The sequence below is a fragment of the Secundilactobacillus sp. MJ173 genome, from assembly GCF_059704265.1.
This window is the reverse complement of record NZ_BAAKGN010000012.1, coordinates 1-56,872: the sequence shown is the minus strand read 5'-3', so window position 1 is coordinate 56,872 and position 56,872 is coordinate 1. Positions and strand designations below refer to the sequence as shown.

The 56,872-nt window shown below is 43.3% G+C and carries 60 protein-coding genes and 1 other annotated feature (1 of these 61 cut by a window edge); of the genes, 34 read left to right on the top strand and 26 right to left on the bottom strand.

Annotation, left to right across the window (positions count from 1 at the left end):
• A protein-coding gene (locus AC6H04_RS01785; protein ID WP_497570067.1) for a carbon-nitrogen family hydrolase crosses the window boundary here: on the top strand, window positions 1-54 show its end. It extends 732 nt beyond the left edge of the window; the window shows 54 of its 786 coding nt (coding positions 733-786); its start codon lies off the left edge, out of view; it ends in the stop codon at window positions 52-54.
• 63 nt (window positions 55-117) lie between these two features.
• Window positions 118-591, top strand: a complete 474-nt coding sequence (locus AC6H04_RS01780) for an S-ribosylhomocysteine lyase (protein ID WP_098823680.1) — start codon at window positions 118-120, stop codon at window positions 589-591.
• Window positions 592-827: 236 nt separating this feature from the next.
• On the opposite strand, the gene AC6H04_RS01775 is transcribed toward AC6H04_RS01780, so the two are convergent.
• The 7 genes from AC6H04_RS01775 to AC6H04_RS01745 all read right to left on the bottom strand — a co-directional run bounded on the left by AC6H04_RS01775 (window position 828) and on the right by AC6H04_RS01745 (window position 6,442).
• The gene (locus tag AC6H04_RS01775) at window positions 828-1,028 is read right to left on the bottom strand and encodes a cold-shock protein (protein WP_089108851.1); all 201 of its coding nucleotides are present in this window, start codon (window positions 1,026-1,028) and stop codon (window positions 828-830) included.
• A gap of 301 nt (window positions 1,029-1,329) precedes the next feature.
• On the bottom strand, window positions 1,330-2,007 hold the full coding sequence (gene phoU / locus AC6H04_RS01770; RefSeq protein WP_497570066.1) for a phosphate signaling complex protein PhoU: 678 nt from the start codon (window positions 2,005-2,007) through the stop codon (window positions 1,330-1,332).
• Between the two features lie 13 nt (window positions 2,008-2,020).
• Complete coding sequence (gene pstB, locus AC6H04_RS01765) at window positions 2,021-2,776, bottom strand: phosphate ABC transporter ATP-binding protein PstB (RefSeq protein WP_497570065.1); 756 nt, start codon at window positions 2,774-2,776, stop codon at window positions 2,021-2,023.
• Between the two features lie 13 nt (window positions 2,777-2,789).
• Window positions 2,790-3,590 (bottom strand): phosphate ABC transporter ATP-binding protein PstB, encoded by an 801-nt coding sequence (pstB, locus tag AC6H04_RS01760; RefSeq protein WP_497570064.1) that lies wholly within the window; start codon window positions 3,588-3,590, stop codon window positions 2,790-2,792.
• 6 nt (window positions 3,591-3,596) lie between these two features.
• Window positions 3,597-4,484 carry a phosphate ABC transporter permease PstA gene (gene pstA / locus AC6H04_RS01755; RefSeq protein WP_497570063.1) on the bottom strand — a complete coding sequence of 296 codons (888 nt, stop codon included), beginning with the start codon at window positions 4,482-4,484 and terminating at the stop codon, window positions 3,597-3,599.
• The gene (pstC, locus tag AC6H04_RS01750) at window positions 4,481-5,404 is read right to left on the bottom strand and encodes a phosphate ABC transporter permease subunit PstC (protein WP_497570062.1); all 924 of its coding nucleotides are present in this window, start codon (window positions 5,402-5,404) and stop codon (window positions 4,481-4,483) included. The genes pstA and pstC overlap by 4 nt, the downstream gene beginning before the upstream one ends.
• A 141-nt stretch (window positions 5,405-5,545) precedes the next feature.
• Window positions 5,546-6,442, bottom strand: coding sequence for a phosphate ABC transporter substrate-binding protein PstS family protein (locus AC6H04_RS01745; RefSeq protein WP_497570061.1), 897 nt, complete (start codon window positions 6,440-6,442; stop codon window positions 5,546-5,548).
• 181 nt (window positions 6,443-6,623) lie between these two features.
• On the opposite strand from AC6H04_RS01745, the gene AC6H04_RS01740 reads away from it, so the two are divergent.
• From AC6H04_RS01740 to AC6H04_RS01730, 3 genes are read left to right on the top strand one after another with little or no spacing between them, the layout of a single operon-like run.
• A complete protein-coding gene (locus AC6H04_RS01740) occupies window positions 6,624-7,364 on the top strand; it encodes a winged helix-turn-helix domain-containing protein (protein ID WP_497570060.1) in 741 nt (246 codons plus the stop codon).
• A 17-nt stretch (window positions 7,365-7,381) separates the two neighbouring features.
• Window positions 7,382-7,849: an NUDIX hydrolase gene (locus tag AC6H04_RS01735; protein WP_497570059.1), complete on the top strand. Its 468-nt coding sequence runs from the start codon at window positions 7,382-7,384 to the stop codon at window positions 7,847-7,849.
• The gene (locus tag AC6H04_RS01730; protein WP_497570058.1) at window positions 7,834-8,634 is read left to right on the top strand and encodes a C39 family peptidase; all 801 of its coding nucleotides are present in this window, start codon (window positions 7,834-7,836) and stop codon (window positions 8,632-8,634) included. The genes AC6H04_RS01735 and AC6H04_RS01730 overlap by 16 nt, the downstream gene beginning before the upstream one ends.
• On the opposite strand, the gene AC6H04_RS01725 is transcribed toward AC6H04_RS01730, so the two are convergent.
• Window positions 8,631-9,725, bottom strand: coding sequence for a DmpA family aminopeptidase (locus tag AC6H04_RS01725; protein ID WP_497570057.1), 1,095 nt, complete (start codon window positions 9,723-9,725; stop codon window positions 8,631-8,633). The genes AC6H04_RS01730 and AC6H04_RS01725 overlap by 4 nt on opposite strands.
• Window positions 9,726-9,950: 225 nt before the next feature.
• On the opposite strand from AC6H04_RS01725, the gene hisJ reads away from it, so the two are divergent.
• From hisJ to AC6H04_RS01660, 13 genes are all read left to right on the top strand, one after another.
• Window positions 9,951-10,787 carry a histidinol-phosphatase HisJ gene (gene hisJ, locus AC6H04_RS01720; RefSeq protein ID WP_497570056.1) on the top strand — a complete coding sequence of 279 codons (837 nt, stop codon included), beginning with the start codon at window positions 9,951-9,953 and terminating at the stop codon, window positions 10,785-10,787.
• 133 nt (window positions 10,788-10,920) lie between these two features.
• Window positions 10,921-11,179: a binding site (T-box leader), on the top strand.
• 54 nt (window positions 11,180-11,233) lie between these two features.
• Window positions 11,234-12,379, top strand: a complete 1,146-nt coding sequence (locus AC6H04_RS01715) for an ATP phosphoribosyltransferase regulatory subunit (protein ID WP_497570055.1) — start codon at window positions 11,234-11,236, stop codon at window positions 12,377-12,379.
• Window positions 12,380-13,018 (top strand): ATP phosphoribosyltransferase, encoded by a 639-nt coding sequence (hisG, locus tag AC6H04_RS01710; RefSeq protein ID WP_497570054.1) that lies wholly within the window; start codon window positions 12,380-12,382, stop codon window positions 13,016-13,018.
• A complete protein-coding gene (gene hisD, locus AC6H04_RS01705) occupies window positions 13,018-14,298 on the top strand; it encodes a histidinol dehydrogenase (RefSeq protein ID WP_497570053.1) in 1,281 nt (426 codons plus the stop codon). The genes hisG and hisD overlap by 1 nt, the downstream gene beginning before the upstream one ends.
• 11 nt (window positions 14,299-14,309) lie before the next feature.
• Window positions 14,310-14,894 (top strand): imidazoleglycerol-phosphate dehydratase HisB, encoded by a 585-nt coding sequence (hisB, locus tag AC6H04_RS01700; RefSeq protein WP_497570052.1) that lies wholly within the window; start codon window positions 14,310-14,312, stop codon window positions 14,892-14,894.
• Complete coding sequence (gene hisH, locus AC6H04_RS01695) at window positions 14,894-15,520, top strand: imidazole glycerol phosphate synthase subunit HisH (RefSeq protein ID WP_497570051.1); 627 nt, start codon at window positions 14,894-14,896, stop codon at window positions 15,518-15,520. Before hisB ends, hisH begins: the two co-directional genes overlap by 1 nt.
• Window positions 15,498-16,226: a 1-(5-phosphoribosyl)-5-[(5-phosphoribosylamino)methylideneamino]imidazole-4-carboxamide isomerase gene (hisA, locus tag AC6H04_RS01690; protein WP_497570050.1), complete on the top strand. Its 729-nt coding sequence runs from the start codon at window positions 15,498-15,500 to the stop codon at window positions 16,224-16,226. Before hisH ends, hisA begins: the two co-directional genes overlap by 23 nt.
• Entirely contained in the window at window positions 16,216-16,974 is a 759-nt protein-coding gene (gene hisF / locus AC6H04_RS01685) for an imidazole glycerol phosphate synthase subunit HisF (protein WP_497570049.1), read from the top strand. The genes hisA and hisF overlap by 11 nt, the downstream gene beginning before the upstream one ends.
• A complete protein-coding gene (gene hisI, locus AC6H04_RS01680; RefSeq protein WP_497570048.1) occupies window positions 16,971-17,312 on the top strand; it encodes a phosphoribosyl-AMP cyclohydrolase in 342 nt (113 codons plus the stop codon). Before hisF ends, hisI begins: the two co-directional genes overlap by 4 nt.
• 1 nt (window position 17,313) lies before the next feature.
• Window positions 17,314-17,634 (top strand): phosphoribosyl-ATP diphosphatase, encoded by a 321-nt coding sequence (gene hisE / locus AC6H04_RS01675; protein WP_497570047.1) that lies wholly within the window; start codon window positions 17,314-17,316, stop codon window positions 17,632-17,634.
• Window positions 17,635-17,645: 11 nt separating this feature from the next.
• Window positions 17,646-18,725: a histidinol-phosphate transaminase gene (gene hisC, locus AC6H04_RS01670; protein WP_497570046.1), complete on the top strand. Its 1,080-nt coding sequence runs from the start codon at window positions 17,646-17,648 to the stop codon at window positions 18,723-18,725.
• A gap of 167 nt (window positions 18,726-18,892) precedes the next feature.
• Complete coding sequence (locus AC6H04_RS01665; protein ID WP_497570045.1) at window positions 18,893-19,762, top strand: helix-turn-helix domain-containing protein; 870 nt, start codon at window positions 18,893-18,895, stop codon at window positions 19,760-19,762.
• A 261-nt stretch (window positions 19,763-20,023) separates the two neighbouring features.
• A complete protein-coding gene (locus tag AC6H04_RS01660; protein WP_497570044.1) occupies window positions 20,024-21,118 on the top strand; it encodes a PTS sugar transporter subunit IIC in 1,095 nt (364 codons plus the stop codon).
• Window positions 21,119-21,349: 231 nt separating this feature from the next.
• On the opposite strand, the gene AC6H04_RS01655 is transcribed toward AC6H04_RS01660, so the two are convergent.
• The 3 genes from AC6H04_RS01655 to AC6H04_RS01645 form a co-directional block, all read right to left on the bottom strand.
• Entirely contained in the window at window positions 21,350-21,967 is a 618-nt protein-coding gene (locus tag AC6H04_RS01655; protein ID WP_497570043.1) for a DedA family protein, read from the bottom strand.
• Between the two features lie 106 nt (window positions 21,968-22,073).
• Window positions 22,074-22,265, bottom strand: a complete 192-nt coding sequence (locus AC6H04_RS01650; RefSeq protein ID WP_497570042.1) for a hypothetical protein — start codon at window positions 22,263-22,265, stop codon at window positions 22,074-22,076.
• Between the two features lie 138 nt (window positions 22,266-22,403).
• Window positions 22,404-23,237, bottom strand: a complete 834-nt coding sequence (locus AC6H04_RS01645) for an NAD(P)-dependent oxidoreductase (protein ID WP_497570041.1) — start codon at window positions 23,235-23,237, stop codon at window positions 22,404-22,406.
• A 66-nt stretch (window positions 23,238-23,303) separates the two neighbouring features.
• Between AC6H04_RS01645 and AC6H04_RS01640 the strand changes: the two genes are divergently transcribed.
• The 5 genes from AC6H04_RS01640 to AC6H04_RS01620 all read left to right on the top strand — a co-directional run bounded on the left by AC6H04_RS01640 (window position 23,304) and on the right by AC6H04_RS01620 (window position 27,417).
• Window positions 23,304-23,927 carry a DapH/DapD/GlmU-related protein gene (locus AC6H04_RS01640; RefSeq protein ID WP_497570040.1) on the top strand — a complete coding sequence of 208 codons (624 nt, stop codon included), beginning with the start codon at window positions 23,304-23,306 and terminating at the stop codon, window positions 23,925-23,927.
• Window positions 23,928-24,059: 132 nt separating this feature from the next.
• On the top strand, window positions 24,060-24,380 hold the full coding sequence (locus tag AC6H04_RS01635) for a PTS lactose/cellobiose transporter subunit IIA (RefSeq protein WP_497570039.1): 321 nt from the start codon (window positions 24,060-24,062) through the stop codon (window positions 24,378-24,380).
• Window positions 24,381-24,500: 120 nt separating this feature from the next.
• Window positions 24,501-25,799: a nucleobase:cation symporter-2 family protein gene (locus tag AC6H04_RS01630; RefSeq protein ID WP_497570038.1), complete on the top strand. Its 1,299-nt coding sequence runs from the start codon at window positions 24,501-24,503 to the stop codon at window positions 25,797-25,799.
• A gap of 282 nt (window positions 25,800-26,081) precedes the next feature.
• Window positions 26,082-26,870, top strand: coding sequence for a hypothetical protein (locus AC6H04_RS01625; protein WP_497570037.1), 789 nt, complete (start codon window positions 26,082-26,084; stop codon window positions 26,868-26,870).
• 73 nt (window positions 26,871-26,943) lie between these two features.
• Complete coding sequence (locus AC6H04_RS01620) at window positions 26,944-27,417, top strand: nucleoside 2-deoxyribosyltransferase (protein ID WP_497570036.1); 474 nt, start codon at window positions 26,944-26,946, stop codon at window positions 27,415-27,417.
• Window positions 27,418-27,646: 229 nt separating this feature from the next.
• Here AC6H04_RS01620 and AC6H04_RS01615 read toward each other — a convergent pair whose 3' ends face one another.
• A complete protein-coding gene (locus AC6H04_RS01615; RefSeq protein ID WP_497570035.1) occupies window positions 27,647-28,525 on the bottom strand; it encodes a matrixin family metalloprotease in 879 nt (292 codons plus the stop codon).
• 190 nt (window positions 28,526-28,715) lie between these two features.
• Here AC6H04_RS01615 and AC6H04_RS01610 point away from each other — a divergent pair, with 190 nt between their 5' ends.
• A complete protein-coding gene (locus AC6H04_RS01610; RefSeq protein WP_497570034.1) occupies window positions 28,716-29,909 on the top strand; it encodes an acetate/propionate family kinase in 1,194 nt (397 codons plus the stop codon).
• An 85-nt stretch (window positions 29,910-29,994) separates the two neighbouring features.
• Here AC6H04_RS01610 and AC6H04_RS01605 read toward each other — a convergent pair whose 3' ends face one another.
• The gene (locus tag AC6H04_RS01605) at window positions 29,995-30,606 is read right to left on the bottom strand and encodes an alpha/beta hydrolase (RefSeq protein ID WP_497570033.1); all 612 of its coding nucleotides are present in this window, start codon (window positions 30,604-30,606) and stop codon (window positions 29,995-29,997) included.
• Between the two features lie 4 nt (window positions 30,607-30,610).
• The gene (locus AC6H04_RS01600; protein ID WP_497570032.1) at window positions 30,611-31,573 is read right to left on the bottom strand and encodes a ring-cleaving dioxygenase; all 963 of its coding nucleotides are present in this window, start codon (window positions 31,571-31,573) and stop codon (window positions 30,611-30,613) included.
• 309 nt (window positions 31,574-31,882) lie between these two features.
• Between AC6H04_RS01600 and AC6H04_RS01595 the strand changes: the two genes are divergently transcribed.
• From AC6H04_RS01595 to AC6H04_RS01570, 6 genes are all read left to right on the top strand, one after another.
• Window positions 31,883-32,791, top strand: coding sequence for a GH25 family lysozyme (locus AC6H04_RS01595; RefSeq protein ID WP_497570031.1), 909 nt, complete (start codon window positions 31,883-31,885; stop codon window positions 32,789-32,791).
• Window positions 32,792-33,567: 776 nt separating this feature from the next.
• Window positions 33,568-34,737, top strand: a complete 1,170-nt coding sequence (locus AC6H04_RS01590; protein ID WP_497570030.1) for an aminotransferase class I/II-fold pyridoxal phosphate-dependent enzyme — start codon at window positions 33,568-33,570, stop codon at window positions 34,735-34,737.
• A 31-nt stretch (window positions 34,738-34,768) separates the two neighbouring features.
• Window positions 34,769-35,764 carry a D-2-hydroxyacid dehydrogenase gene (locus AC6H04_RS01585; RefSeq protein WP_497570029.1) on the top strand — a complete coding sequence of 332 codons (996 nt, stop codon included), beginning with the start codon at window positions 34,769-34,771 and terminating at the stop codon, window positions 35,762-35,764.
• A 101-nt stretch (window positions 35,765-35,865) separates the two neighbouring features.
• Entirely contained in the window at window positions 35,866-36,621 is a 756-nt protein-coding gene (locus AC6H04_RS01580) for an alpha/beta hydrolase (RefSeq protein ID WP_497570069.1), read from the top strand.
• A 236-nt stretch (window positions 36,622-36,857) separates the two neighbouring features.
• Window positions 36,858-37,151, top strand: coding sequence for a hypothetical protein (locus AC6H04_RS01575; protein ID WP_497570028.1), 294 nt, complete (start codon window positions 36,858-36,860; stop codon window positions 37,149-37,151).
• A 14-nt stretch (window positions 37,152-37,165) separates the two neighbouring features.
• A complete protein-coding gene (locus tag AC6H04_RS01570) occupies window positions 37,166-37,654 on the top strand; it encodes an alcohol dehydrogenase (RefSeq protein WP_497570027.1) in 489 nt (162 codons plus the stop codon).
• A 270-nt stretch (window positions 37,655-37,924) separates the two neighbouring features.
• Here the strand turns inward: AC6H04_RS01570 and AC6H04_RS01565 are convergent, their stop codons facing one another.
• The 4 genes from AC6H04_RS01565 to serC all read right to left on the bottom strand — a co-directional run bounded on the left by AC6H04_RS01565 (window position 37,925) and on the right by serC (window position 44,067).
• The gene (locus AC6H04_RS01565) at window positions 37,925-39,661 is read right to left on the bottom strand and encodes a hypothetical protein (protein WP_497570026.1); all 1,737 of its coding nucleotides are present in this window, start codon (window positions 39,659-39,661) and stop codon (window positions 37,925-37,927) included.
• A gap of 16 nt (window positions 39,662-39,677) precedes the next feature.
• Window positions 39,678-41,165: a BglG family transcription antiterminator gene (locus AC6H04_RS01560; RefSeq protein WP_497570025.1), complete on the bottom strand. Its 1,488-nt coding sequence runs from the start codon at window positions 41,163-41,165 to the stop codon at window positions 39,678-39,680.
• 650 nt (window positions 41,166-41,815) lie between these two features.
• Window positions 41,816-42,979 (bottom strand): phosphoglycerate dehydrogenase, encoded by a 1,164-nt coding sequence (locus tag AC6H04_RS01555; protein WP_497570024.1) that lies wholly within the window; start codon window positions 42,977-42,979, stop codon window positions 41,816-41,818.
• 11 nt (window positions 42,980-42,990) lie between these two features.
• On the bottom strand, window positions 42,991-44,067 hold the full coding sequence (gene serC, locus AC6H04_RS01550) for a 3-phosphoserine/phosphohydroxythreonine transaminase (protein ID WP_497570023.1): 1,077 nt from the start codon (window positions 44,065-44,067) through the stop codon (window positions 42,991-42,993).
• A 447-nt stretch (window positions 44,068-44,514) separates the two neighbouring features.
• On the opposite strand from serC, the gene AC6H04_RS01545 reads away from it, so the two are divergent.
• Window positions 44,515-45,126: a histidine phosphatase family protein gene (locus tag AC6H04_RS01545; protein ID WP_497570022.1), complete on the top strand. Its 612-nt coding sequence runs from the start codon at window positions 44,515-44,517 to the stop codon at window positions 45,124-45,126.
• Between the two features lie 15 nt (window positions 45,127-45,141).
• Here AC6H04_RS01545 and AC6H04_RS01540 read toward each other — a convergent pair whose 3' ends face one another.
• The 5 genes from AC6H04_RS01540 to AC6H04_RS01520 form a co-directional block, all read right to left on the bottom strand.
• Window positions 45,142-45,627, bottom strand: coding sequence for a GNAT family N-acetyltransferase (locus tag AC6H04_RS01540; protein ID WP_497570021.1), 486 nt, complete (start codon window positions 45,625-45,627; stop codon window positions 45,142-45,144).
• Between the two features lie 273 nt (window positions 45,628-45,900).
• Entirely contained in the window at window positions 45,901-46,530 is a 630-nt protein-coding gene (locus tag AC6H04_RS01535; protein ID WP_497570020.1) for a hypothetical protein, read from the bottom strand.
• A gap of 340 nt (window positions 46,531-46,870) precedes the next feature.
• Window positions 46,871-49,951, bottom strand: a complete 3,081-nt coding sequence (carB, locus tag AC6H04_RS01530) for a carbamoyl-phosphate synthase large subunit (RefSeq protein WP_497570019.1) — start codon at window positions 49,949-49,951, stop codon at window positions 46,871-46,873.
• Window positions 49,944-51,014, bottom strand: coding sequence for a carbamoyl phosphate synthase small subunit (locus tag AC6H04_RS01525; protein WP_497570018.1), 1,071 nt, complete (start codon window positions 51,012-51,014; stop codon window positions 49,944-49,946). The genes carB and AC6H04_RS01525 overlap by 8 nt, the downstream gene beginning before the upstream one ends.
• Window positions 51,015-51,566: 552 nt before the next feature.
• Window positions 51,567-51,797, bottom strand: a complete 231-nt coding sequence (locus AC6H04_RS01520) for a P8 family protein (RefSeq protein ID WP_497570017.1) — start codon at window positions 51,795-51,797, stop codon at window positions 51,567-51,569.
• 230 nt (window positions 51,798-52,027) lie between these two features.
• Between AC6H04_RS01520 and AC6H04_RS01515 the strand changes: the two genes are divergently transcribed.
• On the top strand, window positions 52,028-52,174 hold the full coding sequence (locus tag AC6H04_RS01515; protein ID WP_089088279.1) for a hypothetical protein: 147 nt from the start codon (window positions 52,028-52,030) through the stop codon (window positions 52,172-52,174).
• Window positions 52,175-52,262: 88 nt separating this feature from the next.
• On the opposite strand, the gene AC6H04_RS01510 is transcribed toward AC6H04_RS01515, so the two are convergent.
• Window positions 52,263-52,634 carry a glycine cleavage system H family protein gene (locus AC6H04_RS01510; protein WP_497570016.1) on the bottom strand — a complete coding sequence of 124 codons (372 nt, stop codon included), beginning with the start codon at window positions 52,632-52,634 and terminating at the stop codon, window positions 52,263-52,265.
• Window positions 52,635-52,780: 146 nt separating this feature from the next.
• Here AC6H04_RS01510 and lplA point away from each other — a divergent pair, with 146 nt between their 5' ends.
• Complete coding sequence (gene lplA, locus AC6H04_RS01505) at window positions 52,781-53,821, top strand: lipoate--protein ligase (RefSeq protein WP_497570015.1); 1,041 nt, start codon at window positions 52,781-52,783, stop codon at window positions 53,819-53,821.
• A gap of 7 nt (window positions 53,822-53,828) precedes the next feature.
• Window positions 53,829-54,137 carry a DUF7671 family protein gene (locus AC6H04_RS01500; protein ID WP_497570014.1) on the top strand — a complete coding sequence of 103 codons (309 nt, stop codon included), beginning with the start codon at window positions 53,829-53,831 and terminating at the stop codon, window positions 54,135-54,137.
• A gap of 68 nt (window positions 54,138-54,205) precedes the next feature.
• On the opposite strand, the gene dapF is transcribed toward AC6H04_RS01500, so the two are convergent.
• Window positions 54,206-55,216 carry a diaminopimelate epimerase gene (gene dapF, locus AC6H04_RS01495; RefSeq protein WP_497570013.1) on the bottom strand — a complete coding sequence of 337 codons (1,011 nt, stop codon included), beginning with the start codon at window positions 55,214-55,216 and terminating at the stop codon, window positions 54,206-54,208.
• A 77-nt stretch (window positions 55,217-55,293) separates the two neighbouring features.
• Window positions 55,294-56,664 carry an aspartate kinase gene (locus AC6H04_RS01490; protein ID WP_497570012.1) on the bottom strand — a complete coding sequence of 457 codons (1,371 nt, stop codon included), beginning with the start codon at window positions 56,662-56,664 and terminating at the stop codon, window positions 55,294-55,296.
• Window positions 56,665-56,872: the final 208 nt, after the last annotated feature.

Here is a 56,872-nt window from a genome sequence, read left to right as displayed (position 1 = left end):
GTTCGTGGTTTTATGCCGGTATTTGCTGATCGTCGGCCAGAGCTATACGAATGACACCTGAATCCAATCAGCGGTATAATAGTATCCGTACAGATATTAATTTCAAGGAGGATTTTCATGGCAAAAGTAGAAAGTTTTCAATTAGACCATACTAAGGTTAAAGCACCCTATGTTCGTTTGATTACGGTGGAAAAGGGACCAAAAGGTGACGCGATTACTAACTTTGACTTACGACTGGTCCAGCCTAACGAAAATGCAATTCCAACTGCTGGTCTTCACACGATTGAACATTTATTAGCTGGTTTATTGCGTGACCGGATGGATGGTGTTATTGACTGTTCTCCATTTGGCTGCCGTACCGGGTTCCATCTCATTATGTGGGGTGAGCCAACAACCACTGAAGTTGCGAAGGCATTGAAGAGTTCCTTGGAGCAGATTGCTAACGATATTAAGTGGGAAGACGTTCCCGGAACTGATATTACAAGTTGCGGTAACTACCGTGATCACTCGTTATTCTCTGCTAAGCAGTGGTCTCGCGATATCCTTGAAAAGGGTATTAGTGATGATCCGTTTGAGAGAAATGTTATTTAGAGAGAGTGTAAAACAACTCGTTTAGATTCCAGAATATAGTGTCATAAAAAACGGGTATCCGCTGTTCTTGGGCGGGTACCCGTTTTTTATGACACTATATGGCCGGAATCTGAGTTGTTTTACACGTTTAGGCGAAGTAGGGGGACGAGCAGCCGGAATCTGAGTTTTATCACAGCTTAAACAAAAAAGAACCCACCGATATAATCGATGGGTTCTTTTATTATGATTTAAACGAATTAAGCAACAGTAACGTTGGCTGCTTGTGGGCCGCGGTCGCCTTGTTCTACGTCTAAGGTTACATGTTGACCTTCTTCAAGAGTCTTGTAACCATCAGCATTGATAGCTGAGAAGTGAACGAAAACGTCTGAGCCGTTTTCCAAAGTAATAAAGCCAAAACCTTTGTCGCCGTTAAACCATTTTACAGTACCTTGTTCCATAAGAGTGAAACCTCCGAGCGCATAGCGCAATATATTTGTGTATCTGAAACTTTAGAAATCGGGGAAGTCATTCTTACGAACGTCGTACCAAAATTTCGAAGTATTAAATACATTAGTTGTAAGCTTACCAGCTATTGGCAGTAATAGCAAGTGCTAAAACCTCAATTATTTGAAATTGTCTAGTATTTAGTCGAAATTTGGACGCCTAATCGTTACTCCCCCGTCAGTTATAGCAATAAAGAAATTAATTAAATTCTTTTTTATTAATTACAGAAACTCCTTAATTTGCTGTTTTCTTAAGTTAATCGTTTGGGTGTAAACGTCCCTGATTAAGTTCAACAATTTCTCCAGTTTGGTTATAAACCATTTCTTCAGCTAAGTTCACGATTCGATCACCAATCCGCTCCAATAGTTTAGTTACCATGAGATAACTTGCGCCAGCTTCAGCCACAGCTGGATCGGCATGAATAGCATCGGTAATATTATTTCTGATCTCATCGAATTTGGCATCCACATCTTGATCTTGATTAGCGACAACTTGTGCTTGTTTAATGTCGATGTCTTGGAAGGCGGTTAGAGCTTCCTTGAGCATCTCCCGAATCATGGTAGTTAGGGATGCAATGTTAGTTTCCACCTCTTTGTTGCGGTGAGAGCCTTTGACACGAATGGTTTCTAGGGCAATGCCGGTTGCGTGATCACCAATCCGTTCCAAATCTGAACTGGCTTTTAAAATCGTGATGACATTACGAAAATCATCGGCCACGGGCTGTTGTAACGTCATCAATGTGAGTGCCTGTTTTTCGAGGTCCACTTCATTGCCATTGATAGAATTATCTTGTTGAACGAGACTTTGAGCGGCAACCTTATCGTGATTGATATAGGATTCGGTGGCTTGTTCGATTTGTTCGCTGACCGCGTCACCCATCTGAGTAAAAACTGAGTATAATTTTTTAAGTTCAAGTGAAAAAATGTTATTCATTATAATATCACTCCTAACCAAATTTACCATTGAGATAATCACTGGTATCTTGCATTGCGGGTTTGGTGAACATTTTACTGGTAAGATCATATTCAATCAGGTTGCCGTTTAACATGAAGGCTGTCCGGTCAGCGATGCGCGAGGCCTGCTGTAGATTATGGGTAACGATAATGATGCAGTATTCGTTTTTGAGTGCCATTAAAGTGGTTTCAATCTGGGCACTAGAAATCGGGTCTAATGCACTGGTTGGTTCGTCCAACAAGATAATATCAGGTTGGACGGCAAGCAATCTGGCAATGCAGATTCGTTGCTGCTGTCCACCTGAAAATGACATGGCGTTCTTATTGAGATTATCTTTAACTTCATCCCAAACGGCTGCTTGTTTAAGCGCACGTTCGACTTGTTCATCCAAAAATTTTCGGTCTCTGTGGCCGGTTAACTTCAGACCATAAGTAACGTTTTCATAGACGGAAAATGGGAAAGGGTTCGGTTGTTGAAAGACCATGCCGATTTGTTTGCGCAGCTCAACTAAATTAGTAGTGGGGGCATAGATATCCTGACCGTGAAATTGAAAACTACCAGTAATGGTTGTTTTTGGAATTAAGTCGTTCATGCGATTTAAGCAACGTAAAAAGGTAGATTTACCGCAACCGGATGGACCAATGAGTGCGGTGATACTGTGATCTGTAAAATCTAAGTTGATACCGTGGAGTGCTTCTTTTTTACCATATGCAAGGTGAACATCTTTTGTTGATAACAATGCAGTCATAGGAAGTCCTTTCTCAACCAAAATGGCCGGTGACATAATCGTGCGTGGCTTGCATTTCTGGTGTTTGGAAGATTTTTTCAGTCTGATCATATTCGATCACGTGTCCCAAATGGAAAAAAGCAGTGTAAGCACTAATGCGTGAAGCCTGTTGCATATTATGAGTCACAATAATGATCGTATAGTTCTTGGTTAATTCCTTAAGGGTCATTTCTAACTTAGTAGTAGAAATAGGATCTAGGGCACTGGCAGGCTCATCCAGCAATAAAATATCTGGCCTCATGGCGATTGCGCGGGCAATGCACAATCGTTGCTGCTGACCACCAGATAGAGCGAGTGCGCTCTTATCAAGATCATCTTTGACTTCATCCCACAGAGCGGCTTCCTTTAGACTGGTTTCAATCCGTTCATTTAACGCCTGTCGGTTTGTGATTCCCGCGGCTTTAAGCGCGAAGGTAATGTTTTCGGAGATTGATTTTGCGAAGGGGTTAGGTTTTTGAAACACCATGCCGATATGTTTACGAACCTCGTAGACGTTCACTTTGGGACTATTGATATTGGTGTTGCGATACTTAATTTCGCCTTCAACGCGGGCAATCCGGTCATTCATTCGGTTGAGTGAACGTAGATAAGTTGATTTACCCGAACCGGAAGCGCCAATCAAAGCAGTGATCTGAAAGCGGGGGAAACTTAGACTGGCATCGGTCATGGAAGCACGAGAACCATTCCCGTAATAGACTTGTAACTGATTGGTGGATAAAGCAATTTCTTCGGTTGGAACGACAATGTGATTTTGACTCAAATCATAGGTTTCCATGGTGTCTTACTTCCCTCCAGTCATTTTTTTGTACAGGTGGTTGCCGATTGCACGGGCGCCAAAGTTAAACAGTAGAATGACGATGATCAGTACGGCTGACGCACCAGCTGAGATGCTGACAGCATCGGGGGTAACTCCTTCAGTGTTGACCTTCCAGATGTGAACGGCCAACGTTTCAGCTGGACGCATTGGATTAAGAAAACTGTTGCTGTCAGTGGGATTCCAATTTGAATAATTTAAAATTGGTGCACTTTGTCCAGCTGTGTAAATTAAGGCGGCAGCTTCGCCAAATACCCGACCGGCGCTAAGAATGATACCCGTCAAAATTCCAGGTAGCGCTGCTGGCAAGATGATCCCACGAATCGTTCGCCAGTTGGAAAGGCCCAGGGAAATACCGGCTTCACGCTGACTATCTGGGACTGCGTGTAATGAGCCTTCAATGCTGCGGACTAACAGTGGCAGGTTGAAAAACGTCAGTGCAATCGCACCAGATAGAATTGAGAAACCCATGTGAAATTCAATGACGAATAGCAGGTAACCAAACAAGCCAACAACGACTGAAGGCAGTGAACTAAGCACTTCTATCGCCGTTCGAATCAGCCCAGTACGCCAATTATTACCAGCGTACTCCGATAAATAGATGGCCGATCCAAGGGCCAACGGAAACGAAATGATGAGTGTTAACATTAACAGGTAAAGGGAGTTAAACAGTTGGTCCCGAATGCCGCCGCCAGCACTAAATGAACTAGATGGGGAAGTTAAAAAGTGCCAACTAATATGTGGAAAGCCACTCAGAATGATATCGCCTAATAAGAAAAATAAAATGAGAACGACGATCAAAACCAGGAAGTTAATGATTTGGGTGGCTATTCGATCCGTTTGGTTCGGTGTCATGATTTTATTTCGCCTCGCTTTCCGATGTAACGGATGAGTAAGTTGAACACTAGAGACATTAGTAGCAGGATTAAGGCTAATGACCACAGTGCGTTGTTTGGTAATGTTCCCATAATGGTATTACCGATGTTAGTCGTTAACTGACTGGTCAACGTTGAAGTTGGTGTTACTAGATTACGAGGCATTAAAGCGGCGTTCCCAATGACCATCTGAACGGCCAGTGCTTCACCGAATGCGCGAGCCATGCCGAAAATGACTGCGGTGAGTAAGCGGGGCATGGCCGCACGTAAAAGAACTTTATAGATGGTTTGAAAACGGGTTGCACCTAGTGCCAATGAAGCAGAACGAAAGTAGGTGGGAACTGCTCGTAGTGCGTCAACAGCCAGCGAAGTAATCGTTGGCAGTACCATCACAAACAGCACGATGGTACCGGCCAAAATACCGGAGCCAGTTCCGCCAAAAAGATGACGAATAGACGGGACAACCACCGTTAAACCGATAAAGCCGTAAACAACGGATGGAATCCCCACCAACAGTTCAATTACCGGTTGCAGAAATTTGGCACCATTCTTTGGTGCGATATCAGTCATAAAGAGTGCTACTGCAATCGCAAATGGTGTGGCAACTAAGGCGGCTAAGATCGTTACACTAAACGAAGTAACAATCATCGGTAGTGCGCCGACTTGGGGCTGACCGTTGGCATTCAAGGTGCCGGGATTCCATTCTTTTCCAAACAAAAATTGCCAGAGATTGACGTGATTAGCTGTAAACGTAGCAACTCCCCGGGAAGTAATGAAGTAGAGAATACTGATCACAAGGATGATGATTGCAGCGATGCAAGTGTAGCTGATGGTTCGACCCATAACATCTTCATGTGATGCTTTAGAAGGTGCGGTTAATTTGTGTTGAATATCATCCATATAAAAGCCTCCAATATCACAATGTATTTGTTTCAATGCCAGCAGGAACGATGAAATTCGTGCTGGTATGCCATAGATAAGCGGAAAATCAGGACGGTTGGTAATTGCCTGATTTTCCGCTTATTGGTTGTTTAAGTTCGATTATTTGGTGACAACGTTTTTAGCGTTTTTGGTCACTTTCATGTCGTGAATACTGATGTAGCCAAGCTTGTTGACTAGACTATCTTGGACTTTACCAGAATTCATGTACTTCAAGAAACCTGCAGTTGCTTTAGCTGGTTGTCCCTTGGTATACATATGTTCGTATGACCAAATGGTCCATTTGTTAGTAGTGACGTTCTTGTCAGTTGGTTTAACGTTATCAATGGAGAGGGCTTTAACTTTGTCGTTTACATAGGAGAAAGCAAGGTAACTGATGGCACCGGGTGTTGATGAAACCAGTTTTTGCACCGTACCGTTAGAATCCTGTTCCTGTGACGTTACGGCCTTTTTGCCTTCCAGAACAGCCCCTTCAAAGGTTGCTCGAGTACCAGAGCCTTGCGCACGGTTGATCACTGAGATTTTTTGATCTTTACCACCAACTTGTTTCCAGTTAGTGATCTTACCAGTGAAGATGTCACGTAATTGTGCCATTGAGACGTTAGTAACACCAACTTCAGGATTGATTACTGGGGTCATACCCACAACGGCAACTTTGTGGTCAACCAGCTTATCCGCTTTAATTCCCGATGACTGTTCCGCAAAAATATCGGAGTTACCGATTTGAACTGCACCTTGTTGAACTTGGCTTAGACCGGTTCCCGAACCACCACCTTGAACGGTGAGGTTCACGTTTTTGTTTGAAGCCTGGTAATCCTGTGCAGCTTGTTCAACTAATGGTTGAAGTGCAGTTGAACCAACGGCTGTGATCTTAGTGACCTTTGCAGCCTTGGTGTTGTCGGCAGAAGATTTGTGGCTCGACTTCGAACTGCAACCTCCTAATAGCAGGCCGGCGAGACTAAAAGCAACTAACGTGGAAAGCAATGTTTTTTTATGCATGAACATATTCCCCTTTAAAAGTATTGTGTTGTAGAATGGCAATTCCTAAGCACAAGGTTAGTATAAAAGGTCTGCGTAAAGTTAATGTATAGGTCATGTAAAGATTATGTAAAACGGGTTTTGTTGGACAATGAAACGTGGGATAACTATGGTATCAACTGAAATGAAAAGAGGAAGCCCAATGGATAGAAGTATTTTGCTGATTAGCGACAATGACAATCTGTTGAAACGACTCAAACAGATTATGACTGATTGGCAAATCATTAGCAGTCCCACTTATTTACCCGACTTCTTGTTGAACCGTGACAATCAAACTGTCATTATTTTGGATTTAGATCACTTCTTTGCTTTAACTCAGCGAATCGATACATTGGTGTTGATGCGTCAGCAGTTTCACGGGCCATTATTAGCGATTCATCGACAAAAGTTAGCTGTCACGAAAGTCTGCGACATTTTTGATCGATTTCACTTTGATGATTTACTGTCGTTAGAGATGGCTAACTGTGAACTGCGGGCGAGAATTCAACAGAAGATTTGGCGGTATTATCAACCACAGGAAGAAAGTCGTGAATTTTTAAATACGGGCCAACTGAAAGTGGATTTTCAGCACTATATGATTACCGTGAATGGTCGTAAGCTCACAATGGGTCCCGTGGATTTTCGGTTATTAGTTTACTTTATGCAGCACGAAAACGTTGTCCTGACCCGCGCCCAGCTTGCTGAAGGAGTTTGGCGCAACAACCGGGATGCAACGTTACGTTCGATTGATTCGCATATCAGCAAGTTACGCAAATTGATCGAAGTTGACGCCAAGAATCCACAATGCTTAAAGACGGTGCGGGGGTTTGGCTACATTTTCAAAAGCGTTACGGAGAAGGATACAGCTGACAAGGTAACTGCTATAATAAAACCGAATACCTAAATTGAAAGGGTGGTTTTATGGCAGACTATATTCACGAGATGAGGGCACTGGTAGGACATCGACCAATGATTTTGAATACCGCGGCTGGTGCCTTACTAGATGATAACAACCGTTTATTATTACAGGAACGCGCGGATACTGGTGACTGGAGTTTCCCTGGCGGTTACATGGAATTTGGTGCTAGTTTTGTCGAAACCTGTCAGCGAGAATACCTGGAAGATGCGGGGATTGAAGTGGAACCAGTGAAGTTACTTCAATTATTTGACAAGGATTTTTACACCTATCCTAATGGTGATCAGACACAACTCATTACGGCACTGTATTTAGTTCGGCAAACGGGTGGTCAACCATTGAACCACGTTACCAACGAGACTAAACAGGTGAAATATTTTGATTTAAACCATTTGCCGACTTTGTTTAATGAACAATCAAAGAAAATGGCTCAAGCAGTCATTGATGAGGTGAACTCATGGCAGGTCGGTTAGTATTAGCAGCACATCAACCCGAAAAGACCAGTGGGTGCGTGACGGCGAATGGTACAGCAGTCATCGATAGTAGGGGGAAAAAGGTTGACCAAATGAGTGCTTTGACAGCTGTTACTGTGAGCCAAGAAGTGACGGATGATCATGGTGAACACTTCTATCAAATACAGGATGACCGGTATCTTTTAAAAAATGCCGTTACGCTGAATCCTGATTTGTGGCAGGCAGCCCTTAAAGAAGGGCGACAGCCATTTAACCTTAAAGCAGAAAACATCAATCAGATTTGGTGGGGGATGCAGAGTGGCTGTGAACCGGCTGCTTTGTTGGAAGGCCTCCATGCAAAGGGGTATGCCACTGAATTAGATTATTTAACCTTCTTAAAGGAAATGCCTAGGGCAGCTGACTTTAATCCAAACCATGGTTTTGGCGGTAAGCCTGATCAAGATATGCCGGGGCATTTTGAAGCGATCTATCCAGATCCGTTAGTCACTTGGGCGAAGAAGTATGCACCGGTCACTGACGTCAGTGGGTTAACTGCTGAAAAGATGCCGACTTTATTGCAACAAAAAAAGCCCATCGTCGCATACGTGACGGTGAACTTCGGAATCCCTGAATGGGGAGAATATTCATTTGGACGGGCGATGGGCAATAACCATGCAGTATTAGTTGATGGTTATTTTGGCGAGTTGTTGCACGTTTCGGACCCGATCGACGGTCGTTATTGGCTGAGTATAGCACGATTTAAAAGGGCTTATGATGCACGGCAATGGGCTGTTAAGATTGGTTAAATTCCTAGCTGATCTTGCAAGCGTGAAATCTCGGGATCTTGGTGTTCGCCCTGATAAGCCGTTAATGCATCATGGAGACTTAGACGAGGATTGTTTTTGCGGTCGGTAACCGTTGTCGCGTGAGTCAATACGCTTAGAATGGCCTCTTCGACTACTGAAACGGTCATACGGAAGTAACGGTCGAATTTATCATCCGTGATGGCAGTTTGTGAGGACAGTTCAGTTTTAGGATAGTGGGCAATCCGATTGGCGGTTGAAAAAGCTAAGACGATTTCACCACTGCCGTTACCGATGAAGGCCCCAGTTCGGGTGATGCCAACGCTGGCACGCTTAGCAATCCGGGTTAACTGACGAGAATTAAAGGGAATATCAGTTGCTAGAACAGTGACGATACTGCCTTTTTCTTTTTGCTTTTTTTCAGCTTTGAAGGCAGCCAATTTTTCGCCAACGGGGACGTTGTAGATGTTCAAATCACGCAAAAAGCCGTAGTTTGATAGCACCAAAGCTCCCATTGTAAAGGACTTACCATCGATTTTAATCACCCGACTGGCGGAACCGATGCCGCCCTTTAAATCATAGCAGCTCATACCGACACCGGCACCCACCGTTCCTTCGTCAAATGACGCACCGGTATGATGCAAAGTGTTTAGAACGTCATCCTTAGTAATGAAAACGTCGCGAATGTCGTTAATATCACCGTCGTTACATTCCATAACGACAGGATTCACTGTGCTGGTAGTGTTGCCAATGTCTGGATTTTCAGCCATCATGTCTTCGGCCAGTGCGGTTTCAGCGGTTCCTACCGCAAAGGTATTCGTTAGCACAATGGGGGTTTCTAGCGTACCTAGTTCATTGATCTGAACTAAGCCGGTACTTTTACCAAAGCCATTAATAACGTGGGCAGCTGCCGGTAGTTTATTGAGAAAGACATTGTCAGCAGTTGGTTTGATCACCGTGATGCCCGTATGGTGGGTACCACTATTGAAGGTGGTTTGACCAACTGATACACCAGGCACATCAGTGATCAGATTTAACGGACCACGAACTGAATCCGTGCTAATTGCGTCTAAAAAAGGTTTTGAGAGTCCCAAAATAGTTCCTCCTCTTAATGAGTGACAAGTGGATACTTTAAATAATGATAAAACGGTGAGATAATTTAATTCATTATAGCAATTATTCTTTGAAGATGTCACTAGTTGCTAATTTTATGAGTAAGTAGCAGGATCTAGCTTATTTTCTGTAAAATTGCCAACAAATCGCAACATCTACTTCAGTATATGATACAACTATAGCAATTCAAGGTTAGGGGGATCTTTATGTTAAAACAAGATGGCCATTCACACACGGAATTTTGTCCGCATGGTAGCGGTGATGACGTGGAGTTGATGATTCAAAAGGCAATTCGGCTTGGCTTTGAAAGCTACAGTATTACGGAGCATGCGCCACTACCACCAGCATTTGCTACGGAATATGCGGGGCTAGAAACCGGTTATACCGAGGCCTCGATGACTATGAGCGACTTACCTGCTTATTTCAAAAAGGTGCGGCGGATGCAGGATAAATATGGCACACAAATTCAAATCAACGTTGGGTTTGAAGTGGACTTTCTACCCAATCAGGTACAGTGGACACGGGACTTTCTAAATGAATATGGGCCGCAAACGACTGATAATGTTTTATCCGTTCACTTCATGCAGGGGACGGATGATCATTTTTGGTGCGTCGACGATACCCTTGATGATTTTGAAAAGGGACTGCTCAAGCACGCAAGTAATGGACAATCATTGTATCATCAGTATTTTAAAGCGGTGACCGAAGCGGTAAATGCAGATCTTGGTGCCTACGCACCTAAACGCATTGGACATATCACGCTGATCAAAAAGTTTCAGGATTACTTTGGCTTGCCGCGGGCTTATGATGCTGAGACGAAACAAGTCATCACAACCTTATTACAAGAAGTTAAACAGCATGGTGATGAACTTGATTATAATGCCGCCGGACTTTATAAGGAATTCTGTAACGAAACTTATCCGGATGCTGACATTTTAAAACAGGCTCAGCAGATGCAGATCCCGTTAGTTTACGGTAGCGACGCACACAGCGTTAAAGAAGTAGGCCACGGGTATCATACGTTGATGGCTATGGTAAAATGAAATTAATTTTAATAATTGGGAATGCCGTTACACCATGTAATAAAGCGCTAACACTAGCTGATATTATTAAAAGATACATTGACAAATTAGAATTTGGTGTTAAATTAGATACAACCATTAAAACTGAATGACAAAATAAGTTGTGATTAGAAAAAGTAGTTGAACGCCGATGCGCAGAGAGCTTGGAATGCTGGAAACCGAGTGATTGGGACAACGAAACACCTCTATGAACTGATCAGCTGAATGAAGTAAGCTGCTCCGCATGTTTAGCGTTATCAGGGTTACCTTAACTGTTCTTGAAGTGTTTTCAATGACTAGTTATTGGCAACGTAAGGCCGTCATCGTGAGGTGGCGACAAATTGAGGTGGAACCGCGATTAAATCGTCCTCGTAAACTAACTTGTTTAGTTTGCGAGGATTTTTTGTTTATCAGAAAGGAGAGCAAGCATGATCAAAAATCGAAATTTACCTAGTGGAACGCGAGATGAATTTGGCCCGCGAGCCGCAGTTAAAGAAACCATTTCAGCACAGCTTTTTGCCATTTTTAAACAGCGCGGTTTTACCAAGTTAACCACGCCGATTCTCGAATACGCGGATGTTTTTAAACCTTTAAACCTTGATAATTACCGGCCATATCAACTCCTTGATGAACAGGGGGAAGCATTGGTCCTTCGACCGGATCTGACGTTACCAGTTGCTCGGATGATGAGTACTACAGGGGTTGAGTTACCAGCCAAATGGTATTACGGCGGTGACGTTTTCCGGGTAAAGAAACAGCTGTCAGGCAGTTATAACCAAGTTACTCAAGCCGGCGTTGAATTAGTCGGGTCAAGTAGCATTAAAGGCGAACTAGAGTGTCTAACAATTGCTTTAGCAGGATGTTTCGCAACTGGTGTTAAGAAAATGACCTTGGAATTAAGTGATGCGCGTTTTGTGGAAGGTGTCCTTGAGGCGTTACCGGTACCGGAGCCAACCAAAGTAGCCCTGAAGCAGGCCTTGTTCACCAAGGACCTCACCAGTTATAACCAGATTTCAGAGTTACTTAATGAAACTGAATTTGGTGATTTTCTAAGCGAGTGGCCTTGGCTGTTTGGCGATTTTGATACCGTCATGAAGGTGGTTAAACGCCTGCCAAAGATTCCTAAAGTTCAGACAGTGATTGAGAACCTGAATGCTGTCAATCAGTTTATCAAGCGACTGGCACCAGATCAGCAAGTTGTCCTCGACCTCAGTATTCCCTCACCGCAGACTTATTACACCGGGATGGCTTTCCGGGGTTACACCCAAAACGCTTCAGATTACTTGTTCAGCGGTGGTCGTTACGATGACTTGTTAACTAGCTTTCAGCAGATCAAAGAACCAGCTGTTGGCTTAGCGTTTGACGTTGACGCATTGGCTGATCGGGTACCGTTACCAGAAGCACCGCAGCAGACCCTGATTTATTTTAACCCCGATCAGTGGCAGCAAGCTGAACAGGTGTTGAAAGAGACACCTAACAGTACCTTGTGTCTGGCAGACAGTCGCGAAGAAGCCCAACGAATTGCTGTCAGCAATAATCAGCAGCTGTTAGATTTAACGAAGGAAGGTGAGTAAATGCCAATCAAAATTGCTTTAACCAAAGGCCGTGTAGAACAGCAAGTGGTGCCGTTGCTTGAAGCCAGTGGGATTGATTGCAGCGGTATCCGCAACAAGGGCCGGCGATTGATTTTTGACGAAGATCCGGTTTACGAAACCATCTTGGTTAAGGGACCCGATGTTCTCACTTACCTCAACAGCGGTTCGGTTCATCTGGGAATTGTCGGTAGCGACATCTTAGCTGAGCAGAATAATACTCAATACGCCATGCTAGATCTAGGGGTGGGCCGTTGCCGATTCGTTCTTGCTTCGACGAGTGATTTTAATCCACAGCAGGTTCGGCGGAAAATCATTGCTACCAAGTATCCGAATATTACGAAGCGCTATTTTCAAAGTATTGGTGAAGATGTTGAGATTATTCGAATTGAAGGCTCAGTGGAACTAGCCCCATTGATTGGCTTAGCTGATGCCATCGTTGATATTACGGAAACGGGGACCACGTTAAAAGAAAACAATCTCCATGTTTACGCTGAATTGCAGCCAGTCAGCACAAAACTAGTCGTCAACCGTCTAGCTTTGAAACAGTATCATTCAGAAATTAGAACCTTAGTTGATAACCTACAGCAAGCCAAAAATAATTTAGGAGTGAATGCATAATGAAAATTTTAAAAAATCAAACTTTAGACCAATTACTCGAACAAGTCGACCGTCAAACGGACCAACAGGCTAACCAACCAGAAGTTGAAGCAACTGTTGCAGAAATTATTGCTAACGTGATTAAGAACGGTGATCAGGCTTTAAAGGAATACAGTCAAAAGTTCGACAAGGTTGAATTAGATGACCTTCGAGTGCCACAAGCTGATATTGATGCTGCCTATAAAAACGCGGATCAAGATTTAATCGATGCTTTGAACTTAGCGAAGAACAACATTATTAGCTATCACCAAAAAGAGATTCAAAACGGTTTCGTGGACGCTGAACAAAAAGGTGTTGTCCGTGGCGAAAAAATCACTCCGTTAGCTGCTGTTGGTCTGTACGTTCCCGGTGGTACTGCTGCGTATCCATCATCTATTTTGATGAATGTCATTCCCGCTAAATTAGCTGGTGTTGGCAAAATTGTGATGGTAACACCTCCACAAAAAGATGGTATTGGCCAAGCCGTTTTAGCTGCTGCTAAGATTGCTGGTATTGATGAAATTTATCAAATTGGTGGTGCCCAAGCTATTGCTGCTTTAGCATACGGGACTGAAAGTGTTCCCCGTGTCGATAAGATTACCGGTCCTGGTAACATCTTTGTTGCCGTTGCTAAGAAACAAGTTTTTGGCCAAGTTGATATCGATATGATTGCGGGCCCATCAGAAATTGGTGTGATTGCGGATGACTCAGCTAACCCTAAAGAAGTTGCTGCTGATTTGCTGTCACAAGCAGAACACGATAAGATGGCCCGCCCAATGATGGTAACGCCTAGTGAAAAATTTGCTGAAGCTGTTAGCGATGAAATTGATTGTCAAGTTCAAACTTTACCACGGCAAGAAATCGCCAGTGCTTCCGTTGCCAACAAGGGCTTTATTGCCGTAGTTGATGACCTTGATGAAGCCTTTACCGTGATGAACGCTATTGCCCCAGAACACTTGGAAATCGAATTGGAAGATGCGATGCAGTACCTCAACCAAATTAAGAATGCCGGTTCCGTCTTCTTAGGCTTTAACGCCTCAGAACCAGTGGGTGATTACGTTGCTGGTCCTAATCACATTTTGCCTACTGGCGGGACAGCTCGCTTCTTCTCACCACTTGGTGTGTCAGACTTTGTTAAACGGATCCAATTTGTCACTTATTCACGGGATGCGCTGAAGAACGAAGAAAAGGCGATTACCACCTTAGCACGTGTTGAAGGCCTTGAAGCCCACGCTCGCGCTGTTGAATCACGGTTTAACTAAGGAGACTTATCATGAGAGAAGCAACGGTTAAACGCAATACGAACGAAACTCAAATTGAATTGAGTTTGAATTTAGATAATTACGATACGATTAAAATTGATACTGGTATCGGCTTTCTAGACCACATGTTAGACGCTTTTGCCCGACACGGCCGGTTTGGTCTCGTTGTTAAAGCCAATGGGGACTTAAACGTTGATCCTCACCACACCACCGAAGACGTGGGAATTGCTTTAGGAATGGCGCTCAAACAGGCGCTGGGTGACAAAGTTGGTATCGAACGGTTCGGATCAGCGTTGATTCCGCTGGATGAAACGTTAAGTCGAGTGGTCATCGATCTATCTGGACGGAGTTACCTGGTATTCAACGCCGAATTGACCAATCCAAAATTAGGCGATTACGATACCGAAGTTACGGAAGATTTTTTCCAGGCTTTTGCTTTTAATGCAGAATTAAACTTGCACGCAGAAGTGCTGTATGGCAGAAATACGCACCACAAAGTTGAAACGTTGTTCAAGGCACTGGGTCGCGCGCTACGTGCGGCAGTGACCATCAATCCTGAAATCAAAGGGGTGCCATCGACTAAAGGAGTGATTTAATGATTGCGATTATTGATTACGACACGGGTAACACCAGAAACGTCAAAAAGGCGATGGACTTTCTCGCAATTCCTAATACGCTGTCAGCTGATTCAGAGGTTATTTCGAAGGCTGATGGGCTGATTCTTCCGGGAGTCGGTGCGTTTGGCAAGGCAGTGGAAGCACTGAAGGAGCGCGAACTGATTCCGGTGATTAAGCAAGCAGCCGAAAAAGGGACGCCGATTCTAGGAATTTGTCTTGGAATGCAATTATTATTTGACCGCAGTTTTGAATTCGGTGAAACGGATGGGCTTGGTTTGATTCCAGGCGAAGTTGTGGCTATTCCGGAGAATTTAGGCGTTAAGGTACCGCACATGGGCTGGGACCAGAATCAAGTCACACAGCCAGATCCCATTGCCAGCGGTTTTGACCAGCAATCCACGTATTTCGTGCATTCATACTACGTCAAAACCCAACCGCAATATATTTTAGCTGAAAGTGATTATGGCGTTAAGATTCCTAGCATCGTACGTAATCAAAACGTGATTGGCATGCAATTTCACCCAGAAAAGAGTGGTCGGATCGGTTTAAATGGTTTGGCCGCGTTTAAGGAGTTGGTATCTAATGGAAATTATTCCCGCAATTGATTTAAGAAATCAGCAGTCCGTTCGCTTGTACCAAGGTGACTTTGATCAAACCACACTGATTGCTCAAGACCCGCTGAAGCAGGCTAAGCAAATTGAAGCGGCTGGGTTAAAACGACTTCACTTAGTTGATTTAGACGGTGCTAAAAGTGGCCGGCCGGTGAACCGTGAACTGATCAAACAGATTTGTGCTGAAACCAGCTTAAAAGTTGAAGTTGGTGGTGGCATTCGTACCTTAGCTCAGATCAATGGCTATCTCACCAGTGGCGTCTCACGCGTCATCTTAGGTTCCGCGGCACTTACTGATCCAAAACTTGTTCAGGAAGCTGTTAACCAGTTTGGTAACGATCAAGTCGTTGTGGGTATTGATGGCAAAGATGGCAAGGTTGCTATTTCCGGCTGGCTAGAAGAAAGCGATGTGTCCATGAACACTTTGATGACCTCGATGGTAGCAGTGGGTGTCGTCAATTTTGTGGTGACCGATATCACGAAGGATGGCACACTAAGCGGGCCAAACGTGGATCTGTTGGGAAAGTTGCAAAAAGACTTTCCAACTACCGAGGTGATTGCCTCTGGTGGTGTCACTACGGTTGCTGATTTAGAGAACTTGGCTGCAGCGGGCATTAAGTCAGCCATTGTTGGCCGAGCGATGGCAACTGGTGATCTTCCCTTGAGAACTTTAGCGGAGGTGTCCAGCAATGCTAGCTAAGCGAATTATTCCTTGCCTGGACGTGGATCATGGCCGGGTCAAGAAGGGCGTTAATTTTGTTCATTTAACCGACGTTGGTGATCCGGTAGCCATTGCTGCTGCTTACGAAAAGCAGGGTGCTGACGAATTGGTCTTTTTGGACATTACGGCAACTAACGAAAAGCGGCCAGCAATTGTGGATACCATCGAAAAGGTGGCTGGACAGGTATTCATGCCCCTGACAGTTGGCGGTGGGATTCACAGTGTTGACGATATGCAGCGATTGTTAAAAGCTGGGGCGGATAAAGTCGCAGTGAACTCAGCGGCGGTTCGTGATCCCTCATTGATATCAGAAGGTGCCGAAAAGTTTGGTGCCCAGTGTATTGTTTTGGCAATCGATAGTAAATGGGATTCTGAAAAACAGCGTTACACTGTTTACGTCAATGGTGGTCGTGAAGCCACTGATTTAGACGTTATCGAGTGGGCAAAGCAGGGTGTTGCTGCTGGTGCTGGCGAACTCATGGTGACCAGTATGGATAAGGATGGCACTAAGAGCGGCTTTGACATTCCGCTATACCAAGCGCTGACAGCGGCGGTGAGAGTGCCCATCATTGCTTCCGGTGGTTGCGGTGAGATCAGTGATTTTAACGATGTTTTCAAGCAAACGGATGTTGATGCGGCTTTGGCTGCGTCAGTCTTTCACTTCGGTGAGTTCACGATTCCGGATGTTAAGGCAGCATTGAAGCAGGATGGAGTGACAGTACGATGACGTTAAAGCCAGATTTCGATAAGTATCCGGATGGCCTTGTACCGACCATCGTTGTGGATGATCAGACAAACCAAGTCTTGATGATGGCCTATATGAACGCCAAAAGTTATCAGCTTAGTTTAGAAAGCAAGCAGACCTGGTTTTGGTCCCGCAGTCGGCAAGAACTTTGGCACAAGGGTGAGACTAGTGGAAACACCCAAGACATTGTTGCAATCCAGATCGATTGTGACGAGGACACGCTACTGGTCCGTGTTAATCCAGCCGGACCAGCGTGCCATACGGGGCATACCAGTTGCTTTTACCGCGATATTGAACTTAATTCAGCAGGAGGAAAATAATATGCAGGACTTAGATGCACTTTACCAATTAATTTTAGACCGTAAAAACAATCCTAAAGAGGGGTCTTATACGGATTATCTCTTTACTAAGGGTTTGGATAAAATTTTGAAGAAAGTCGGCGAAGAATCTACGGAAGTAATCGTTGCAGCTAAAAATGATAGCGATGACGAATTCGTTTATGAAGTTGCCGATTTGGCCTACCATGTGCTGGTTCTCATGGCAGATCGCGGCATCAGTGTTGATCAAGTTAAAAAGGAATTGGCTGAACGTGAAGGCTTGATGAGTAAGACCAAGGAACGCCGGGATATTAAAGATTTGTAGGAGGAACGCCGATGGTCAAAGAAGCGATTAAAAAACTAAAGCCGTATATCCCAGAAAAAACGATTGCTGAAATTAAGCAGGAACAAGGCTTAACCAAATTGATTCGTTTGTCTGCCAATGAAAATGCTTGGGGAACTTCGCCCAAAGTGGCGCAAGCGATTCTGGACTGGGGCGTTAAAGACGCTAACCGTTACCCGGATAGTGAAATGACGGCTTTGCGGCAAACCATTGCCAGTGGCTTAAACGTTTCACCAGATACGCTGGTCTTTGGTGACGGGCTTGATGAAATCATTCAGCTATTGTCTCGGACGTTGCTTTCTCCCGACGATGAGGTGATTCTAACCCAGCCAACATTTTCGGAATATGCCCTTCACGCTGAAATTGAGGGCGCTAAGATAGTCGATGTCCCCGTGGACAGTAACGGGACTACCGATTTAGCCGGCATGCTGGCGGCAATTACACCAGCAACAAGCATGGTGTGGCTCTGCAACCCGAATAATCCAACCGGGACATACGTTACTCACCAGGCGATTGCTGAGTTTATGAGCAAAGTACCGCAAACAGTGACAGTCATCGTTGATGAAGCTTACATAGACTTTGTCACGGCTGAAAAACAGGCTTCAGTTACTGATTTACTACCTCAGTTTGATAATCTAGTGGTATTACGCACCTTTTCGAAGGCGTACGGCTTAGCTAACTTTCGGGTGGGCTTTGCAGTCGTTGCACCACAATTAGCAAAGATCCTGCAAACAGTGCGCTTACCATATAATTTAAGTACCTTTGCAGAGATTGCGGCAGAGGCGGCGTACAGTGATCAGCAATTTGTTCAGCAAGTGGTTGAAACCGTTGCGGATGAACAGCAAAAATGGCTGTCTTTTTTCAAAGAATTAGGCTTATTATATTATCCATCGCAAGCAAATTTTGTGTTTTTTAAGATTGATGATGCTTCGACAATCAGCCAGAAGCTACTAAGCCACGGGTACCTTGTTCGTACGGGTTTAGGACCTGATTGGTTACGAATTACGGTTGGTCAGCCTGCGGATAATCAAGCTGTTCAGCAATTGATTAGAGAGTTTGTTAACAAACAATAATTGTAAAAAAGTGTTGCCAAGTTCGGTAAAATAACGAATTTAGTAACACTTTTTTGTTGTTATAACGTATCTGATATTGTTACAATTAACGTGGAGATTTATAAATCCATAAATTTTATTTTTAGACAATTTTAAAGGATAGCGGATGCTGTTAGGAGGAACGAAAAATGGCACAGGCTGCATATATTTCGCTGTCTTGTCTGCCATTACCGACTTTTATTGAGGGTCGCCGGGTAGAACTTAAACCGGATGGTAGTAAGATGAACCAAGTTCATTTGGAGTACTTTGTGTTTGTTTTCGTACGCAAGGGACGCCTTAACGTGATTCAAAATGACGTTGAACAGCAGATTAATGAGGGTGAAATCTTTATCATGACCCCGGGATACCATAAATATGTGTGGTGGGCCGATGAAGAAACGGTGAAACTAGACTGGATCTACGCCTATGTTGCTGGTGATTGGCATGTTCAATCGTCATTGGCGCCCGCCAAAAATTCAATGAAAACGTTGATGCTTCATCCACCGGTACCAGTACAAACGCTTTTTTTAATGCAGCATCGCTCAGTTGAACAACCTGAACGGGTTTATGAGATGGTAGACCAGCTAGTTTCCAAAGAGTTGAACTGTAATTCTAAGCAGTTTTTTGAGGCCCAGTCGATTTTCATTAAATTATTATCCTGTTTGCAGACGCAAGACAATGCTAAAAACGAGTTGACTCAGATGTCATTGTCAATTCAGAGATTTCTCAAGAAAAACTTCAATAAAAAAATTACTGCTGCGACGTTAAGCGAGCATTTTGATGCACGGCCAAACTATATCGTGCGTGTTTTACGGCAGACGATTGGCATGTCACCAGCGGAGTTTTTAATGCAGTATCGGATGGAAGAAGCAGCCCAGTGGCTATTAAATACGGATACCACGGTTGAAGATATTGCTTTGAACGTCGGTTTTCAAAATATTTACTATTTTTCAACGTCATTTAAGAAGTACACGGGTGTTTCACCGACCAAGTACCGTCAGAATGCAAAAGCAAAATAATCTGAGTGGTACTACGTAGAGTTTGAAAGGTAACATCAATAAGCGTTATTCCGATTTTTGGCGGGATAACGCTTATTGATGTTCACTGGTTCAATTGGGCCTCAACATGCTCAATAAATAATTAGATTAAAATGAGATTTCTATGTGAAAAACTATTGACAAGGTTTTAGGATGATGCTTTAATAACAACATAAACATTTTAATCATTTTCTCATTTTATAACATAGCTCTTATTTAAGGGGCAAAAGAGAGGTCTTACATATGGAAAGTACACAAGCAGCAACAACTGACACCGAGAAAATGTCAGTAATGGATTATGTTTATAAGGTTTCAGCCGGTGTTTCAAACGCCGTCTTGGTTATGTTGGGGATTGGGTTGTTAACACAATCAATCGCTAACTTCGTTCATTGGCAGGCCTTATTCCAAGTTGGTTCAATTGCCCAATGGTTACTGGCACCCGCGTTTGGTGCCGCGATTGCATCACAAATGAAGGTTAACACGCTGGTTCTCTTCAGTGCCATGATTTCATCCACTGTTGGTGCTAATGCCGTTTACTTCACAGGAACAGCAATGCACGCCGCAACTGCTACTGGTAACAAGATGGTTGAAGCAGCCCAATCAGGGATCTTCACCACTGGTCAACCTATCAGTGCCGTTGCAGCTGGCTTAGTTGCCGTTTTAGTTGGTAAGTATCTTACTGGTAAGACACCACTAGATATGATGCTGGTTCCTCTGGCAGCTACGTTAGTTGGTTCAATTGCCGGTCTTGGATTAGCAAGTGTTACCACACCTGCTTTGAACTGGATGAGTGCTTTCATCGCCCAATCAATGCAAGTTAACCCAGTTATCGGTTCAATCTGTGTTTCTCTTGCTTGGTCATTGTTCTTGATGACACCTGCATCTTCAGCTGCTTTGTCAGTTGCCGTTATGCTGTCACCTTTAGCTGCCGGTGCTGCTTTGGTTGGTACCACCGCTCAATTCGTTGGTTTTACCGCTATCTCATGGCGTCAAAACAAGATCGGTGCTAACATCGCTCAAGGGATCATCACTCCTAAAGTTCAGTTCCCTAATCTATTGAAGAATCCGCGTTTGGCAATTCCATCATTTGTTGCCGCTGGGGTTTGTGCACCACTTGCAACCGTCTTCTTCGGTTTCAAAGTTTCTTACACCCTTGGTGGTTTGGGATTGAACTCATTGATTGCACCAATCAACTTGGCTTCAAGCAGTATGCCAATGTTCATCGCCTACATGGTAATGGCAGTTTTGGCACCAGCCGTAATCTCACTGGTTGTTTACCACTTGCTTGCCGCAGTTGACTGGGTTAAAGACGAACAGCTTCACTTGGAAATCGTTTAATCGAGAGTGTGACACAACTCGGTAGATTCCAGAATATAACACAAACAAATGCGTGTGCCGTCGATCTTGAACGGTATACGCATTTGTTTGTGTTATATGGCCGGAATCTGAGTTGTGGAGCCATTTTAGGCTAGATAGAATAGTGCTCAAAAGCAAATTTATAGTTGTATTTCAGTCAAGAAACCAGCTGAAATTTCTATCAATATAGACTTATAGCACTGCTTTTGTATTTTAACCGTGACGCTTTTTTCTATGGTAGTAGAAGGCCCCAAGCAGGACTGCTAAAACGATGACACCTATCAGTACAAACATTGACGCTTCTTCAAACCAGCCTAGGACTGCTTGCCAATGCGATCCAGCCAGGTTGCCAGCGTTGATCAGCACGGTATTCCATATCAGGGTGCCTAACGTGGACAAACCGGCAAACGACCAAAAAGGATACTCGGCCATCCCAGCAGGAATGGAGATTAGACTGCGTACTACTGGAACAAATCGGCCGTAGAAAATCGCGATTCCGCCACGTCGATTAAAGAAGTTACCAGCACGTTCAATATCGGTTTGTTTCAAGCGAAGCAAGCGCCCGGCTCGGGTATTAACAAATTTGCTAAGGCGTTCTACTGAAACGAGTCGACCAACGCCATATAAGAGGATGGCGCCGATAATTGAGCCGATGGTGGCGGCTATAATCGCTCCCCAGACAGTTAGGTGAGTGGTCAGCGTCAAAAAACCGGTAAAGGTGAGGATGACCTCAGAAGGAATGGGCGGAAAGACGTTTTCTAATGCAATCAAGAAAACAATTGCGAGATAGCCGTATTGATTAATGAGTGTCATGATCGTTTGGGTATTCATTAGGCGTCTCCTTATGACGTAGTAGAGGATACTTATTACATCAGTTTATCGAAGTTCTAATGCTTCAGTCAATTATCTGTTACTGAGCTAAGAGATTCTTAAGAATTTAACTCATTGTCAGTTCTGACGGATTATTAAGGGTGCGGACGCGTATGGTATCGGGCACTGCTTGGAGGTCATCTACCAGCTGTTTTGTCTGATTCACAGCCGTTAAATCAACGTTTACGAGCATGTAGCCGTAGCCACCGCGAATGTTGCTGATCATCTCTAAGACGGGGACGTGATAATGACGGAGCACGGTAGAAATATCATTCCAAAATTCCGGGCGTGAATTAAAGAAAAGGGTTAATCGGTTGGGACTGGTAAAGGGTAAATCAGCAGTTGGAAAGTTTACCGAAGCTCGAATTATGCCAGTCTCAAGAAAGTCACGGGTATTTTATAAAGTTAAGTTAGCGCTTTTGGAGAGCGCTTCAACGGTGTTACCGCCGAGATGCGGCAACATGACGATGTGTTCATGGTGTTGCAGTACGGTGGTTGGAAAATCGGTAATGTAGCGACTGAACTGACCTTGATCTAGCGCAGAAATGACGGCTTGATTGTCGACCAGCTCACCACGGCCAAAGTTTAATAAGACGGCGTTTTTACGCATAAGACGAAATCGTTCGGCATTCATGATGCCTTCAGTCGTTTCTGTCAGAGGCAGCAGGAGAACCACAAAGTCGGCGATGGCTAAAACTTCATCGATGGTTTCTAATTGTTGGACAGACTGGAGATTTTTAGGGCTGCGATTATAGCCGACAACTTGCATCCCTAAGTGGTAGCAATTATCTGCCAGTCGCTGGCCAATGGCACCTAGGCCTAGAATGCCGATTGTTTTACCATATAGTTCATTGCCGATGAACTGGTATCTGGTTGCTTCCGCTTGTAACTGAAGGTGGTCACCTGTAAGTGATGCGGTATGTTCAATGGCTGCTTGCAGTGGTCGCGCACTGGCAAATAGTGCCTGAATGACCAGTTCGTTAACTGCATTGGCGTTAGCTCCTGGTGTGTTAAAAACGGCAGTCCCATTTTGCGTGCATGCCTCAATGTTGATCGTGTTCGTCCCAGTACCAGAGCGGGATACCAGTAATAAATGCGGTGTGATCAGTTCATCTGGTACTTTTGAACTACGCACAAGGATTGCGTCAGGTGCACTGGTGTCTTTAATTTGAAAAACGTTACCGGCAAACTCACTCACGTTAAATTCATCGATTGCTTTTACTTGATACATAATTTTTCCTCCAAAATCGATTCTCGAGTATAATAAATACAAAATTTTAAGTCAGAGGTGAAGTTGATGCACATTGATTTCGTGAAACTTTCCAAGGATCATCCCACAATTGGTGAAGGTGGTCAAACCAAAGACACCACCTTTGGTCAGTACGTGGAAATTGGCAGTCAGAACTTTATCGATAACAGTACGATTGATGACTACACCTATACGGGCCAATTATGCTTTATCCAAAACAGCGAACTGAAGAAGTTTATCAGTATGGCCGCGATGGTCAGAATTGGACCGACTAACCATCCTTATAATAGACCAAGTCAGCACATTTTTGCATATAACGGTACGGGTTATGGGTTCGGCGATCCTGATACGGCATTTTTACAGCAACGCCGAGAATTAAAGACGGTGATTGGTAATGATGTCTGGCTGGGCCATGACGTGGTTGTCCAAGCTGGCGTAACGGTTGGTGATGGTGCCGTCATCGGTGCCGGTGCGGTGGTGACTAAGGACGTTGAACCCTATACGATTATCGGCGGTATTCCCGGAAAGAAGATCAAGGATCGTTTTCCGGATGAAATTAAAACGGATCTGGAGAAGATTGCTTGGTGGGATTGGTCGCGAGAAGAACTTGAAGCGAACTACGCCGATTTTAGATTACCCATTGAGGAATTTGTGGCTAAACATTTGAAGTAGAGATGGTTGATTGAAGAACTCTGATACTAGAGTTCTTTTTTATATAAAGCGCAATTTACTCAAGAAGTGATTGCATCTTGCCCCGATTGGCGCTACGGTTATAGTTAAAAAACTTTTCGGAGGGCGCATGACATGGCCGATGACGAACAGCACGTGGCGATGCAGTTGATTATAGTCGCTGGAGACGTTAAAAAACAGGTGTTTAAGGGAGTTGAATTTGCTAAGAAGGGACTGATTCAAGAAGCGCGCACGATGTTAGATGATGCTGAAAAGCGTTTGGGTGAGGGACATCAAGTTCAAAGTCACTATATCAGTGAACACGTTAACGAAGATGAGGGACCTTCTTTGCTCATGGTTCATGCTCAAGATCATTTGAGCATGGCAATGACCACGATTACATTTGGTCACGAATTAGTCGCCGTTTATGAACGGTTGGAGCAACTAGAAAAGTGATTTAACACGAACTATTTTCATATATTTTAAATTAATGTTCATAATTAGTTTGAATGCCTAATGGATAGATGATAGTATTAAGATATTGATAATATAAAACCGAATGAGGGGTAATGGAACGTGGAGACTGTTAAAAACGATCGTTCAGTTGTAAAGAATTTAATTTTGGGTTTTCAGCATTTATTGGCAATGTATTCTGGTGATATTTTAGTTCCGTTACTCGTTGGTGGGGCGCTTCATTTTAGCACCGCTCAGATGACTTATTTAGTTTCAATGGATATCTTCATGTGTGGCATTGCAACTTTGCTACAGTTGAAGCGAACTGTACTCACTGGGATCGGGCTACCAGTTGTGCTAGGATGTGCCGTTGAATACGTGGCACCACTTCAAAGTATTGGGAATCATTTTGGCTGGACCTACATGTATGGCGGCATCATCGCAGCGGGGATTTTTATTATCTTAGTCGCTGGTCCGTTTGCCAGTTTACGTCGCTTTTTTCCGCCAGTAGTGACGGGTTCGCTGATTACGCTGATTGGCTTCACGCTGATTCCAGTGGCATTCCAAAATCTTGGTGGCGGTGATGCGACGGCTAAAAGTTTTGGCTCACCCGTCAATTTAACGCTTGGTTTTACCACCGCGTTAGTCATTATTGTGATCAATATCTGGGGTCGTGGGTTTCTTAAACAGATTGCGATTTTAATTGGTATCTTAGTCGGTACGTTACTGGCGATTGCGCTGGGCAAAGTTGGCTTTGCACCCGTCAGTGCGGCACATTGGTTACAATTACCACGTCCATTTTACTTTGGCGTACCACGTTTTGAGTGGTCATCCATTGCCACAATGATTTTGGCGGCTGTGACTTGTATGATTGAATCCACCGGTGTTTACTTCGCTTTGGCGGAAATTACCGGACGTGATTTAGATACCAAGGACTTAAAACATGGTTACCGTTCTGAAGGGTTAGCCGCAATTTTGGGTGGCATATTTAACACCTTCCCATATTCGACTTTCTCACAAAACGTTGGGATCGTTCAATTATCTGGAATCAAAACCCTTCGGCCAGTTTACTATTCAGCTTTTCTACTCATTTTCTTGGGACTAATTCCTAAGTTTGGCGCCATTGCAACCTTAATTCCTTCCGCTGTTTTGGGTGGCGCGATGCTGATCATGTTCGGTATGGTGGGTGCTCAAGGGATTAAGATGCTGATGAAAGTTGAACTCAATAACCGTAATTTACTGATTATTGCTGTATCAGTTGGTTTAGGGCTAGGTGTGACGACACAGCCGCAATTATTCCAGTTCTTACCAGCCGAAGCACAAACAATTCTCAGTAATGGGATGGTTGTGGGGAGTTTTACCGCCGTTATTTTAAATATTTTATTGAATAATACGTCGTTAAAACATAAGGTTGAAGATTAAGCGTCACGGCATGATTTAGAGAGAATGTAAACCACCGTTAAACGATGGTTGATTGGTATCACACTAGTCAAATCTCATTAAATTTTAATCAAAAAAGGTCATCAAATCTGCTAAGATAAATTTGCTAAATACTTGTTGGCATACGATTTTGCCGTCGTGTGCAGAATGAAGGACCGCAATAACGAATTCGTTATTGTGGCCCTTTTCTTTAACGCACAATCTTTGCATTTTTACTGAATTTTCAATATGATAACGGCAATATTAATAAGGGGGTGGATGATAATGCTATCTGAAGAGTACCGGAATCGACCGTTGCCAGCAGAACTAGAAACAATTTCCGTTTCTCAGCAGTCGGCAAACCAGTTACACAACAGTTATGCCTGGTTGGATGTGAAGGGTGAACGGCCCTTCACCAGTTTAATTTTCCCAGCTGGCACCGATGAAGTTGCCTTGTATCATTTCATCGATAATGCTACGTTGAATCATCATCGATTAGATCGGTTTATGAACCGGTCAGTGACGGCAACTGATGTTTTGGGCAGTTTTAGCACCAGTGAAGTTGAGCCAGTAGCCGAGCAATATTTAGGCAGCTATTTATTGCAGCAAAGTCAGCGAAATGACCTGTTGCTGCCCTTGATGAACGTGCTGGCGTTAGCAAATTACGACGTGATTGGGGTCTTTGCAGTGATGACAACGGCAACGACCGACTCGTTACCCGATACACTTATTGAGTTAAGTGCCCGGTTGCTGGCCCGTTTGGCACCTAATCTCATCACGCTAACCCACGTGCCAGAGGAGACCGATTATGTCTTACCACCGCACCTGATAGTTGCTGTAGAGGATGCTGCGGGCACTTCAAGTGACATTCCCGTTGCACTCCTAGACTGGTTACCGGATCATCTAACGAAGATATTGACGGTAGCAGATGGTGATGAGATTGGACTGCTTAATGTGTTGAACGAACAAACAGATGATAATAGTTTGGTCATCCGTGATTGGCTAGTCCGTAATGATGACAACCAAAAGACTTTTTCACAGTGGGTTTTTCAACATCGTCAGCAGGTTAAATAAGCTGATTTTTAATGATTAAACCCAGCATATCTATGGTATGCTAATGGTTAATATAATAAAGGAGCAACTTGTGATGAATAATATTTATTTAGCAGCCCCATTCTTTAGTGATGGTCAAAATGACCGTGTTAACGAGGTCGTCAGTTTATTGCGCGCCAACTCTACGGTCGCTGATAACGGTATTTTTATTCCTTCTGAGCATCAGCAGGAAGATTTGGAATTTGGTACTTTCAAGTGGCAAGTTGCAACGTTTAATAGTGATGTTCGGCAGATTCGCAAAGCTGACGCGGTAGTGGCTATTTTAGATTACCAATACGAAGAAACTAAGGAAAATGAACCAGATTCAGGGACCGTTTTTGAAATTGGTGCAGCATGGCAAGCTGGTATTCCAGTGATCCTTGTTCAGTATGACGAAAGCAAGAAGCTTAATTTAATGCTGGCACAGTCATACACCGCTTTTTATAACGGCAAAGAAGCGATTCAGGCATTGAAGGCTTATGACTTTAATGATCTCGAACAGCACTATACGGACAAAGAAGTCTTTTAAGTTAGAACAACAAAAAAGCTGACTGCCTAAGCAGTCAGCTTGAATAATGGCCCTATGTGCATTCACCAAATAGTGAATAAAGAAAAATTGGTGATATGTACGTTTGTTTTCCATTGATTATAGTACCATGAGAGAATGCTTCAATTCAATAGCATATTGAGATAGTAACATACTTGAAACAAAGGCACCCTGAATGACTATTTAAAATAGTTTTCGGGGTGCCTTTTAATTAATACAATGCGTCATGAACGGCCAGCGCTAACTTTGCACGACTAACATCGGTTTTTCCCAGCGTGTTAAAGCCGTTTTTACTGGCTTTGACTTTGCTGTAATTGTAAATGTTTGGTGTTGTGCTGTTAGCAGACATGGCATCTTTTGGGTTTGAAGAATGTTGTAATCCTATTGCGTGTCCCATTTCATGTGCAATAATGTTCGCGTATTTAAACGTTCTGGCTTTGGCGTCAATTTTTTGGGTGATGATGTGATGCTTTTGAGTGTTGATCTGCTTTTGAGCCTGATTGATCTGTGCAGTTCGGTAGCTATTGTACTGATGAGCAAAGTTAGCTTGGCGAGCGATTTTATGACCGTAAGCTAAAATTCGGTTATTGGTCTTAGTAACGGTCGTTGAAGTCGATTGATTGATCATTTTATTTCGAATCAAAGAGAGCTGTTGATTGTAATCTGCCTGCTCCAGTAAAATTTGGTGCTGGACTGGCCTCCACCAAGCGTCGGCGCTGGTGTTTCTGGTAGTCATGTTGATGGTCATCGTATGATTGGTTTTCGTCCCCTTGGCAAAAACAGTATGGCCTAGTTTCTGATTCCAATATGACATGGCTAATTTAGCACTTTTTTGAACTTGTGCATTGCTGCTTGCAATGTAAACTTTAATAACTTCCTGCCGTGTTAGGGCAGTTTGGGACGCGTAGTTTAGCCCGTAGCGGTTAGCGAGCGTCCTCGCATTGTATTTGTAGTAGGTCTTACTTTGCCTCAACATAGACGAACTAGGCGTCAGTGTCGCAGCGTGTCCCGTCGTTTCCTGAGTAGAAAGTGGCAGTGCAACTGCCGTTAGTAAAGTTGCGGCCACAGCAAAAAAACGTCCTCGTTTCAAAATGATTCCCCCTCTAAAAGAATCCCTATTCATTGTGACAATGTGAATTGTATGTAATTGTATTGTATGTGATACATTTTGAATCTTCAACGAATATGCGCTTTTTTCGAAAGGTGTGTGATCTTTCTATGAACTTGCCTTAAATGGGTTCAGAATCCTGTAAAATAGAGGTAAACGGAGGTATTGACCTATGACTAAAATATTGCTGATCAATGCTGGAAGCTCCTCGTTAAAATGGCAGCTGGTAAAAATGCCAGCAGAACACGTGATTGCTTCGGGTCAAGTGGAGCGCCTCAATTTACCAGGTACCATCGTAAAGGTCAAAGTGGGCGGCAAGAAAACTAAAGAAGTGGTAGAGACTTTAGATGAAATTACGGCTATCGACCGAGTTTTGAAGCGCTTGATCACGGTTGGTGGCGTTGAAACTTTGGATGAGATTGAAGCAGTCGGACACCGAGTAGTAGCTGGAGGCACAGTGTTTAAAGGACCGGTGAAGTTGATTCCAAGTCGGATCAATCAGTTAAAGGAATTGAGCGAACTGGCGCCGTTGCACAATCCGCTGGAAGTAAAGTGTATTGAGCTGCTAGCACAACGATTATCAGGTGTGCCGCAATATGCTGTTTTTGATAGTGCTTATTTTCACAGTTTGCCAGAAAAGACGGCGATTTATGGTATCCCGTATGAATGGACTAAAAAGTATCAAATTAGACGTTATGGTGAACACGGTATTTCGCACCAGTATTTGGCACAACAAGCAGCGGCGACGCTTAAGCGACCGCTGAATGAGCTAAATCTGATTACCATGCACTTAGGCAGTGGCGCGTCAATCACAGCGGTAAAGGATGGCCGGCCATATGATACTTCTATGGGGCTAACGCCGGTCACTGGGGTGATGATGGGAACGAGAAGTGGGGATGTTGACCCAACTTTAGTACCGTATTTGATGAAACGACTGGAGTTAGAAACACCCGAGGTTGTGATTCAAGAATTGAATGCTTCTTCGGGATTGCTTGGTGTTTCAGGGGTGTCCTCAGATATGCGTGACCTCCACGAAGCTGCCGAGGAAAACCAACGTGCTAAACTGGCATTGGACATGTTCGTCAACCAAGTGGTGAAGCTGGTGGGCGGTTACTATACGGAAATTGGCGGTGCGGATGCATTGGTATTTGCTGGCGGTATCGGTGAAAAAGATCCGGAAATTCGTCAGGCAGTTATTGAAGGTCTGCGCGTTTTGGGGATTAAGATTGATACCGTACGCAATGAAGCTGGTCAAACCGGATCGTTGGAAGCTCAGGATAGCTGTGCCAAAATATTACTGATTCCGACTAACGAAGAGTTAGCAATGGCTCGTGGTGTACAGCAACTGATGGATGAAGAAAACTAATTGTGGGTACTTTGTTATTGAATACCAAACAGCGCAATTCCGGTATTTTATGGAATTGCGCTGTTTTTAGTGTTCAAGTTGAATCCTATAGTTTTTTAATCCAAGATTGTGCGGCCATTAATTCCGTTTGTGTCAGATGATGGGATTGGTGGTTTTTAAAGACATCAACGGTTACGTGGGCATCCGTTAGTTGCTGGATCAATTGATCAAAGTTATCTTCGGAAACGATGGGATCTACGTCTCCGTAAGTGGCGAATGTCCGATAGCCGGTTAAATCCGCGATTTGGTGTGGTGGCGTAATCATCATTGGGTGCAACAAAACCGCAATTTTAAACGGTGTCGTCTTATTCAACATGGCGTAGGCTGCAATGTTTGCACCGTTAGAGAAGCCAAGGACAATGAGGTGGCTGGCATCCAACTGGTAACGCGCAGTTTCCTGTTCGATAGCACTTAGTAGCCAATCGGTTTCCTGATTTAAATTATCCAAGTCAAACGTGCCGTCCTCGTGTCGGATGAAGTAACGGTTACTACCATGTTCCTTGATTCGGCCGCGGATGCCTAATTTGGGGTGTTCTGGAAATAAAAAGGTCGCGATTGGTAGCAGATCACTCTCATCGCCACCGGTACCGTGTAACATTAACACCGGAGCTAGGTCAGTTCTGCCAGTGAAAAAGGCAGTATGAATTTCATTTGCCATTAGTTCATTCCTCCTCAGAGTTAAACGGAATCAAATTAGCTTCGATAGCTGCTCTTTGATCCTCTAGAAAAGGTGGCAACTCCAAGCGGATGCCAGCTTCTTCATACGTTTCATCGACCAGAAAACCGGGGCCGTCAGTGGCTATTTCAAATAATACGCCTGGAGCAGTCCGAAAATATTCTGATTGAAAGTAGAAGCGTTCTACAAAACCGGAATCGTGCAATCCAGCCCGTTGAATTCGCTGAATCCACTCCTTCAAGCTATCGGTGTCAGGAGTTCGGAAAGCCATATGGTGAACAGAACCGTAACCTTGAATACTGTCGGGTAAAATGAGACTGCCTTCAACAATGACCTGAGCACCGTGACCGCCATCGTGAAGTTCATAGAGAGTTTGAGAACCTTGGCTTTCAAGTTTAGTAAAACCCATGACACTGGTTAAAATGTTACCAAGGTGATCCGGCTGGGAAACGGTGATGATGGTTGGTCCAAGGCCACTGATTGCGACATCACTAGGGACTGGGCTATGACGATAAGGTGTGCCTCCCGGTAGGCCAGAATTATGTTCGTCAGAAATCAATTGATAACGTTGTTCATCAAAATCGTAAAAGGGAAGTGTTTTAGCGCCGAACTGCTCCTGAATAGAATCAGTTTTGATATGATACTGTTCAAAGCGGTTTTGCCAATAATTCAATGCCACATCGTTTGGTACTCGGAAGCCAATCCTGGAAATACTATTTTTACCGTAGTGGCCGCTGGCAATTCCGGGAAAATCGAAGAAGGTCAGGTCAGTGCCGGCAGTTCCCATATCATCAGTGAAATAAAGGTGATACGTGGCGACATCGTCTTGATTAACTGTTTTTTTAATTAAATGCAGGCCTAAAATTGCTGTCATAAAATGAAATATTCTTGGTGCGCTTGAAGTGATTGCGGTGATGTGATGTAAACCGATCAAATCAGTTTTTTCCATGTTGATTCCTCCAATGCAACGCTTAATTTTGAACGTATTATGACAGATTATTGGGGTGGGGACAATGATGTTGGCTTGGTTGTAGATTAATTGGGTTCCAGCAAGCAGAGAGCTGCATGTAAGTCAGAACCGGCATAAATCCAAAACCAGGATTTTTGCCGGTTCCGCCTTACACTTCGCTCTCTAAGTGCTTGCTTCCACACCTTGTTGTCACACAACAGTAAATGAACTGTAATTCGCATGTTTTCCCTCTGTTTCATTCTTGCGTTACACTAGTAGTAATTAATAAATTAGACTAAGGGGATTTACATGAAAACTAATCAATTATTGAAGAGAATTTTTGCCGGATCATTAGCACTTGTTAGCGCCTTAACCGTGGGGACAACCGCCTTTGCCGCTAAGACTAAGATTGCCGATGTTTCGCAATATCAGGGGAATATTAACTGGTCAAAAGCTTCTAAAGATTTACGAATGGTGATTATTCGGGTTAAGCATGGTAATCCTGGTGACGCTGATTACCGAGTCGATCCTAAACGTGACGTGAACGCAAACGGTGCCCACAAATATGGCACACCATTTGGTCAATATGATTACACCGAGTTCAATAGCACGGCTGATGCTGTGAACGATGCGCGCCAATTCTATGCCTTATCCAATAAGAACGCCAAATTCTATGCTTTGGATAATGAACACCGTGTTTCCGGTGCCAAAGGGCATGAACAAACCTATGTTAACGCTTGGTATAACACCATGCGGACTTTAACAAAGAAACCATTGGTCTATTATTCATACCAAAGTTTTGTCAGAGAACACAGTATTAATTATTCTAAGTTTAATGGGTCATGGATCGCTAATTACTCACAAAAACCAAACGTCTCAACGGATTTATGGCAATACAGTAGTACGGGTTCACTTTCAGGTATCAGCGGCCACGTTGATTTGAGCCGGACGGTGGATAATTCAACCGTAACAAAGTGGTACACCAACACGCCTAAAGATAGTTACTTTAGTAGTGTAAAGAACGGTCAGAAATTACGGGTAACTCGTAATATTGGCAAATACAAAACCGCTAACTTAACTGGTAAAAAGGGAAGTTTGAAATATAATACCATTGTGACAGCTAAGGCAATTGCCCGTTCAAATGGCGGTACTTACCGTATCCAATTGAGCGATGGCAGTTACATCACTGCTAATCAGAGTTATGTGCAGGTACAATAAACTTTAGATGTTAGGGTCATCATCCTGTTTGGGTGGTGGCTTTTTTGTTACAGTTTTTTTCTTGCACCTTGCCTAATCGGGCTCCAACAAGCAGAGAGCTGCATGTAAGCAGATAACGGTAAAAATCCAAGCCCGGGATTTCCACCATTATCCCCTTACATTCCGCTCTCTAAGCGCTTGTTTCCGCACCTTGTAATCAGGCTCCACCCAGCAGAGATTTGCACCTAACGCATCAGCACTATAAATCCAAGCCCGGGATTTACAGTACTAATACGTTAGGACTCCAGTCTCTAAGCGCCGGGTTCCACACCTTACCTTAATCAGGCTCCAACAAGCAGAGAGCTGCTTGTCCACTTACATTTCGCTCTCTAAACGCTTATTTCCACACCTTGCCTAATCAGGCTCCAACAAGCAGAGAGCTGCATGTAAGTCAGAACAGGCATAAATCCAAGCCCAGGATTTTTGCCCATTCCGCCTTACACTTCGCTCTCTAAACGCTTGTTTCCGCACCTTGCCTTGCTTTCTTCCATTAAAATGCTATGATAAAAGTAACCACTATTCTGAGAGGACCGTTATGATGCAGACAACTAAAGTGACTCAGTTGAATAGTCGATTTTACTTTTGGTTTTTCCAGTCCTGATCTGTGAAGAGCCAAGAGCATTTTGTCATTAATGCAAACGGACCACACAGATCAGTTCCTGACTGTGTGGGTAAACTTCGACACCCGTACAGTCATTTGGCTGTATGGGTGTTTTATATTATAAGGAGTGTGTGAAATGAGTCGATTATCAGACAGCATGAAAAAAGAGTTAAAGCAGATTCAGCCATCATCAATTCTAAAGTTTAACCAAGAAATTTCTCAAGTACCGGATATGGTTAAACTGACCATAGGTGAACCGGATTTCAATACGCCAGACCATGTGAAGCAGGCTGCGATTCAAAGCATTGAAAACAACGAAAGCCACTACACGAATTCTCGCGGAACTGAAGGCCTCCGCAAAGCGGCTTCAAAATTCTTAAATGATAAATATAACGTCAACTATGATCCCGAAACTCAGATTTTAGTTACTACCGGTGCTACGGAAGGTATCTTCTCATCATTAACAGCGATGCTAAATCCTGGTGATACCGTCATTATTCCGACACCAATTTTTCCACAATATATTCCAGTTGCTATTTTAAATGGTGCTAAGCCAATCTTTCTTGATACGTCCGATAATGGCTTTATTCTCTCACCAGAAAAACTGCAAGCGACGATTGAAGCAAATAAGGATACCGTAAAAGCAGTTGTCCTGAACTTCCCATCTAATCCAACAGGGGTGACTTATAATCGTGAAGAATTGCAGGCACTTGCCGATGTCTTAAAACAATACGATATCTTTGTGTTAAGTGACGAAATTTATTCAGAATTGACTTATGGTGAACGGCACGTTTCCATGGGTGAATTGTTACCAGAACAGACTGTTTTGTTAAATGGTGTGTCAAAGTCTCACGCTATGACTGGCTGGAGAATCGGTCTCGTATGCGGACCAGTTGACGTCATTTCAGAAATCGGTAAAGTGCATCAATTTGCCATTACCTCTGCCACTGCTAACGCGCAAGCTGCCGCTGAAGAAGCCTTTAAGAATGGGCCAGACGATGGGGTTGCCATGCGTAAAATCTATCAGCAACGCAGAGATTTGTTGTTAGCAGGGCTTAAAGAGGCTGGTTTTGAGTGTGCCAATCCTAAGGGAGCGTTCTACCTCTTCGCTAAGATTCCAGCGAACTTGAATCAGGACAGTGTGGCATTTTGCTATGAACTCGCAAAAGAAGCCAAGGTAGCGGTTATTCCTGGTGCTTCATTTGGACCTGGTGGTGAAGGCTACGTGCGTATCAGTTACGCTGCCAGCACCGAAGAGTTGAAGAAGGCTATCGAACGGATTCAAAAGTTTGTGGATCAGCATTAAAACGAAATCGTTGAGGAAGAGGGAAAACGCAGTGAAGTTTTTGTTATATCATGCACGTGAAGATGAGTTAGTTGCCGTTAAGGAATGGATGAAGGATCATCCTGATGTTCAGGTGGATACAAATGACGTGCCACTGACTGAAGAAACCGTTGAGTTAGCTAATGGTTATGATGGCATTGTGATTCAGCAGCATATCCCGGTAGACTCACCGAAGATTTATCAGCGCTTGCATGCATTTGGCATCAAACAGCTCACGCTCCGAATTACGGGTTATGAAATTATTGATTTGAAATTGGCTGCAGAAAATCACCTGGTAGTCACCAACGTGCCAGCCTACTCGCCCCGTTCTGTGAGTGAATTGGTATTGGCACACGTGATGAAGTTAGTTCGTCACTTAGGCATTACCCAAGCCCGTGAAGCTCACCATGATTTTACTTGGGGCGGATTGGAAGCTAACGAGATTCATAATTTAACCATTGGGATTATTGGTGCTGGTAAAATTGGCAGTGCCGTTGCCCGGATATTCAAAGCGTTAGGTTCAACGGTAATTGCAGCTGATCCAATTCATCGACCAGAGCTTGGTGATACTTTGACCTATACGGATCACGAAACGGTCTATCGAACAGCTGATATCGTTACTATGCACACCCCGTTGACTGATGAAACACACCATATGATCGATGAACACGTTTTTAAAATGATGAAACCATCTGCGTTCTTCATCAATGCTTCTCGGGGGCCCGTCGTTGTTGCGGATGATTTGGTGAAAGCACTGGAAACGGGTGAAATCGCCGGTGCCGGAATTGATACCATCGAGGGCGACAGTCAAATTTTTAGTCAGAACTGGTCTAATAAAGATCTGAATAATCTACCACTGGAAAAATTACTGACTATGCCCAACGTCAGTGTTAGTCCACATGTCGGCTTCTATACGGACGCCGCTGTAGCTAACATGGTAGAAATTGCTTTAGATGACGTTTTAACCATTGTCAAAGGCGGTACAAGCCGTCACCAAGTAACTGAATAAGTTGATTGAATTTTAAATCGCACTACCAGATTGGAGGTGCGATTTTTTGGTACGAATAGTGTAAAATATTCTTGAAAAGAGAGTAAAGGACGGTGCTTGAGATGGATCTGCCACAGGCGTTTTATTTTGAAGCGGGCGAACCCGCTGTGTTACTGCTACATACATTTTCCGGTACGCCTAACGATGTTCGCATTATGGGGCGAGGTTTGCAGAAGTTAGGGTATACAGTTTTAGGTCCCATGTTTACGGGACATGGCACCGCGGATCCACGGCAGATTTTTAAAACCGGTGATCCCGACCATTGGTGGCTGGATACGAGAACGGCGATTCAGCAACTCATTAAGGATGGGCACAGTGAGATTGCAGTTTTTGGGGAGTCTTTGGGTGGCTTATTCGCAATGAAAGCTTTAGCGGAGTTTGATGAAGTAATCGCCGGTGGCACAGTCGACACACCGCTTTTTACAGTGGATACAAGCCGTGTCGCTGCACGTTTCTTGGTGGAATGTCGTGGCTGGTATGAAAAAATGAAACTATCAACGGCTGAAGTCACCGAAAGAATGCAGTATTTATCGCAGCATATTGATGAGATGTTAGCAACTATTGAGACCTTCACGGGACCAGTACACGATGAAATCCGCGGTTTAACCAAACCAGTTTTTATTGCGCAGGCGGATGCGGATGAACTGATTGATCGTGATGTTGGTCAGCGATTGGCCGATTATTTGTCACCAAGTGCGCCGGTAACGTATCGGCACTACCCAAAAGCGCCTCACGTGATGACCTTCAGTCCTCAAGGCCGTCAATTGACTAAAGATATCGGTAACTTTCTAGCGGGTGTTATGCCTGTTAATCACTAAAAGGGACCGTAAGATGCTGTTAACGCATAAAAACAATCTAAGGTTAGTTTTGATATTAATCGATGAAAATCGACTGATGTCAGAACGAATCTTAGATTGTTTTGTTTTTCTCATTTTTTTTAATTTTTTTCAAAAAACTGGGAAACAAGAATCGCCAAGAAACGTTGATTTTAAGCGCTTTCAGCGTACTATATATAGTATAAGGTATACGCTAAATCAAAAGGGGGCCGAGCAAAATGAAAGAGCAACATTTTTTATGTAAAAGACGTTATTTTTGGGGGAGTTTTACAGCAGCAATGGTTTATGGGGTCACGCAGTTTCCTAAGGTCGTCGATGCGGCGACGTTTCAGCTATTAGCAAAAGTTAATCGTGAAGACGTCACGGAGGCAGTCTTTATCGGCATGGGGTTATTGTTGTGCTTAATTGGATTATTTGTTTTAGATCGTATTCATGCTCGGCGTACCCGCACAAAAAGGTCATCATCTAAACTAAAAAATGAAATGACTGAATCCGTATCAACACAGTATTAAATAGGGGGATAACGATGAAAAGAATTGATCTAACAAGTCGGCGTTTTGGTCGTTTGACCGTGATCGGTTTTGCTGGCATGGCAAAGAATGGCAATGCACTATGGAATTGTCAGTGTGATTGCGGGCAAAAATTTGTTGCTGACGGATACTTATTACGTAAGGGGAATACAAGAAGCTGTGGTTGTCTTCGCCGCGAGCGTGGCCGTGAGGTGATGAAAACGAACACGAGTTTAATTGCCAATCGTGGGAATATTAACAATTTAAAACAAGTCGGTGGAACCAGCGTGATTTCAATAACTAAAAAGCGTAAGACGAATAAATCTGGTGTACCTGGCGTGTTTTATGATAAGCGTGTCAAACGCTGGGTTGCTCGGTTAATGTTCCGTGGTAAGTATGTTTTGAACCGTAACTTTACTACTTTTGATGAGGCAGTATGCGCCCGTGAAAAAGCAGTGACCGCTTGTTTAAATCAGGTGTTGGTGCCAAGCACCATTGTGAATTAATAAAATTAATATCAGCAAAAAAGTATGTGACAAAAATCAGTAAATTTCAGAATTTAACGTGAATAATGCCCATTCCGCGAGCTTGTGGAATGGGCATTATTCACGTTAAAGAGCCGCATCTGAATTTTGACGCCAGGATAGAACTAAAGTACGGTTAGCACAAATTTTAACAAAAAATGAATTGAGATCCTTATGATGCTTCGTACTAATAGATTTGGAGACACCAAAAACATCCATTTCGTTTGATTTCAAAAAATGAATGTTTTTGACCTATGCGATTGTGCCGAGATTGACCTTTCCGGAGAGACTAATGAAGTAAGCAGCCAAACCTGAAAGCTGATGACCACCGCCACCAGTATCCGCAGCACTATGCTGATGTGATTGACCAAGGTTAGCAATGGTATCACGGTGAACCTGGTCAGTTTGTTCCGTATCTTTTGAAGTTGCCTCAGTGGTGTAAGTACGGGAAATTTGTTGATGCTTTTGGCTATTCTGCTGAGCTTGGTTCGTGTTCTCAGAGTGTTGCTTATTATTGCTGCTTTGAGCTTTATTTGCAGTCTGAGTTGCTTGAGGAGCAGACTGTGAAGCCTGACCTAGTTGGGTAATGATTGGCATCGTACTGTGCTGGAAAGGATCAGCTTGTTGATCAGGGTGGCTCACCTTGACAGTTAAGACGCTGTTTTCTTGCCCCAAATTGGTGTCACCCTTAACGTCATTACTTAAGATGGCAAAGCCATTACGTCGAAGGTTATCCAGTTCTTGTTGAATTTGAGCACGAAGGTTAGTACCTGGCAGGCCACTCACCGTTAGCTGTTTAATTGGATTGCCCGCTTCGGTGATGATATTAACAGTTGCAGTGGGGACTGACGGCGCTGTTGGTAAGGAAACGGGTGTTGTTTGTGTTTGAGCATTTGTCTCGATTGTACCAGTTGATCCTTTTTCGCCAATACTACCATTATCAGAAGTACCACCATCAGTACCGATTTGGTCTGCCTCAGTTTGTTGGATACCATAACGGCCAATTTCAATAGGAGATAATTGGTCACGTTGGACGTACATACTAAAACTGTATTTGCCCGTTAAACCGATTGGCGTTGTTTTAGACGTTATGACCCAGTTACTAGTATCCAGAGTACTGATAGAGCCGGGTTCTGGCTCGTAATAATACGTAATAACGATTGGGTTGGGATCACGAGGTGAGTTAACAGTTTGATTGATAATGCCACTTACATCGCCACTCACATGATGGAGTTTGTATCCAGCAAAGGGAATTAAATTATCAGTGGTTGTGAAGAGTTGACCTTGGGTTGCATAAGTCGTCGGAATTGAATAGGTCCAAAGTAATTTGTTCGGACTTGCGACATAACGAACAACAATCGTTGAAAGTGGTTTGTAATATAGGTTAGCAATTTGGGTGCCCCCGATAAAACGATCAGGAACTGCAGAATCGACATTACCAACAAATGAGTAGCCAGGGATATGAGTTATCAGTGCTGACTTATCTTTAATAGCGGCCCCGACTAAGCCTTGATAATGACCGGTAAAGGCATCACCATCAATTTTTTCGTTCGTTATCGCGTTAAAAGCGTTAACGACCAACTGTCCCGTTTGGTCAGTTGTGACGTGATCTGTCTGGTTATCCTGAGGCGAATCTTTTGTTGACGTACTAGACGCGCTTGTACTAGAAGATGATTCGCTAACCGAGCTTGTAGTGACACTGTTTGTTTTAGTGGTACTAGTTTTACTGGTAAATGTTGAAGATGATGAACTGCTGCTTTGAGAATGATAGGAAGTGGCCGTTGATGTACTTGAATGTGATGTTAAAGACACACTATTAGTAGTTGTAGAGCTTGTTGTAGTTGCGTCTGCTGTTGAAGTGACAGCAGTCGTATTTTGCGTCTCAGAGGCACGTACAGACATCTGCTGCAAGTGAAAACCAGTTAAAACGGTAGCTGAAAACAGACACGTTGCTAGCCATTTATTTCTCGCTGACTTGCTGAGTCTCATGAACGCCACTTCCTTTCTATTCTGGGTCCTTCGTATCTTGATTTGGAAACAATTCTGGTAATTTTTGACGCTTAACGTCTAGAATCAAATCTGCCAAGTTTGACCAATCGACAGGGGTCGGTGGATCCTGCCATATCACTTGTGTCTGACTGACTTTTTTAGAATGAAAATCAGAGATATAAATATCGGTGTCAGGTGTTAACTCGGTATCAATGATGATGTGAGCATGGTTAAAAGCATCGAGTGATTGAATAACATAATTGGTATATAGAGTACCTTGTGAAAAGTCCACACAGATGTGAACTTGATCTCGCATTAATTCAGTTGGAACTGCATTGATCAGCGCAAACATATAGCTAAAGTATAAATTGACAGCCATCTTCTGCGTTAAATGAAGGTCCTCTCGACGCTGTAACTTGGTAATGTTGTGTGAAACAGCAACGTCGAATGCGGGATAGAGTTCTGCAAAGAATTGAACCTGTTCGGGGTCAATAAACGTTGTGGGCTCAATATAAAACGTTGTGAATTGAAAGTGAATGCTAAGTAAACTGTCTTTTAAATCGTGATTATCAACCAAATGGGTAGAGAGTAAAACATTGGTGTCTTGCAATTCACTCAAAAACTGAGTTGTTAAATCATCAACAGCGGGAATGTTAGTCGCCAGCTCCCGCATCTGATCAAAGTCCAAGTAACCTTGCGCAATGAGAAAACTGTACAAGTAGTTAAATTCGTCATCAGTTAGTGTTAACTGATCGGCAAGGAGCGTTTGGAGTTGTTGGTGCATTACCTGACTTGATTCTGTGGGCTTTATCTTGAGCAGTTGAGTCGCCCCAATGGGATTAGAGTTAAGCATTCTCAGTAGCCATACCCGCAAAAAGGTGGATAACTTTGTTTCTTGGGTTGGTTTCAAAACGTCAGGTAATTCAGCTTGAATAGCTGAAACCAAATCTTCAATCAGCGGATTTAAAGGTTCAAAGGGTTCAGAAACACCATTATATAGCGTGTAATAAAGTTGAAATAAGTGGAGCCGAATGGTGAATTCTTTACCAGCGTACAAACTGCTAGCTTGAAAGAAGTGATGTTTTTCCAAGATTGCTTCGAGTGAATCCAATGAACGGTAGAATACAGAAACACTCATGTAATTTGCGGCAACATAGTCGCTCTTAGTATATAAGTGGTTGTAGAAAAACTGATACTCTAAGGCGGTAAAAAGCGGTGCTCGATTCAAGTAGAGCAGTGTCACCTTTTGTAAAATATAAGAATTCAGTCCGAAAGCCTGCCAAATTCCTTTATTTGGTTCATCCAGGTAACTTGGTGTACCTTCTGAAACAACAGCCAAATCCGTGTTCATTGTTTCAAAATACTTATTTAACTGATAATTCGTTAGCGACAGTAATTGACCTAACTCTGCTTTGTTCAAAGTTTGGTTAGTTTGTTGGGTGAAATGTGATAAGATTTCAAGACAAATCTTATCGTTTTTCGTCAATAGAAACGTATAATCCATGGCAGCCAGTCCAATCATATTGTGCGATTAATCTTCCACCCTAAATTATACTTTATTATAGTCTATTTGTGTTTATTAATCAGTCAATCTGCTGAATTCATTTTGTCAATTTTTTTAAAAAAATCAAAAAAAGTGGAAGACTCGAAGTGTTGAATTTACGGGCATTTCAAGCCATAATTAGTCTTGTATTAAAGGAGCTCTTGCTTGACGTTTCAACATGGCTAACTACCTGGAATTAGCTAGGGAATTTAATACAAGGGTTAATAACATTACATCATTCATTTTTTTGCAGTCAGACAAATTGGTGGTTCTGGGAGTGTTTCAACAGCGAAGTTTAGTATTGGAGAGAATATTAAGCTGACCACAACTGCTGAGCTACCTGTTTATCACTGTAATTTATGGATTAGTAATGGAGTTGTATTTGTCGAAGCGTGGGGGCGTAACGACAACTTGCAGCGATCAAATAAGGGCGTTTGGTGACGACGAATCATTTAAACGCTTGCGGTAGTTTATACATACCGCGGTACACAAACTTTACTTCGTGTTTCTCAGCAAAAGTAGGGTTATCATTAAAAAACGGACAACCAGCGTGTAGGGCGTTGGTTGTCCGTTTTTTATATTTTTGAATGCTGATTTTCATACATGAACCATTATCTTTTGATGAGTCTGACCCGATAAACGGCCTCAATGGCACTTAACTGATCAATGATAGCGGCGTCTTGTTTTTGTAAGTGGTTAACATCGATGATGGTATAAGCCACCTTATCTTTCGCTGCGTTACTCATGTTTTCGATGTTAATGTTGGCATTGGCCAGGATCGTTGCAATTTGGCCAACCATGTTAGGAATATTTTGGTGCATGACAGTGATTCGGTAGGGTGTACCAAATGGAACCTGTAAATTAGGTAGATTGACACTGCTTTGCACATTACCGGTTTCCAGGAAATTCATGATGGTTTCAGCACCTTGTACGGCACCGTTGGTTTCTGCTTCACCAGTTGAACCGCCAATGTGCGGGGTCACTACAACGTCTTTCCGGTTTAAAATTTCGTCACTGCCAAAATCGGTAAAGTAGCTTTTTGCCTGACCGCTGTCCAACGCCTTGATCATTTCAGCATTGTTTACGATACCGCCACGGGCAAAGTTGAAGACCGTCACACCAGGTTTCATTGCCGTAAACTCATTAGCACCAATCATCCCCGTTGTTTCTTCGTTTTTAGGAACGTGAATGGTAACGTAATCAGCATCTTTCAGTGCTGCTGGCAGTGTTTTAGCCCGGTGAATGTCAGTGGAGATCCGCCATGCGGCATCGGATGAGAGGTAAGGATCATAGGCAATGACCTTCATGCCGAGCTGACTAGCAGCGTTGGCCACTAACGAGCCAACGTGACCAACGCCAATCACTGCTAGCGTTTTTCCTAGTAGTTCCTGACCACTGAATTTGGTTTTATCGTGTTCTGTTCGTTTTGAAATATCGGCGCCACTGTTATGCGCAGCGTAATCGGCAGCTGCAAAGAGGTTTCGAGAGGCCGCAATCAGCATGGCAATCATGAGTTCTTTCACGGCGTTGGCGTTACTTCCTGGGGTGGTGAAGACGGCTGTACCGTTTACTGTTGCCCGATCGATGGGAACGTTATTGAAGCCCGCTCCGGCTCTAACAATGACTTTTAAATTGTTAGGCAAATCTTGTTCATGGAGGTTCACCGATCGAATCAGGTAAGCATCAGCGTCATCAGTTTGATTGATCTGATATTGATCAGTAAATCGATCCAAGCCAGCTTTTGCAATTGCGTTGTACGTTTTAATCTGATACATGACAATTCCTCCTATAAATTCTTTTCAAAATGATAAAGTTCATTGACCAATGCTTGCACACCTTCAAAAGGCATGGCGTTGTAAAGACTGGCACGCAAACCGCCAACACTGCGGTGACCCTTTAGATTCAACAAACCATGAGCAGTCAAATCATCGATAGCTGCTTGGTCAATTTTGGCATCGCCCGTCATGAATGGTACGTTGGTGAGGGAACGATCTTCATGTTTGACGGGGTTGTTAAATAGTTTGGACTGATCCAAGAAATCATACAGCAGACTGGCTTTCTTCTTATTGAGAGCTTCCATGGCTTCGATACCACCAATTTCTTTCAACCACTTGAGAGTTAATCCCACGGTGTAGATGTTAAAAACGGGTGGGGTATTTGGCATGGAGTTCTTCTTAGCAAACAGCTCGTAGTTAAAGACGCTTGGAATGTGTTCCACGTGTTTGATCAGCGATTTTTTCACAATAACTAGCGTCACACCTGCTGGACCAAGGTTTTTTTGAACACCCGCAAAGATCAAATCAAAATCGGTTACTTGATAATGCTGAGCCATAATGTTGGAGGACATGTCAGCCACTAGAGGCGTACCGTTTGTTTGGGGTAAATCATGGTAGGCGGTACCTTCAATGGTGTTGTTGGTGCAAATATGCAAGTAATCATAGGTATCAACGGGTAACGTTGAGGTTCGTGCTGGGAGTCGATCGTAATGGGTACCCTTAGTCGATGCCAGCGTGTCTACTTGATAACCTAAGTTAGCGGCTTCTTCACCGGCCTTAGCTGCCCAATGACCACTATCTAGCAGGGCAATACGATGATGTTTAGTGGCTAAGTTCATGGGAACTGCTGCGAACTGACCAGTGCCGCCTCCTTGGAAGAAGAGCACTTCGTAATCATCAGGAATGCTCATGAGATCGCGCAGATCTTGTTGTGCGGTGTTGATGATGTCATCAAAAAGTGCTGATCTGTGGGAGATTTCCATAATGCTCATTCCCGTTCCTCGCAACGAGGGGAGTTCGTTTTGAATCTGGTTGATAACTTGGTCTGGCAACGTTGCTGGACCAGCGGCAAAATTATAAACTGTCATGAAATTTTCCTCCAAATGAATTAAAAATTAAAAACCCTCACAGTCAAGACTGTGAGGGTGATTGTTTACAGTAGTTATAGTGGCCTCACAGTTGAATTTAAATTCGTAAATTCATCTGTGTGAGACCAATTAAGACACGTCAAGATGGGCCTACACAGATGTGACTGTAGACCAGGAGGATGATACTGTTTGCATGTTATTTGGCTTATTCAAATTGTTAGCCTCCCTTTCTTTAATTAAAATTTAACAGACGTTGGAATACTTGTCAACGAAAATTTTATAACTAACAAGCGATAAACACGCAATGGAAACGTTTTAATTTAGTCAGCTATTTTTTTCGGGGTTGCACGGACGCTTTAAAGATTGGAATTACATGAGGATAATTGTTATGATAAAAACATTCGTGAAATTTAAACCACTAACCATCAAGAAATGAGGAATAACTGCATGACTGAATTTTATTTTATCCGCCATGGACAGACTGAGGCGAATGCCCTTGGTCTAAAACAGGGCACGATTAATTCTCAAATCACGTTGTTGAACGATAAGGGAAAAGAACAGGCACGACACTTACATGACGTGTTTGATATTGGCTTTGCCGATCAGGTCATCGCCAGCCCACTGCATCGTACGCAAGAGACAGCGGCCATTCTCAATGCGACAGCAAAATTACCTACAAAAACCGATGAACGGCTACTTGAAATTTCTTATGGTCAGTGGGACGGTTTGAAAAATCTGGCGTTACAAGCGCAATATCCAGCGGTTTTTGATCCGGTTCTGCGTGACGTTTTACCCAGTTATACGAAGTACGCTACTGATGGTGAAACGTTTGATCACGTGGTAGCACGTGTCACTGACTTTATGACAGCATATGCCAATCGTTCAGCGGATGGCAAGTACATCGTCGTGACCCATGGGTTTACCGTTAAAGCAGCCGTATTAGCTGCTTTGCACCCACAAGATACCATGACGTTGCCGGAGCCAGATAATACTAGTATCACTAAAATTAGTTTGGTTGATGGTCGCTATTACGTCTGGTTTTATAATCGCCTTTACTGATTTCTGAGCTGCGTGTTAAAGGGGCTTCACCATGTTATACCACGTTTCTCCAGCGTGTGTAGAAGCTGAAACGCCTTCGTTAACATAGCCATTCTGCTCATAAAAAGGCACTAACTTTGCGAGGCAGGTTAAGGTAATAGCTTCACGGTTTTGAGTACCAGCCACTTCTGCTAATTTCGTTAATAATTTACTGCCAAGACCTTTTCCGCGAGCATTTTTAGCTACTGCAAGACTTAGTACAGTTTGGTAACGATCCGTTGCGTTGTTGGCTGTTAAGTGATCATAGAGGTCATCGCTCAGGTAACGCTCGTTTGAAGCAGGCCCAACCACGTAGCCTAAGACTTGTGATCCCTGTGAGGCAACAATAAAGGTGTCGCTGATTTGCTCGATACGTTGCGCCATACTGGTTCTGCTGGCGGCTTCATCGGGCGTAAATCCCTGATTTTCAATGGTCATGATGGCGTCAAGCTGATCTGGCTTGGCAGGTTGAAATTTAAACATAACATCCTCCGGGTAATATTAGAATTGAAAACAACGTTCTCATTATAAGTGAATCTTAGGACAAAAGAAAACGGCTGTGACATAAGGGGTATATTGGTAAAAATTTCATCTGTTTTTTTGACTGAAAGGTAACTCAAAGTTTGCTTTTACTCAATACGCTAATCTAGTCTAAAATATGCCACAACTCAGATTTCGGTCAGTTAACACAAACAAAGCGTATTCGGCAAAGTTGCCGATACGCTTTGTTTGTGTCAAACTCGCTTGATAATCCAATTAGTTGGCATACAGCCAAACTCTTAACGTTAATAAATAGGCTTCGACTAAAGGGAAATCCTGTTTTCCCGGTAAAGAATCTTCTAAAACTTCGATGGTCTTTTGGGACCAGGGATGGATGTCCTTTTCATTTGAAATCAGTGCCAACTGTCCAGGCGTGAATAGTTCTGCCAATCCCAGTCGCTTAACGCTGCCATAGCGGTAACGCATAGCCAAAGTCCACAGGTAATCGTAAATCGATTGCTGAGCAGTTGTACCTAACGGGATGGTTTTAAGCAACGCATCTAGTCGTTGTTCCAACTGCGTTTCTAATGTGGCATCTGAAATTGGTAAGTCAGTAACCAGTTGACGGGGTTTAGAAAGTGATTTTAAGAGGTCTAAGGCTGCCCGGAATAGGTAATTTTCCTGTCCGTAAACAGCTATTTGCTGATCAACGGAAGGATCAACAACCAAGCCGTAACGTGCCAGAAAGTCGGAGACCCAGTTCAGGTCATGACGAATAGTATCCGCATCGGTATTCAACGTTTGAGTAAGTTCTTCTAGAGGAACATGCTTTGGAGCATGAATCACTAGCAGAAGGGTTAAACGGGTAAGTCGTTCAGTAGTTTGTGGATCTTGATTTTTAATCATGTTCATGCCTCCTTAATGACGTTAGTTTCATTTCTAATCTCAATGATTACAACTTAATCATCGCAGGTTAAAAGCCGGGTGTCAATCAGAAAGTAAACGGTTTCACTAAAGAGTGTGATGCAACTTAATGGATTCTGAAATTTAACACAAATAAGGCGTATTCCGTTGAAACTTTATCGGAATACGCCTTATTGTTTATGTTATCTCACATTCTAAAACGTGCTCAGGTAGGCAGAGACTTGCACGTAAGCACAGGAAACGACGATCAGGAAAATCACCTGATCCCCGTTTCCTGTGCTTACGCTCCAGTCTCTAGACGCCTACCTTTACACTCTATTGTTTAACCCGCCTGTTTCGCACTAGCAGATTGAGTGCTTTTAACTAATGCGGCAACAGTATCAGAAGCAGTAAATAATGTGACTTCATGGCTTAAAGCCCGAGTTGTCAGTTGCTTAGCCAGAAGACTTTCATCTTCGGTTGCGAGAACGAAAGCCAAATGTTCCGGCCACTTTTGCCCCATTTGGTAAACCTGGTGTGGATAGCCACCCGCATCAAGTGCAGCCATTAACTCAGTGTTTTTAGCATCGTATGGCGTAACCAGAATTGGTCCTACTTGGTCACTATCGAAATGATAACTGTCAAAGAATGCTTTATGGAGTGCTTCAGCTAAGGTCTTGCCGTGACCGAGATCTTCACCGGTTGATTTCATTTCTGGGCTGAGGGCAGTTGGTGCCCCTGGTAATTTAGCAAATGAGAAGACAGGTGCTTTAACGTAGACACTGTCTGGTTCTGGGTACATTCCAGGCTGCAGATCAATTTCGTTCAGTGATTTGCCGATGATCAGTTGAGTTGCCAGCTGAGCTAAATGCATATGAGTAATTTTACTCATAAACGGCACAGTTCTGGAAGCTCGCGGGTTCACTTCAATCACGTAAACTTGATCAGCGACGATAAACTGGATGTTCATCATGCCGATGCAGTGAACCGACTTACCGATTTTAGTGGCGATTTGAACGATTTCGGCTTTTTGAGCATCAGTTAACGTCTGTGGTGGATACATAGCGATGGAATCACCTGAGTGGACGCCAGCACCTTCCAAGTGCTCCATGATGCCAGGGATAAAGACTTGCTTGCCATCGCTGAGGATATCGACTTCGCATTCGGTACCCTTAATGTATTTATCAATTAAAATGGGTTCGCCATGGCTGTGCTTTAATGCTGGAACGAGGTAATCATTAAGCTCGTCTTGATTATAAACGATAGCCATACCTTTGCCACCAAGGACGAAGCTTGGTCGTACTAAGACGGGGTAGCCTAGCTTAGCTGCAATTTCATGGGCACCCGGAATGTCAGTGGCAGTATCACCAGCAGGGTGAGCGATGTGTTGGTCAATCAGCAGATCTTCAAAATCGTGCCGGTTTTCAGTTTGTTCAATACCAGCCATGTTAGTCCCGAGAATTTTAACGCCACGGTCAGTGAGCTGTTGGGTCAAATTAATCGCGGTTTGACCACCAAATTGAACGATAACACCGATTGGTTTTTCTAAGTTAACAATGTTCATAACTGAATCAATGGTGAGTGGTTCGAAGTAGAGCTTGTCTGAAATTGAAAAATCGGTTGAAACGGTTTCCGGATTGTTATTAATAATAATGGCATTATAACCGGCAGCCTGAAGGGCTTTGACCGAGTGAACGGTGGTGTAGTCAAATTCCACACCTTGACCGATCCGGATAGGACCAGCACCTAGGACAATGACGCTGTTACCCAGTGGCTTACTTTCGTTTTCGTTGCCAACCGTACTGTAGAAGTAGGGGGTAAAGCTTTCAAATTCAGCAGCACAAGTATCAACCATTTTGTAGACTAAATGCTGATCAGTCATACTGTGAAGCTTAGCTAGCTCATCATCAGTTACGTTAGTGACAGCTTTGATCATGTCGTCATCGAAGCCAAGCTTTTGAGCTTTTAGAACCAAGCTAGAGGTTAACATACCAGTCATTAATTCCTTCTGCATGGCGATGATGTTGATTAACTTAGCTAAGAAGAACTTGTCAATTTTAGTTGAATCGTGAAGTTGTTCGATCGTTGCACCTTTGCAAATCGCTGCAAATAATTCGAATAAGCGAATATCAGTGGGTGTTTTAATGGTTTCGAGTAAATCTTCAAGTGACTTATTTTTAGCGTCTTCCGGTAAGAGTGTGGTTTGCATCTGGGAATCCAGCTCTAATGATTGAACTGCTTTTAAGAGGGATTCTTCAATGTTACTGCCAATAGCCATGACCTCGCCAGTAGCCTTCATTTGAGTGCCTAACTTACGGTCAGCATGATAGAATTTGTCAAAAGCAAAACGTGGAATTTTGGCAACAACGTAATCTAACGCTGGTTCAAACATGGCGTAGGTCGTTTGCGTGATTGGATTGATGATTTCGTCCAGGTTAAGCCCCACCGCAATTTTAGCCGCGATTTTAGCAATTGGGTAACCCGTTGCTTTTGAAGCTAAGGCTGATGAACGGCTGACCCGAGGATTAACTTCGATCACGTAGTAGTGCTCGCTGTAAGGGTCTTGAGCCAATTGAACGTTGCAGCCACCCTCGATTTTAAGGGCGTTAACAATTGTCAGCGATGCATCACGTAGGCGCTGATACTCTTTATCCGTCAGAGTTTGTGTTGGGGTAAAGACGATTGAATCACCGGTATGGACGCCAACGGGATCAAAGTTTTCCATCCCGGCAACAATAATCGATGAGCCTTTGTGATCGCGCATTACTTCAAATTCAATTTCTTTATAACCAGCAATACTCTTTTCAACTAAGCATTCAGTTTCTGGTGACATGGTTAAACCACGATTGAGCACCGTTTCCATTTCCGTATCGTTGTGAGCAAAACCGCCGCCGGTACCCCCAAGGGTGTACGCTGGCCGGATAATGACTGGATAACCAATTTCGTGAGCAAAATCCAACCCAGTTTTAAGGTCGTAAACCGTCTTCGAAGGTGGAATCGGCTGATTGAGATCCTTCATTAAGTCTTTGAAGGCTTCACGGTCTTCGGCTTGATTGATCGTATGCAGGTTGGTTCCTAAGAGCTCAATTCCCAGGTCGGCAAGAATGCCTTTTTTAGCTAGTTCTACTGCCAGGTTAAGCCCAGTCTGACCACCTAAAGTTGGTAGGATGGCGTCGGGTTTTTCCTTCTTCAAAATGGCGGTGACGCTCTCCAACGTTAAAGGTTCCAAGTAGACTTTATCGGCGATTTCATCGTCAGTCATAATCGTAGCTGGGTTGGAGTTAATCAGAACGGTGTCATAACCCTCTTCTTTTAAGCTTAAGCAGGCTTGACTCCCAGCATAGTCAAATTCAGCAGCTTGGCCAATGACGATTGGACCAGAACCAATAATAACGATTTTGTTTAAATCTGTTCTTTTAGGCATGTTGTACTCCCCCATTCGTATGCATTGAACCAATAAATTTACTGAATAACCGCGTTGCTTCGTGTGGTCCTGGTGCAGCTTCTGGGTGATATTGAACGGAGAAGACTGGTTTTCCAGGATAGCGTAGTCCTTCACAGGTTTGGTCATTGATTTCAATGGCGGTAACTTCAAGGGGTGTTTCATCGACTGAATCAATATCAACGGCAAAACCGTGATTTTGTGAGGTGATGACCACTTCGCCGGTGAGCAGATTCTTTACAGGGTGGTTAATACCACGGTGACCGAAGACCATCTTATAAGTACGAGCGCCGTTTGCTAGTGCCAAAAGCTGGTGACCTAAGCAGATGCCGAATAGTGGATAGTGTTCCTGTAGTTCTCTAATTACGGGTAGGAAATCCGTGAATTCTTCGGGGTCTCCAGGGCCGTTTGATAACAGAATTCCATCTGGATGCAAGGCTTCAATCGATTCGAAGTTAGCTTCTGGTGTCACCACAGTGACGTTGGCACCAAAATTTCTCAGTGATTTAACGATGTTTGCTTTAACCCCAAAGTCAACTAGAACAACGTGATCTGGGTGCTCGTTTTCAGGGTGTGAGAATGTCGCCGATTTAACCACCATATCCACAGCTTTAGTTTGGTTGAAACTACTTTTAGCCAATGGCTGGTTAGTTAAACTAGCTTTCATGGTACCGTGCTTGCGGATGATCTTAGTTAACTGACGGGTGTCCACACCAGTGATACCTGGGACACCAGATTTTTTTAAAAATTCATCTAGGGTCATAACGCTTTGATAATGAAAAACCGTCGTTGCAATTTCTTGCATGACAACGGCTGATGCAGCAATCGTTGGTGACTGATTAGCGTGAAGCGAAATGCCATAGTTACCAATTAATGGATAAGTAAAGGTGATGATTTGGTTCGTGTATGAGGGATCGGTGATACTTTCTTGATAGCCCACCATACTGGTAGTGAAAACTAGTTCACCCTTGATTTCTTTAGTGAGGTCACCAACGGCGGTGCCCACAAATTGTTCTCCGTTTTCCAGTGTTAAATATTTCTTCATGTTTGATAGCCTCCTCAATGACCGCCTCGCCGGACGGAGTTAATTGCTTTTTGTATAAGATAAGATTTTTACCGAGTATTGTCAAGTTGGTTTATACATAAAAACAGCTATTTTCAGTTAAATATAAGTTATTTCGACCGTATATGAATACTTATAGAGATAAAAAACGGTTTTATTTTATACATTTTTGAAAGATAGTTGTCTGACATTATTTGGAAAAACCTTGATACAAAAAGGTTTACGACAAACTGTGGAAAAATCTAGAAAACGCCAATAGAACGGTGTTATGCAGAAAAATGAATATACAAAAGTTTTTTCTGAATATTGTTAACTTGTTTCTATTGATTTTTTAGATCAGAATTGATTTTAAACTATATTTCCGAATAAATCTAGTCAAAATCAGTACTGATATTCGTTTTTAATCAACTATATTAGTTGTGATATCAATTATATTGACTGCAAAACATAAAAAGACAAACTAATAAGAACACAAGGGTCGTTCACCCGATAGATGAACGACCCTTGTGTTAAAATGATTTTTCTGTTGATAACTTACTTTGCATCCGCAGTCTTCAAGTTACCTTCAACGTACTTGCGAATGTCAGCTTCAGATTCAGTCATGAATGGTTCCATTTGTTCTTCGGTCTTCATGGTATCGTGACCGTTGTGCTCCATGAGGTAATCCCAAATGGCGTCGCGAACTGGCATTTCTTCGTCGCTCCAGTCAAAAGCGTCATTCATATTGTAATCTAAGAATAAAGTCTTATCTACTGATTCTGCCATATTGAATTCCTCCTTACATCTACATTGTAGTCCTTTATTCTTGAGTGTTAAATTTTTAGCTTATAAATAAGATTAGACAAAATAACTGATTCATTGGAAGCGTTTAGAAGATGATTAAATCAAGCCACAGCGAATCATAATATTTAACAAAGCCGACTATTAGTGCTAGCATGAATTTGTTAGGGTATCCTAACGTATGATTTTAAGACAATAAAGGGAGCGCGATTTAAATGGCTAACAAGTTAAGTAAAGAACAGCGTAAGGCATTGATCGAAAAGGCAGAGGAAGACCGTGCTAAGCACCCAAAGGCTAAGAGTGGTAAGTCAGGTTTCGCAACCATTGACGAAGCTGCTGAAAAGCTAGAAAACCAAAACTAATCAAAAACGGCTTTGGCTGTTTTCAAAAGAACAGTAAAAAAAGAACGTGGTGGCAACCGATTGGCTGTGATCACGTTCTTTTTTGCAGTTATGCAGTTTTAACATCGACTAACCAGTTATCCTGAGTTGAATGGTTGGCTAGTTGATCACTTTGTTTAAGCAACTCATTGTTTCTGGAAATAATGGTACCTTTAACGGGTGATTTTAAAGTTTCTACCGCTTTTGCGCCTTCCATCTCAAGCAGGTCATCATCGGGTTCTAGCTGGTCATCTGGTGATGAAAAGTCCATAAAGGTGATATCACCTAAATCTTCATAAACTTGATCGGTCATCCCGATTCTAACGACACCTGGTTTGATTTCCTGATACCAAACGCCATCTTTTTCTTTCGGTTCAAACTTGGCTGGCTTGCCACCAAACAGGTGCTTAATGCTAGTGATTAACTTTGTCCAAAATGACATGACTATCCGCTCCCTCACATTTCGTTCATACAGTTAGTATACCGAGGTTTGTGAAAGAAAGAAAGCGATTCACGTTAGGCTGGTATCGGCATCAGAAAAACCGTAAAATAGAAGTATCAAATATCAGTGAAAAAGGGGCAAACCTTATGTTCTTAATCGATACTAGTCGTGATGGCAAACCAGTCTATGATCCAATCGTTAATCAATCGCTTGATAATTACTTGATCAATGACCTTAAATTACCGGGACATGGTCTCATCATGTACATTAACGAACCTTCCGTGATCGTTGGGGTGAATCAAAACGTTTTTGCGGAGGTTAACGTCCCGTATTTACGTGAGAATAACATTGCGTTAGTTCGGCGTACGTCAGGTGGCGGTGCCGTTTATCACGATATGGGGAACTTAGTGTTCGAAAATATCGTGGTAGGAGAAACCGATGATAACGCTGAGTGGGGTAACTATGGTGTTTTTGCGCGGCCAATCCTTGATGCGCTGCACGAGTTGGGGGCCACGGATGCAGTCTTACGTGGCAACTCTGACTTGGTGGTCAATGACCATAAGTTTACCGGTATGACCATGGTTAAATCGGGTGATGCTTATGCTGCCGGCGGAACGCTGATGTATGACATGGATTTGGAGGCGGCTAGTCAGGCATTGCATCCGGTGGAAACGCGCGTTGATGGTAAATGGGTGAAGTCAAATCGCAGCAATATTGAAAATATCAAGAGTCACTTAGCGCCAGAGTATCAGCAGCTAACGAGTGAAGACTTCAAGACCCAGTTGTTGCTGAAATTATTCCACGTAGAAAATCTGGCAGATATTGAGACTTATCATCTAACTGATCACGATTGGCAAATCATTGATGAACGGTTAGCTGAACAGTATCGAACGAATGACTGGAATTTTGGTGCGAATCCTGGTTTTAACCGCTATCGGTTTAAGCAGTTTAATGCAGGAACGATTGCTCTTAATTTAAGGGTTGATCGGCAGCAAATTATCAAAGTTGCCGTATACGGTGATTTATTAGAGGATAAGGTGGCCCGTAAGTTAGAAAATCAGCTGACGGATGCCAGTTTAAACAAGGATGACTTACAAAAACGGCTCAGTAAACGTTGGCTGCGTAAAGTCCTGAGTGACGCTGACATTGAGGCGTTAGTTGATGAATTATTAATTGAAAAGCAGTAGGTGAATCATGGCAAAGGCAAAGTATCCAGTTGAAGAATATATCGGTGTGCCAGTTGAACAAGATGATAGCGGTCAGTATGTTATTCGTGATGAATCAGATTTTCAGCTGCATTCTTGGCGAACTGGCAGGCATACGAAAGGTAAATTAAAGGGAATCGGTCAAGTTTTCTTGACCGAGAACCACTTAACCGTGGCGGTGGTTGTAACTAAACCCGTGGCGTATAAAGATAGGCATGCGATTACGCCAATGCAACGTTTTACCAGCGAATTTGTCAGTGATGAGTTGATTCAGTTGGCAAAAACCAAACTTAAATAGTACAAAAAGGACTTCAACTCAAAAATGGCTGAAGTCCTTTTTGTATATATATTCATACTTGCTTTATTTTACTTTTTAACGGCAATCTCTGAAACCTTAGGTAACTGATCAACAAACTGAAGGTAAGCTGCCTCTTCCGTGGTTTGCTGAATCGAGGCGGTTTCCATCGTTACGTTAGCGTTGTGAAGGTCTGTCTCATCAACGTCAATGAGGTGGGTTTCGGTAGCGTTACCTGTTAAATCGATCCAGTAGCGGTCATCAGCTTGGTGGACCTGGGTCTTAACCAAGCCACCCGGATTGTAGACGGTGATGGTGTGGTCGAATTCGCCTAAATTAGGATGAACCATAGCAAATGCCAAACTAGTGGCTGACATGCCTGTTCCACAGGCGTTGGTAAAGCCAACGCCACGCTCGTAAGTACGCACAAACAACTGGTTCTTCCCCAGAATTTGGGCGAAACTAACATTCACGCCATCTGGGAAATAGTCGTTGACGCCGTTTAAACGAGCACCTAATTCACCTAAAACGTCACTGTTCATGGTTGCTTCATCCACAAAACTGATGAGGTGCGGATTAGGAACCGCAATAGCCGTGAAGTTTAATCCTGGCGCAAGGGCTGGTACGGGTTGGTCGATCAAAGCGCCGTCACCCAAGTTGGTGAATGGAAAATCCGCTGGTTTGAACCGCACAGGGGAAATTTCCACGCTGAAAGCAGGTACTTCTGGTGCTAAGTCGTTTTGACGGCTCACTTGTAAATCGGCTGTCAGTGTCTCAACTTTAAACTGGTTAGCATGGTTCTTTTCAGCCAGGTAACGTGAAACGGTTCGTAAACCATTGCCACACATTGAAGCTTCGCTGCCATCAGCGTTGATCACACGCATTTGACCCAAAACGTTTTCATGGGAGGATGAGTTAACCACTAACACACCGTCAGCGCCATCTAAAATACCCGTTTGGGGATTTGTGATCTGCTGGGCCAATGCTGATAATTCAGCATCATTAAGTTGCTGGTCCAAGGTTGTTTGATCCAGTAAGAAAAAGTGGTTTTCAGAACCGTGAACTTTTCGTAATTGCACCATAGTTTTTTACTCCTTATTGTTGAAGATAATCGTGTCGCCATTGTATCAGTCTTTGGTTAAAAAGTCTCTTGATTAAATCAATTTTTAACGGGTTCACTGCTAAAAAAAGCGTTATAGATGGATTTGACCGCTTCTTCGGCATCCGCACGGCGGGTCCCCAACATGATTGAGATGCGGGAAGCACCTTGGTTGATCATGTGAACCCCAATGTCGTGTTGAACCAGTGGCTGAATGATTTGTTCAATAACACCCACTTTATTACGCATTCCCTCACCGACGACCATAATGATGGCGTAATCGTCGATCCATTCTAACGTGTCGGGTTGAAGAACTTCGCGAATATCATGACACATGTTATGAACGGTATCTTCGTCAAACTGGGTTTTATCGAAAATAACGGTCAAGTCATCGATCCCAGAAGGCATGTGTTCGTATGAGACGTTATATTTTTTGAAAACTTGGAGTAATTTCAGCGTGAAACCAACCTCTTTGTTCAGCAGGTAGCGGTGCAGATAAAGTGCAGCAAAGCGGGTAGAACTCGCTACACCGGTAATGGTTTGGGCAGGCTTGAAATCCTTTTCCGGTACAATTAATGTCCCAGGTAAATCGGGCCGATTAGTGTTCTTAACGTTGATGGGAATTTCACCCTGAATGGCTGGAATAATGGCTTCATCGTGAAATACGGAGAAGCCAGCGTATGACAATTCTCGCATTTCCCGGTAGGTCATACGGTGAATGGCCAATGGATGGTCAACTAATTTAGGGTTGGCTGCGTAGATGGCATCCACATCCGTGAAGTTTTCGTACAGATCAGCCTTTAACCCCCGAGCTACAATAGCACCCGTGATGTCGGATCCGCCTCGAGAAAAGGTGGCAATCTGACCGGCCGGAGTAAAACCAAAGAAGCCTGGGAAGACAAGAATTGCATCATCTACGTCAATGTGAGCTAAATGCGCGTAGGTTTCTGGTAGCACCGTGGCGTTATTGGGTTCATCACTAACGGTAATGCCAGCTTCCTTTGGATCAACAAAGCGAGCATTAAGGCCTAAATGAGTCATCACCGTTGCCATTAAGCGGGCATTCAGACGCTCACCATGAGCTTTAAAAGCGGCCATTAAATAGTCGTCATCAGGATAATCAGTCGTAGGTAACTCACTTAATGCCTGCCAAATAGGCGCAAGTGCATCTTCAGTTAAACCGAAGTAGTCACCAATTGATTGATACCGGCTAAAGATTTGGTTAAAAATTTCACTGGTGTCTGCATGTTTAATCGTTAATTGTGCATATTTAATAAGCAGATCCGTGACCTTAATGTCACCATCATGACGTTTACCTGGTGCTGAGGTAATAATGACTTGGCGCTCAGGATCGGCTTTCATAATCGAAATTACTTTTTCAAATTGGGGTCCGTCAGCTAACGAACTGCCACCAAACTTAACGACTTTCACATCTAACACTCCTTGTCCGTTCTGTTTTTATCAGAAATGGTTAATAATTACATTGAATTCTAACAGTTTATTTTTCTTTGGCAAATTTTTTTTAGAGGGAAATGGGGATGTTTTTGTGGGGCAATAGTAGGATGTGAAATTTTTTTGATTTAGTTTTTTTGGTGGGTGAAGTGGGTGGGAAGGCTCTTTACTCGTACATTGCCTAATT

Excerpts from the sequence above, each read along its gene's own strand:
- AC6H04_RS01780 (WP_098823680.1), top strand. The coding sequence starts at position 118 with ATGGCAAAAGTAGAAAGTTTTCAATTAGACCATACTAAGGTTAAAGCA.
- AC6H04_RS01775 (WP_089108851.1), bottom strand. The coding sequence starts at position 1,028 with ATGGAACAAGGTACTGTAAAATGGTTTAACGGCGACAAAGGTTTTGGC.
- phoU (WP_497570066.1), bottom strand. The coding sequence starts at position 2,007 with ATGAATAACATTTTTTCACTTGAACTTAAAAAATTATACTCAGTTTTT.
- pstB (WP_497570065.1), bottom strand. The coding sequence starts at position 2,776 with ATGACTGCATTGTTATCAACAAAAGATGTTCACCTTGCATATGGTAAA.
- pstB (WP_497570064.1), bottom strand. The coding sequence starts at position 3,590 with ATGGAAACCTATGATTTGAGTCAAAATCACATTGTCGTTCCAACCGAA.
- pstA (WP_497570063.1), bottom strand. The coding sequence starts at position 4,484 with ATGACACCGAACCAAACGGATCGAATAGCCACCCAAATCATTAACTTC.
- pstC (WP_497570062.1), bottom strand. The coding sequence starts at position 5,404 with ATGGATGATATTCAACACAAATTAACCGCACCTTCTAAAGCATCACAT.
- AC6H04_RS01745 (WP_497570061.1), bottom strand. The coding sequence starts at position 6,442 with ATGCATAAAAAAACATTGCTTTCCACGTTAGTTGCTTTTAGTCTCGCC.
- AC6H04_RS01740 (WP_497570060.1), top strand. The coding sequence starts at position 6,624 with ATGGATAGAAGTATTTTGCTGATTAGCGACAATGACAATCTGTTGAAA.
- AC6H04_RS01735 (WP_497570059.1), top strand. The coding sequence starts at position 7,382 with ATGGCAGACTATATTCACGAGATGAGGGCACTGGTAGGACATCGACCA.
- AC6H04_RS01730 (WP_497570058.1), top strand. The coding sequence starts at position 7,834 with ATGGCAGGTCGGTTAGTATTAGCAGCACATCAACCCGAAAAGACCAGT.
- hisJ (WP_497570056.1), top strand. The coding sequence starts at position 9,951 with ATGTTAAAACAAGATGGCCATTCACACACGGAATTTTGTCCGCATGGT.
- AC6H04_RS01715 (WP_497570055.1), top strand. The coding sequence starts at position 11,234 with ATGATCAAAAATCGAAATTTACCTAGTGGAACGCGAGATGAATTTGGC.
- hisG (WP_497570054.1), top strand. The coding sequence starts at position 12,380 with ATGCCAATCAAAATTGCTTTAACCAAAGGCCGTGTAGAACAGCAAGTG.
- hisD (WP_497570053.1), top strand. The coding sequence starts at position 13,018 with ATGAAAATTTTAAAAAATCAAACTTTAGACCAATTACTCGAACAAGTC.
- hisB (WP_497570052.1), top strand. The coding sequence starts at position 14,310 with ATGAGAGAAGCAACGGTTAAACGCAATACGAACGAAACTCAAATTGAA.
- hisH (WP_497570051.1), top strand. The coding sequence starts at position 14,894 with ATGATTGCGATTATTGATTACGACACGGGTAACACCAGAAACGTCAAA.
- hisA (WP_497570050.1), top strand. The coding sequence starts at position 15,498 with ATGGAAATTATTCCCGCAATTGATTTAAGAAATCAGCAGTCCGTTCGC.
- hisF (WP_497570049.1), top strand. The coding sequence starts at position 16,216 with ATGCTAGCTAAGCGAATTATTCCTTGCCTGGACGTGGATCATGGCCGG.
- hisI (WP_497570048.1), top strand. The coding sequence starts at position 16,971 with ATGACGTTAAAGCCAGATTTCGATAAGTATCCGGATGGCCTTGTACCG.
- hisE (WP_497570047.1), top strand. The coding sequence starts at position 17,314 with ATGCAGGACTTAGATGCACTTTACCAATTAATTTTAGACCGTAAAAAC.
- hisC (WP_497570046.1), top strand. The coding sequence starts at position 17,646 with ATGGTCAAAGAAGCGATTAAAAAACTAAAGCCGTATATCCCAGAAAAA.
- AC6H04_RS01665 (WP_497570045.1), top strand. The coding sequence starts at position 18,893 with ATGGCACAGGCTGCATATATTTCGCTGTCTTGTCTGCCATTACCGACT.
- AC6H04_RS01660 (WP_497570044.1), top strand. The coding sequence starts at position 20,024 with ATGGAAAGTACACAAGCAGCAACAACTGACACCGAGAAAATGTCAGTA.
- AC6H04_RS01655 (WP_497570043.1), bottom strand. The coding sequence starts at position 21,967 with ATGAATACCCAAACGATCATGACACTCATTAATCAATACGGCTATCTC.
- AC6H04_RS01645 (WP_497570041.1), bottom strand. The coding sequence starts at position 23,237 with ATGTATCAAGTAAAAGCAATCGATGAATTTAACGTGAGTGAGTTTGCC.
- AC6H04_RS01640 (WP_497570040.1), top strand. The coding sequence starts at position 23,304 with ATGCACATTGATTTCGTGAAACTTTCCAAGGATCATCCCACAATTGGT.
- AC6H04_RS01635 (WP_497570039.1), top strand. The coding sequence starts at position 24,060 with ATGGCCGATGACGAACAGCACGTGGCGATGCAGTTGATTATAGTCGCT.
- AC6H04_RS01625 (WP_497570037.1), top strand. The coding sequence starts at position 26,082 with ATGCTATCTGAAGAGTACCGGAATCGACCGTTGCCAGCAGAACTAGAA.
- AC6H04_RS01620 (WP_497570036.1), top strand. The coding sequence starts at position 26,944 with ATGAATAATATTTATTTAGCAGCCCCATTCTTTAGTGATGGTCAAAAT.
- AC6H04_RS01610 (WP_497570034.1), top strand. The coding sequence starts at position 28,716 with ATGACTAAAATATTGCTGATCAATGCTGGAAGCTCCTCGTTAAAATGG.
- AC6H04_RS01605 (WP_497570033.1), bottom strand. The coding sequence starts at position 30,606 with ATGGCAAATGAAATTCATACTGCCTTTTTCACTGGCAGAACTGACCTA.
- AC6H04_RS01600 (WP_497570032.1), bottom strand. The coding sequence starts at position 31,573 with ATGGAAAAAACTGATTTGATCGGTTTACATCACATCACCGCAATCACT.
- AC6H04_RS01595 (WP_497570031.1), top strand. The coding sequence starts at position 31,883 with ATGAAAACTAATCAATTATTGAAGAGAATTTTTGCCGGATCATTAGCA.
- AC6H04_RS01590 (WP_497570030.1), top strand. The coding sequence starts at position 33,568 with ATGAGTCGATTATCAGACAGCATGAAAAAAGAGTTAAAGCAGATTCAG.
- AC6H04_RS01580 (WP_497570069.1), top strand. The coding sequence starts at position 35,866 with ATGGATCTGCCACAGGCGTTTTATTTTGAAGCGGGCGAACCCGCTGTG.
- AC6H04_RS01575 (WP_497570028.1), top strand. The coding sequence starts at position 36,858 with ATGAAAGAGCAACATTTTTTATGTAAAAGACGTTATTTTTGGGGGAGT.
- AC6H04_RS01570 (WP_497570027.1), top strand. The coding sequence starts at position 37,166 with ATGAAAAGAATTGATCTAACAAGTCGGCGTTTTGGTCGTTTGACCGTG.
- AC6H04_RS01565 (WP_497570026.1), bottom strand. The coding sequence starts at position 39,661 with ATGAGACTCAGCAAGTCAGCGAGAAATAAATGGCTAGCAACGTGTCTG.
- AC6H04_RS01560 (WP_497570025.1), bottom strand. The coding sequence starts at position 41,165 with ATGGATTATACGTTTCTATTGACGAAAAACGATAAGATTTGTCTTGAA.
- AC6H04_RS01555 (WP_497570024.1), bottom strand. The coding sequence starts at position 42,979 with ATGTATCAGATTAAAACGTACAACGCAATTGCAAAAGCTGGCTTGGAT.
- serC (WP_497570023.1), bottom strand. The coding sequence starts at position 44,067 with ATGACAGTTTATAATTTTGCCGCTGGTCCAGCAACGTTGCCAGACCAA.
- AC6H04_RS01545 (WP_497570022.1), top strand. The coding sequence starts at position 44,515 with ATGACTGAATTTTATTTTATCCGCCATGGACAGACTGAGGCGAATGCC.
- AC6H04_RS01540 (WP_497570021.1), bottom strand. The coding sequence starts at position 45,627 with ATGTTTAAATTTCAACCTGCCAAGCCAGATCAGCTTGACGCCATCATG.
- AC6H04_RS01535 (WP_497570020.1), bottom strand. The coding sequence starts at position 46,530 with ATGATTAAAAATCAAGATCCACAAACTACTGAACGACTTACCCGTTTA.
- carB (WP_497570019.1), bottom strand. The coding sequence starts at position 49,951 with ATGCCTAAAAGAACAGATTTAAACAAAATCGTTATTATTGGTTCTGGT.
- AC6H04_RS01525 (WP_497570018.1), bottom strand. The coding sequence starts at position 51,014 with ATGAAGAAATATTTAACACTGGAAAACGGAGAACAATTTGTGGGCACC.
- AC6H04_RS01520 (WP_497570017.1), bottom strand. The coding sequence starts at position 51,797 with ATGGCAGAATCAGTAGATAAGACTTTATTCTTAGATTACAATATGAAT.
- AC6H04_RS01515 (WP_089088279.1), top strand. The coding sequence starts at position 52,028 with ATGGCTAACAAGTTAAGTAAAGAACAGCGTAAGGCATTGATCGAAAAG.
- AC6H04_RS01510 (WP_497570016.1), bottom strand. The coding sequence starts at position 52,634 with ATGTCATTTTGGACAAAGTTAATCACTAGCATTAAGCACCTGTTTGGT.
- lplA (WP_497570015.1), top strand. The coding sequence starts at position 52,781 with ATGTTCTTAATCGATACTAGTCGTGATGGCAAACCAGTCTATGATCCA.
- AC6H04_RS01500 (WP_497570014.1), top strand. The coding sequence starts at position 53,829 with ATGGCAAAGGCAAAGTATCCAGTTGAAGAATATATCGGTGTGCCAGTT.
- dapF (WP_497570013.1), bottom strand. The coding sequence starts at position 55,216 with ATGGTGCAATTACGAAAAGTTCACGGTTCTGAAAACCACTTTTTCTTA.